Below are 56,312 nucleotides of genomic sequence, written 5' to 3'. Positions count from 1 at the left end.
GGTGGAAGCACAGCAATGTGTGTAGCTGACGAATACTAATCGGTCGAGGGCTTATCCTAAACACGTTTGCATGGACCCATACATCCGGCAGACAGCAGCTAAAAAGGTTTCAGCAAACCTAACTTTCGTATCCAGTTTTCAGGGCGCAATGCCTTGTTGTTCAACCGTGCCTCTTTTGCAGTTGAAGCTCTTGGAGACATTTCAACGCAAATATGCAATGTTCCCTGATAGCTCAGTTGGTAGAGCACTCGACTGTTAATCGAGTTGTCACAGGTTCGAGTCCTGTTCGGGGAGCCATCATGCTCTCATAGCTCAGTAGGTAGAGTGCATCCATGGTAAGGATGAGGTCACCGGTTCGATCCCGGTTGAGAGCTCCAGAATACTTTCAACTGCAAGGACAAGCTTTAATTTTAGTATGGCCCGTTGGTCAAGTGGTTAAGACACCTCCCTTTCACGGAGGTAACAGGGGTTCGAGTCCCCTACGGGTCACCAATTACCTTTTTCACAAAAGGCGCCTTTACACTTGGACGCTTAGCTCAGCTGGGAGAGCATCTGCCTTACAAGCAGAGGGTCGGCGGTTCGATCCCGTCAGCGTCCACCATATCGCTGCTGGGGATTAGCCAAGCGGTAAGGCAACGGACTTTGACTCCGTCATTCTCAGGTTCGATCCCTGAATCCCCAGCCACTTATACTATGAGTCATTAGCTCAGTTGGTAGAGCACCTGACTTTTAATCAGGGTGTCGTAGGTTCGAATCCTACATGACTCACCATTTTTTTATCTCACATGCGCGTATGGCGGAATTGGCAGACGCACCAGACTTAGGATCTGGCGGGCGACCGTGGGGGTTCAAGTCCCTCTACGCGCACCATCTTTAAAACCCTTAATCGGGAAACACTCTGTATGTCAACAGAGTAATGTAGGTGGAAGTCCTACAAGACATGGTTTAGCTTCATTGGAATCACATAAGCGCGTATGGCGGAATTGGCAGACGCACTAGACTTAGGATCTAGCGGGCGACCGTGGGGGTTCAAGTCCCTCTACGCGCACCATACCATGAGAAAACCCTTGGCGAACAAGGGTTTTTTGCTGTCTACAAACCTAATTATGGCACAACGATTAGCTCGATATGCTATAGATCACTTGTTCAGCGTCGTATCGAGATAAGGTTTGCTCTGCCTTCATCCCTACCTTTTCCAGAAGCCTGCAGGATGTAAGGTTAGCGGTTTGTGTCTCGGCTATGATTTTAGATTGCTTGAGCTCTTTAAATGCAAACCATAAAGACATCTAATTACTTCTTCAGCATATCCTTTGCCCCAGCTGTGGGGTAAAAACTCGTATGACACCTCCATATGCAAACCATCCCTATGTTTTTCCAACGACACGAGTCCAATGAACTGTTCATCTTCTTTAAGTGTCACCACCCAATAAAAGTAAAAGGAATGATTAGCGTTGGCCTGATCTAATGTCTCCAAGAATTTATTCAAGGTATGGGTCTCCGGGATAATGCCTCCGAGATATTTTCTGACGTCCACATTGGTGTACAGCTTTTTTACATGTTCATAGTACTTTTCTGTAAATAATCCAACCTGCATCTCATGGTTTGCAATCGTAATCCCACTTCTACATTGCTCTTGCTGTCAGAGAGCGCTGAGCTGCTTGCCCAGTGTATAACGGAACACACAATTCATTCGTAAATAAGTGATGTTAAGTATAAAGGAATTTAATTGTTATGGGAATTAATAGTAAGCTTTATAAATTTTTTAAGACGTATAATGTTTTGGCTGTTAATGGCCACTGTACCTACCAGCTGTCAATGCGAAGGGCCAGATTTATGCCGCCGGCACGGGTGCCAGGTTGTTTAAATACGATCATGCAGGCAACGGCGGACAAAATGGGATCTTTTATTTTAAAAATAAGAAGGAGCAGCTGCAGTCTTCCGGCATGGTGACGGATGGGGAGGGCAATCCGTATTTTGCTAATCAGCATGCGATTTTGTCGCTTAGCAGCTCGGGGGAGAAACAGATTGCGTTGCTGCCAGAAGGCGTCAGTGTGAAGGAGCTCACCGCAGGTAAGAGCGGCGTATATGCCCTTGGCAGTAATGGCGTGCTGTACGCTGTGTGAGGCAATGCTGTAGCATGGGAGGCATCGCTTGAGCAGGCGCTGCAGGGGGCGAGGCTGTTCGCAGACAGCGTAAGCGGAGGCGTCTTGCTGCTTGCGGGCAAGGCGGTTGCCGCTTATGAAGAGGACGGCAAGGTCCGATTCACGCGCGAGCTTGCAGCGGCGCCTGCAGAAGGCTGGACATCCCCGGTGCCAATGCCCGGGGATGAAGGGGCTGTCGTTGCCGCCGAGCTGAGCGGCAACGGCATTGCTGCGTTCCGCCTCGCAGACGGGGCGGAACTATGGCGCATCAGCGCCCGCGGGGCAGCCGGGTTCGGCCCCGCGGCGCTGGCGCCGGACCTTGCCGCCGGCATCGTGCTGGCCGGCGGCCGTTCCGGCGCTGTGTACGCGATCGACGGCGCTGCCAGGTCGATCTTGTACACCTACGGCGGCCACGCCGCGGTTCCCGCGAGCGGCGTGGCGCCGCAAGGTAGCGGACGGATCGTCTACGCGTCCGCCAACAAGCTTATCGCAGCGGGGCCAATTCGCCCCGTGGCGATTACCTATGCAGCGGCTACGCTTAAGCTACCGCTGGATGCAAGGCTCCTGCTCACGGACAAGCTGAAGCTGTCCGATCCCGTCGCCGTCAGCTACCGCTCCGACAATACGGCGGTCGTTCGTATCAATGAAAACAGCGTTGTAACCCCGGTTGCCGCGGGAAAAGCAAACTTGTATGTAGAGGTCATTGCCAGTGGATATATTGGACAGCTAGTGCTTCCTATTCAAGTTACGGCTTCAGTGTCTAATCTGAAGGTAAAGCATGAATCAAAGGAGATTACTGCAGCGGGTCAGTCTTTTAAGGTTCAGACCGTTACAATACCGAAGGGTATGCCCCTTACAGCTGGGCTGGCGAGCCGTAAAGTGGGTGTCGTTCAATCGCTGCTGTCGATTGCCAAAGCCTATCAAGCTAACGAAGCCATTAATGGTACCTATTTCGAGGCGTATGGAGGCATTCCTGAGCCGTACGGCACGGTAATTGCAGATGGCAGCGTCGAACATATCGGTAATACAGGAACTGCGATCGGATTTACGTGGGACGGTACGATAGTGATGGACACGCTTCGCGTTAAAATTTTAGGCGGAACAAACGGCTCCTTCACTTCACCAAACAATTGGTATGCATATTTCATGAACCGTACGCCGGCAGCAGGCGCATCCTCCGCGATTATGTTTACGCCAAAGAGGGGATCAAAGATTGGTTTTGCGTTAGGAACGGCGGTAACCGTCCGCAAAGGAATCGTTACGAAAATAAGCAAGAATGAGAATGTGAGTATACCAGCTGACGGATACGTTCTCGTCTACACAGGCTCTGAGGAGAAGCTGGCCTCGCGCTTTCAGCTTGGAACCAAGGTCGACTACAAAATAGAGATGACCAATCTATCGAAAGCGCCAGTTGCGTGGTCACGCGTGCATACGGCAATTGGTGCCGGTCCAAGGCTGGTAAAGGACGGGAAGTTAGCGATCAACCCGGCGTTGGAAGGCTTCAGCAGCTCGAAAATATTAACCGACGCAGCTTCCAGAAGCGGCATTCTTGTAAAAAAAGATGGTACGTACCATCCTTATCGCTACCGTCCCCAAAGCAACGATTAAACAATGGGGTCAGATCATGGTCCAGCTCGGAGCGGTGCAAGCGATGAATTTGGATGGAGGCGCATCGTCCGGCATGTACTCACAAGGAAAACTCATAACCATTCCAGGCAAACTTATTAGCAACGGGCTCGTATTTGGGTCGAAGCTGAAGTGGTAAATGCAGTTAATTATAAATAGGAAGGCCGTTCTTTAATAGGACGGTCTTTTTCTTGCCTATAAAACAAAGTTAAGCTGCACGAAAAAGAAGTTAGTCATTGACTTTTAGCATGAGAAACATTATCATTAAAACGTCAATGATAATCGTTATCAATTTTCGTTTGTTAAACGGAATCAATATACTTACATTCAGAAGGTGTCTGCCCCTGGCAGCGGAAGGAGCGTGCATGTCCAATGATTCGTCTAACGACTTCGAGTCTTGACATTGCTTATGATGATCGTCTTATCGTCCAAAACTTAAACATTGCTATACCTCAAGGGAAAATTACGGCGCTTGTAGGAGCGAACGGCTCTGGTAAATCAACTATTTTGAAAACGATGGCCCGTATTATGAATCCTTCCCAAGGCAGCGTGCTCCTGGACGGCAAATCCATTCATAAGCAATCAACGAAGGAAGTTGCGAAGCAGCTGGCCATTTTGCCGCAAAATCCAACGGCTCCGGACGGACTGACGGTAGCTGAGCTCGTATCCTACGGCCGGTTTCCTTATCAGAAGGGCTTCGGATCGATGAGCAAAGACGACCGCAGTATCGTACAATGGGCAATCGAAGCGACAGGCATGACTGATTTTGCGGATCGTCCTGTTGATCATCTTTCCGGCGGACAACGCCAGCGTGCGTGGATTGCAATGGCGCTTGCGCAGGAAACGGATATTCTGTTCCTTGACGAGCCTACGACCTTCCTAGATATGGCGCATCAGCTGGAGGTTCTTCATTTGCTTCAAAAGCTTAACGCAAGCAATAACCGCACCGTAGTGATGGTTGTGCATGATTTGAATCACGCAACGCGCTATGCTCATCATATGATCGCCATTAAAACAGGTGTCGTTGTTGGTGAAGGTACACCAGCTGAAGTTATGACACCGGATATCATGCGTGAAGTATTTAATATCGAAGCAGATATCGTTCCTGACCCGCGTACGGGGGTTCCTCTTTGCTTGCCTTACGCGCTTGCTGGCCAGCCTGCTGCTGATAAGGTAACGATGAACAGCCGAGCGGTACAAGTGAAGACATTAGCTGCTGCAGGAGCTTAAGCTCCCAGCAATTGAACCAAATAAGAGACTGTCCTAAAAGGCAATTTGCCAATTAAGACAGTCTCTTATTTTCATACGGCAGGTATGCATACGCGGATAGCCCGCTGTTTTTTACAGGACATCTCCAGTTAAATATGTAATTGTTCCTCTGCGGTAATTGTCGGTTCATGGGTCATAATGGAGGCCAGTTTACATAAAATTAATGAGAGGGATCTCTTATCAAATTGTTCAACTTTCCGCGTCATTACTGGGTTTATTGACTTTACAGCATCGTCAATTTAAGTCGTCTAAAAATAATTTAAAACTTTTTTATAAAAACAGTTGCTTTTTGTTTTCAGGGGTGATATATTATTACTTGTCGCCGCGATGATAAACATCACGAACGGCTGACACAAGTAACATGCGGAAGTGGCTCAGCGGTAGAGCATCGCCTTGCCAAGGCGAGGGTCGCGGGTTCGATTCCCGTCTTCCGCTCCATAACATGTGCCCTTAGCTCAGCTGGATAGAGCGTTTGACTACGAATCAAAAGGCCAGGAGTTCGAATCTCTTAGGGCACGCCATTATCCAATCACTAGATGCACTTTATTTACACCTCGGGACGTAGCTCAGCTTGGTAGAGCACCTGGTTTGGGACCAGGGGGTCGCATGTTCAAATCGTGTCGTCCCGACCATATTTCATTTTTTTGCGGGTGTAGTTCAATGGTAGAACTTTAGCCTTCCAAGCTAATAGCGTGGGTTCGATTCCCATCACCCGCTCCAACTACAAATGACGAAGTCCTTGATCACTCAAGGGCTTTTTTTTTATTTTAGAACAGATAGTCGCTTGCGTTCAATATATCCAATGGGGAGTCATCTGATCGCCAATTGCTGAGCTGCTAAACACTGGAAGCACCCGTAAGGCGCGGCTTCTCTGTTTTTGCTTGGATTGGCTTCAGGGCTTCAACCCTGTAGGTTTTTGTAGTATGATGGTAGAAGTCAAAAAACGTTCATGTTGTACATGCAAGCTTCCGAAGCGTTTTTACGCTTCAAAAAACAAGTAAATGCTTACGGAGCGATCTTGCTTCGCAAAAATTTAGGAGGAACAGTATGTCGGATCAATCTGCATCAACTTTGACGACAAATCGGCAGCAGGCTAACAATTTGCTGCGACGCGATGTCCGGTTTTTAGGAAACATTCTCGGCGAAGTTCTCGTTCATCAAGGCGGCCGCGAGCTGCTTGATATCGTAGAACGGATTCGTGAGCAAAGTAAAGCGCTTCGCGCTGAATTTGTACCGGAAATATTTGATCAATTCAAGGAAAACGTATCTTCCCTTAGCCCGGAAATACGTCATCAAGTAATTAGGGCGTTTGCTATTTATTTTCAGCTCGTCAATATTGCTGAGCAGAACCACCGGATTAGACGGAAACGCGATTATGAGGTTTCTGCAGGCGAAACGGTACAACGCGGCTCCATTGAGAGCGCTGTTCAAGATTTGAAAGAACGTGGGATTGCTATCGAAGACGTTCAGGATATTTTGAGCAATATTTCGCTTGAGCTTGTTATGACTGCGCATCCGACCGAGGCAACTCGTCGCGCGGTACTTGATATTCATAAACGGATTGCTGTTGATGTGATGGAGCTGGATAACCCTACATTAACCTATCGCGAGCGCGAGAAGCTGCGTGAGAAGCTCATGAATGAGGTTCTTATTTTGTGGCAGACAGACGAGCTTCGTGACCGCAAACCAACCGTTATCGATGAAGTTCGCAACGGATTGTACTATTTTGATGAAACGTTGTTCGAGGTGCTGCCAAGCGTATATGAAGAGCTTGAACGCTGCCTGAGCAAATACTATCCAGACGAGAACTGGCATGTGCCTGATTACCTGCGCTTCGGCTCATGGATCGGCGGCGACCGCGATGGCAACCCATCCGTAACGGCGAAGGTCACTTGGGAGACGCTAACGCTGCATCGTCAGCTGGCGATTCGCAAGTATGAAGAGAAGCTTAATGAGCTGATGGATTTGCTCAGCTTCAGCACAAACCTGGTCGAGGTATCCGAGGAACTCGTGGAGTCGATACGTTCAGATCGCGAGCATGTCGAGCTGAAATGCGTCGATCTATGGAGAAACACGAAGGAGCCTTACCGTATTAAACTGGGCTTCATGCTTGAGAAGCTGGCTAATACGCGTGATGAATCTCTTAAGGGCTCACCAATGCGTTATAACCACCCTGAAGAGATGCGTGAAGACCTGTTCGTTATTGACCGCAGCCTGCGCCATCACTTTGCTGATTATGTAGCGGATACGGCGTTAGCTAAGCTTATCCGTCAAGTAGAGCTGTTCGGGTTCCACCTTATGGCGCTAGACGTACGTCAGCACAGCCAAGAGCATGAGAATGCGATGTCTGAGGTTTTGGCGAAAATGAACGTGGTCGCTGATTACGCTTCGCTATCGGAAGAAGAGAAAACGGATCTGCTTCACCGCCTTCTGAATGATCCTCGCCCGCTAACGTCGGGTCACTTGGATTACTCGGAGTCTACGCGTGAATGCTTGAACGTTTACCATACGATTTACCGGGCACAGCAAGAATTTGGCGTCAATTGTATCTCGAGCTATCTGATCAGCATGACGGAAGCAGCTAGCGATATGCTTGAGGTTATGGTATTTGCGAAGGAAGTCGGCTTATTCCGCAAGGAAGCTGACGGTACCATCCGCTGCACGCTGCAATCGGTACCGCTATTTGAGACGATCGACGATCTTCATGCGGCGCCAGCAATTATGAAAGAGCTTTTCGAGATGCCGGTTTACCGCCAAGCGGTTGCTGCTCGCGGCAATCTCCATGAGATTATGCTTGGTTATTCCGACAGCAACAAAGACGGTGGCGTGGTTACAGCGAACTGGGAGCTGCGCGTAGCGCTGAATGATATAACGGCTGCCGGTAAAGAGTACGATGTGAAGCTGAAGTTCTTCCATGGCCGCGGAGGCGCTCTTGGGCGCGGCGGAATGCCGCTTAACCGCAGCATTCTGGCGCAACCGCCTCATACGATTGGCGGCGGCATCAAGATTACCGAGCAGGGCGAGGTTCTCTCCTCCCGTTATTCGATGCAAGGTATTGCATACCGCAGCTTGGAGCAAGCAACATGGGCGCTGATTACGGCCGCTCGCCTGGCGAAATACCCTGAGCAAGCACCGCAAGCGGAAGCGGAGTGGGATGAAATTGCACGTTCGATTTCCGAAACGGCGCTCGCGAAGTATCAGGATCTCATTTTCCGCGATCCGGATTTCTTGACTTACTTCAAGGAATCTACGCCGCTGCCTGAGGTTGGCGAGCTGAACATTGGCTCCCGTCCTTCCAAACGGAAAAACAGCGATCGTTTTGAGGATCTGCGCGCGATTCCTTGGGTGTTCGCTTGGACGCAAAGCCGTTACCTGCTGCCTGCATGGTATGCTGCCGGTACCGCATTGCATCAATACGCAGGCGAGGACGAAGCGAAGATGAACACGCTTCGTACGATGTACGAGAAATTTCCGTTCTTCCGCTCGTTGATCGATAACCTGCAAATGGCGTTAGCTAAAGCCGATTTGGTCATTGCGAAGGAATATGCGGATATGATTAAGGATCAAACGATCCGCGATCGTATTTTCGAGCAAATCGAACAAGAGTACAAGCTAACCTCTGAGCTTATTCTAAGCATCACTGGACAAACGGAAATTTTGGATAATGTTCCGGTAATTCAAGAGTCGATCCGTCTACGCAATCCGTACGTCGATCCGCTTAGCTACATGCAAGTGCAGCTTCTAACCGAGCTACGTGCGCTTCGTGACAACGAAGAGGATGATCCGCAGCTGCTCCGCGAGGTGCTTCTGACGATCAACGGCATTGCGGCTGGCCTTCGGAATACAGGCTAATCCATATCCATATCATCATTTGCTTCGGCGAATCGTTGTAATTGAAGAAGCTGGTCATGGTGCAAACCATGGCTGGCTTTTTTGCGTTTGTTAGACAGGCAATCAAATGTAAGCAGAGCGAAAAATGAAAAGAGATGCTGGTTTATCGAACCTTAAGGATAGCTGAAATCGGGCTTTCTATTTTCTTATGTTCCTTTATGATCCGCTTAAGTTTCGTTTAAGGTACATCCTGCATGATAGGTACATAGCAAACAGACACCTACTTTGGGAAGGATGATAGAAATGAACGAGGATAACAAACGGGCGGAATCTTCTAATAATACTTATACAGAAACTCATACATCGAATACAGCAGACGAGACTCCTGCCGCTACTTATATTTATGAATCCAGCAAAACTACCCATGATCTAAGAGCTTCTTATGAGAGAGAGCTTAATTTGCAGAATATTGAAAGCAAGCCAGTGACGGATGGGGAAAAACGACCGAAACGTGCTGGAGGAAGCTCGGCAAAAACGATGCTTGCTTCGTTCTTGATTGGTGCGATGGTCATAGGCGGCTTCTCGTATATGGCGGATAAAAACAATTTATTCAGTGGTAACGGGCAGACGCTGCAAAACAGCGGTTCAAGTGTCGCAAGTCAATCTGCTCAGCAGGATGCGGGCCTTTCTACGGCATCGCTAAGCACAAGCGACGATATCGCCTCCGTTTATGCCGCAGCAAGCCCGGCGGTAGTGAAAATTGAAAATTACTCGGAGCCTGCACAATCCGCTTCCATGTTCGATGATCCGGGTTTCCGGCAGTTTTTTGGAGGCGGACAATCGGGAAGAGACGGACAGCAGCAAGAACAGCAGCAGGAACAGCAAGAGCAAGATCAAAATAGTGCGGAGCTTCAACTGACGGGATCGGGAACAGGATTTTTCTTCGAGTCGGATGGCTACATTTTGACGAATGAGCATGTTATCGCCGACGCGAAGGAGGTTAAGGTTACGGTTCAAGGCTATGACGAGCCACTGACTGCCAAGGTTCTCGGTTCGAGCTACGAGCTTGACCTAGCCGTGCTGAAGGTAGAGAGCCCGGATGGCAAAGAGTTCCCATCGCTTGAGCTTGGAAGCTCCGATGCTACTCAAATTGGTGACTGGGTCATTGCAATCGGCAACCCGTACGGCTTTGATCAAACGCTGACCATGGGTGTGCTGAGTGCGAAAGAACGCCCAATTACCATCGCGGATGAGCAAGGCGAACACGAATACGAGCATTTGCTGCAAACGGACGCCTCGATTAATCCAGGAAATTCCGGAGGGCCGCTCCTTAATGAAGCGGGTGAGGTGATCGGTATTAATACTGCGGTTAACTCTGAAGCACAAGGCATTGGCTTCGCAATTCCTACAACGACGATATCGAAGGTGCTGGAGCAATTGAAAACCAATACGTTGTAATGCACAAGGCATGCGATAAAGGAAAAGGTCTGGAAGCTAATTGGCTTCCTAGACCTTTTTGTTATTCCGCCCGGGATACTGGCCGATGGTCGAACCGATAAACTAGCCTCAGGTCGATTGCCGACTTCGCGCCAAACCGATATAATTGGCTGAATGACGATTGGTAAGCATGAATTGTTTTGCAAAGTTAGAAGGTTCTTTCTCAATTGTCTGCTTTAGTCTTGCTTTTTCAGTTCATGTGGATTACGATTTTCCTTGAATGGTAATGATTTGAATTCGTGCTACGCGTCATTTTATTGCATGAAGTTCGCCATAAAATGTTTTTGTAATATGCGTTACGCATGATTTGGGAGTATTAGGATGAATAAACTTGATATCGCAGGGGCGTATAGCGCCTATTCTCGGCGATTATATACAGATAGCTGTTGTCTTGGGCAATAGGGCTGCCAAGCAAATAGCAAGGTGATCAGTCGAATGAACGGAAGGTTTGGAGGAGTTAAGGTGAATGTATTGGAAGCACGCCTGGCGAAGTTAGCGCTCAAAGGCGATCAGCAAGCATTTGCTGAGCTTGTAGACCTATATCAAGATAAGCTCTTTCATATGGCATATCGAATGTTAAACAGCCGCCAGGAGGCGGAGGATGTCGTTCAGGACACCTTCCTTCGCGTTTACAAGAACCTGGACCGGTATGATGATACGTTAAAATTTTCGACATGGATTTACAGGATTGCGACGAATCTCTGCATTGATCGGCTGCGCAAACGCAAGCCGACCTACTCGCTTGACGCAGAATCGAACGATCACGAGGGCCTGGATGGCTATTCAATGATTCCAAGCGATAACCGGACGCCTGAATCAGAGCTTCTGCTGTCAGATACGCAGCGGATCATACATGGGGCAATCGCTTCGCTGCCGCCGAAATACAAAAGCGTCATGACGCTCCGCTATATGCAGGACCTTTCCCTGCAGGAGATTGGCGATGTGCTGGACATGCCCGTGACAACGATTAAAACCCGTGTTCACCGCGGCAGGGAATTTCTTCGGAAGAAGCTGGAGCACAAATTATAGGTATAATAAGAGTGAACTTGCAAGTAAACGGAAGCCATGTCCTGGACATAGGCTTCTTTCTGAGAGAATTGCGGGACGGATAACCGTATCATAATATTGGCTTGCCCGATTTCAAAAAAAAGTGAAACATCCCTCTCGTCAGTAACGTATCCTAATAACGAGAAAAGAACTTAATGCGCGAGCAACTGAAAGAAAGGACTGGCTGCTATGAATTGCAACGTCGCCATCGTATGGATGCATGACTATTTAGACGGCGAGCTGCCGCGTGAAGATATCGTTACGTTAAAATCTCATTTGCTTTCCTGTCCGGCTTGTCGCAGTCGGTTTGAACAGCTCCAGAAGACGGACGCCGCGGCGTTCCAGACTTTAGAAGCGATTAAGCCTGCCGCGGATTATGACCGGAAGGCATCAGAGCAATTAACGCAGCGAATTATGCAGCAGCTGCCGAAGAAACAGAACAAGCAGCGGAACCGCGCCGTACGCTTCATTTACAGGTACCCGGGAGTTACTGCTGCTGCAGTGTTTGTACTCGTTATGCTGGGAAGCTTCTTCACCATGTGGGAAGAGGACACCAAGCTCATTGTAGCAGGCGAGGATCTTCAGCAGGTCATTATAGAAGGCAATACAGTCATTGTGCCGGAAGGTGCCCATCTAACGGGGAACCTGACCGTCGAGAACGGAGTGGCTGAAGTGAAAGGAGAGGTCGACGGTAACGTAACCGTCATTGACGGCTCCTTGAACTTAGCTTCCACCGGACATATCGCGGGTCAGAGCAGAACCATAGATCAAGCACTTGATTGGTTCTGGTACAAAGTGACACAAACTTTTGGCGGTAACGCTCGTTAATGCAAGCTGCCTCCCTCTTGCAGGGGGGCGTTTTTATTTTTTTTTGAAAAAAAGGATTTCCAATCCCATATCTAGAAAATAATAAAGTTGAAAACCGATAATAGACAATAATAAGGGGATCGGCTGTTGGGGGTTGGCATATGAGTTATTTCTCGGATTTGACATGGCATGACTGGTTAAAGGACATCATCGATGTCGGCATAGTCAGTTTTATTATTTATAAAATGATTCTGCTGGTGCGTGGAACCCGTGCGGTTCAGCTTTTGAAAGGTATCTTCATACTCGTTGCGGTATGGGCGCTTAGTACATGGTTCAATTTGTATACGTTAAAATGGCTCATGAATCAGATGTTCACATTCGGTATCGTGAGTGTGCTTATTATTTTTCAGCCGGAACTAAGACGTGTGCTGGAGCAGCTTGGCCGCGGAAAGCTGTTCGCGCGTTCGTATTCGCTTGATCGGGATGTCGTTAATGATCAAATTGACGGCTTGATTAAGGCTGTCCGTTTTATGGCAGAACGTAAGATCGGGGCGTTAATCGTATTTGAGCGCAGCACAGGGCTGAGTGAATTGATTGAGTCGGGTATCCGCATGGAGTCGAGAATTACATCGGAGCTGCTCATTAATATTTTTACGCCAAATACTCCGCTTCATGATGGGGCAGTGATTATACGCGGCAATCAAATCATGGCAGCCGGCTGTTACCTGCCTTTGTCGGAGAACCCATTTATAAGCAAGGAGCTTGGCACGCGTCACCGCGCTGCTATCGGTGTAAGTGAAGTGACGGATGCCGTGTCGGTAACGGTATCAGAAGAAACGGGACAAGTATCCTTATCGCTGGGCGGTATGATCGTGCGCGATATTAACGAGGAATCGCTTATTTCGAAGCTGTTCGATGAGCTGACTCCGAAGACGAACGGGCGCGCGAAGGAGCGCGTGACGCTATCGTCTCTTTGGAAGCGGAAAGGAGGCAGTGATGGATAAATGGTTAAGTCACCCGACCTCGCTCAAAATTATTTCCGTCATCGTGGGATTGCTGCTCTGGGCTGTCGTGCATATTGATACGGACACGTCACCTCAGACGGTTACTTCCAATGTGGACACAAAGACGATAGAAGCATCTGTCATAAAAGCCGACGGACTTGATACGGACAAGTACGTCATGACGGCCATGGAGCCTACTGTTGTACGCCTGGATGTACAAGGCAGGCTTACCAATCTTCTTAATGCTTCTTCCGATGATGATTATGTCGTTAAGGTGGATTTGAAGGACGCGAAGCCGGGCATACAGGAGCTGCCCTTGGTTGCAACCTTGCCAAAGGGAATTCAGCTTGTAGAAATGTCGCCGCGAACGGTAACGGTACAGATCGAGGAGATTTTGACAAAGCCGTTCGAGCTTCAGGTGACTACGGGGGGGAAACCCGCTGCTGGTTATGTGGTAGGCGCCTCTACGGTCGTAGCGCCATCGACCGGCGTCGAGGTTACGCTGCCGAAGGACGACATGAGCAGGATAGGCGTTGTCACAACGGAAATAAATGTAGAGGGTGCAGATAAAACAATTGTTAACAAAAAGGCAAAGGTTGTCGTATATGATACGGATGGCATAGAAATGACTAACGCGATTATTTCGCCGGAAACGGTGCATGTCGAGGTTAAGATCACACCGCCATTCAAAACACTGCCTCTACAAGTGCGCTATACGGGCACACTGCCAGCGGGACTAAGCCTGGTATCCGTAAAGCCGGCCATTGATCAGGTTACGGTATACGGCGAACAGAAGGCGTTAGACGAGCTTCAGGTTTATGACGGCGTTGTGCTTGACCTCTCAAAGGTGAAGCAGTCCGGTTCCGTACAAGTCAAGACAGAAGCAATTGACGGCATTAAATCTATTGATCCCGCGGAAGTAACGCTCGAGGTTGTTGTTGCACCTATTATTACACGGACCTTTACGGGATTGCCTATATCCGTAGAGGGCGCCGCGAGCGGGATGTCTCCGGTCTTCCGAAACCCGGCTGACGGAAAATTCGATTTAACCGTCAGCGGAGCAGAATCGGTGTTGAATGCGCTGAAGGCAGAGGCGATAACGATTATTGCCAATGTTGAAGGACTAAAGCCCGGCGTACATGTTGTAACGCTTCAGGTGGATGTGCCAGCTTATGTGCAGACGGTGCTGGATAATGGGAAGACGTTAACGGTTACGATTGAAATTATAGACGATGCAGCAGCGGGGTCTGATGATGAAAACGCAGAGGAAGTAGGAGGCACTCCGACGGAGGAGCCTCCATCGCCTACGCCGACACCGTCACCAACACCGCCGGATACCGGTGAGGAGAGCGGTAACGGCGGCGATAACGCTACTGGCGGCCCAACAATGAATCCATAATCAACGAAGCAGCATATGTAGAAAATAACGAACGCAATATATGACAAAGGAGCATTTTAATTATGGGGAAATATTTTGGTACAGATGGTGTTCGCGGGGTAGCCAACCGTGAGCTTACACCGGAGCTAGCTTACAAAATCGGTCGCTGCGGCGGCTATGTTCTTACACGCACGGCTAACAAGCCTAAAGTAGTTATCGGGTTAGATACACGGATTTCGGGACCAATGCTTGAATCGGCGCTTATTGCAGGCTTGTTGTCCATTGGCGCAAGCGTAGTTCGTCTTGGCGTTGTTTCTACGCCGGCGGTTGCTTATATTACGCGTGAGATGGGCGCTGACGCTGGTGTAATGATTTCGGCATCGCATAATCCTGTAGAGGATAACGGCATTAAGTTTTTTGCAGGTGACGGCTTTAAATTATCGGATGATACCGAGCTCGAAATCGAGCAGCTAATTGATGCATTAACGGATGAACTGCCGCGTCCTGAGGGTGGCGATATCGGAGCGGTATCAAGCGATAAAGGTGCTAAACAGCGTTATTTGGACTATTTGAAGACAACAATCAAGGGCGATTTTAGCGGACTGAAAATCGTGCTCGACTGCGCGAACGGCTCTGCTTATGAGCTTGCGCCTTCCGTATTCCGCGAGCTTGGTGCGGACATCATCACCGTAGGCGCCGAGCCGGATGGACTTAATATCAATGCAGGCGTCGGATCGACGCATCCTGAATATTTGCGTGAGCAGGTTCTGAAGCATGGCGCGGATCTGGGGCTTTCTTTTGACGGCGACGCGGATCGTCTTATTGCCATCGACGAGAAGGGCGAAGAGGTAGACGGCGACTTTATTTTGTGCATTATCGGCGACGCGATGAAGCGGGCTGGCAAGCTCAAGGAAGATACGATTGTGACAACGGTTATGGCAAATATCGGATTTTTTAAGGGCGCGGAGCGTATAGGCCTCAAAACGGCGCAAACCGCAGTCGGCGACCGTTATGTTATGGAAGAAATGCGTCGCGGAGGCTTTAACCTTGGCGGCGAGCAATCCGGGCATGTTATTTTCCTTGACCATATTACGACGGGTGACGGCATACTTACTGCGCTGCAGCTTGTGGATACGCTTGCTGCTTCCGGTAAGAAGCTAAGCGAGCTCAAAGGACTTATGCGCAAGTACCCTCAGAAGCTTGTTAACGTACGTGTAGCGGATAAAAGCTTGTACCAAGGCAATGCCGCAATCGAGGAAGCTGTTAAGCTCGTAGAGCTTGAGCTGGGCGATAACGGCCGCGTTCTTGTACGTCCATCAGGTACGGAATCCTTGATTCGCGTCATGGCAGAAGGTCCTGAGAAGGATCAGGTTGAGGCCTATGTCGCGCAAATCGCTGAAGTCGTAAAAAGTGAGCTAGGCTAAGCTTATTAGGAGAAAATGTCGAAGGCTTGTCGGATCTTGTAGAAGACGAGTCTTCGACCCCTTTTTCTGGAAGATATTCGTGTATATTTTCATTGAATGGTTGCACAGCAAAGAAAAAATGAATATGATAGGTAGTATGATTCAGGAAGGAAAGCGAGGATAGTGGTTATTTAAGCATGTTAAGCGCCAGAGCTTGCGTGATGAGCAGTCTTGTGGTCAAGCCTAGAATTTGGGCTTGAAGCGGGTGTTCATACGGGAAGCTGACGAGGTGAAGGTGTTCGAAACATTCGGCGGGGACCTTCCGGTATTGCAAGCCAACCGAAAGCCGTTACGTAAAACGGCCGGGCGACCGGTCATACAATCGTGCGGCGGGCTTATTATTTTTGTATTTATATTCATCACTCCCGTATGTCCAAGATGCCACCTGTGGGGTGGGCACGGGCAGAGGGGTTACATTTTCCGCAATGATTGCGATTAATCTGTGACAACTTCATATTACCTGTGCCACACAATGGCGGCATCCGATAAAGGCGGGAAAATAACCTATCGGAGGCTTATTAAATTATGTGTGGAATTGTAGGATATATTGGTAAACGTGACTCTCAGGACATTTTGCTCGAAGGATTGAAGAAGCTGGAGTACCGGGGATATGATTCCGCTGGTATCGCTGTCTTCACGAAAAACGGGCTCGAAATTACAAAGTCCAAAGGTCGTTTGGCGAACCTTGAAGGCTTGCTGCGCGAAGAACCGTTAGAGGGTTTTGTCGGTATTGGTCATACTCGCTGGGCTACTCATGGTAAACCTTCTGATTTGAACTCGCATCCGCACACGGACAACACGGCTAAGTTTTCCGTTGTTCACAACGGTATCGTTGAGAATTATTTGAACCTGAAAGAAGAATTGATGGCAAAGGGACATATTTTCGTGTCGGAGACGGATACGGAAGTCATTTCCCATCTCATTGCTGATGAATATGACGGCAACATCGTAGAAGCCGTTCAACGTGCGGTTAAACGTATGCGTGGAGCGTTCGCGCTTGGTGTCCTAACAGAGTTTGAACCAGACCGTCTAGTAGCCGTTCGTTTTGCAAGTCCGCTTGTTATTGGCGTAGGCGAAGGCGAAAACTTCATTGGATCGGATATTCCGGCTATTTTGGAGCACACGCGCAACGTTTACATTTTGAACGACGGCGAAATGGCCATTTTGACAAGCAGTTCTGTCGAATTGATGACGACTGAAGGCGAAAGTATTTCCAAGGAAATATTTCATGTCGATTGGGATCTTGTAACGGCGGAGAAAGCCGGATTTGATCACTTCATGCTGAAAGAAATTCACGAGCAGCCAAAAGCTTACCGTGATACGATGATTAGCCGCATTGCAGAAGACGGCAAATCTGTGCAATTAAAAGAGCTGGGAATGACAGCTGAATATATTAAATCAATTCGTAAAGTACACATTGTGGCTTGCGGAACGGCTTACCATGCAGGGCTTGTCGGTAAAACGGTTATAGAATCGCTTGCGCGCATTCCGGTTGAGACGGATGTTGCCTCCGAATACCGTTACCGTTCGCCGATCATCACACCGGATACCCTTGTCATTGTCGTCAGCCAGTCGGGCGAAACAGCGGATACGCTTGCTGCACTTCGTGAAGCACAGCGCAACGGCGCTCGCGTTCTAGCGATCACAAACGTTGTTGGAAGCTCGGTTGCACGCGAAGCAGACCATGTGCTTATCACTTGGGCAGGTCTTGAGATTGCGGTTGCTTCAACCAAAGCCTACACATCGCAGTTGATTGCATTCTACCTATTCGGCCTTCACCTTGCCGGCACGCTAGAAACAAAAGATGCAGCTTATATCGAAGAAATGATAGCTGCTATGCATAAGCTTCCTGAACAAGTTGAGTCTATCCTTGAACAGGCAGCAGTTCTTAAGAAGGTTGCAGAATCAATCTCGCATCACAAGCATTTGTTCTTCATCGGCCGCGGCGTAGACTACGCTGTAGCGCAAGAAGGTTCGCTCAAGCTGAAGGAAATCTCGTACATTCACTCTGAAGCTTATGCAGCAGGCGAGCTGAAGCACGGTACTTTGGCATTGATCGAGGACGGTATTCCAGTTATCTCTCTTGTAACGCAAGAAGAGCTTTACGAGAAAACACTTAGCAACATTAAAGAAGTTAAAGCTCGCGGAGCTCACGTTCTAGGTATAGCAAACGAAGGAAGCGAAGAAGAAGTAGCGAAATCTGTCGATGAGCTGTTCGCGATTCCGAAGACACTTCCGATCCTATCGCCAGCATTGTCCGTTATTCCGCTGCAACTGATTTCTTATTATGCATCGCTAGCGCTTGAGCATGACGTAGATAAACCGCGTAATTTGGCGAAAAGCGTTACTGTTGAGTAGGAATGTTTAACAGTTATTGGTATTTTTATTAGTCCGATGACATAAAAGTTAGAACTAGAAAGTCCCGAGGAATATTTCTCGGGATTTTTTCTGTATTCAGTATGATGAATGGCGAAAGGGTTCGATTGCAGCTGACCATCTTCGGTTTACGCTTCGTGCAGATCAACAAGGTCCAGTACGTATTCAGTGGTTTAGTCTATATCATGATTGGTGAACTGCTTCACATTAAGGAAGACGGGGTCAACATAACCCCTAATTATACCTAATCGAGCATTGAAAACATAAATATGTATAATAAGGGGACAGGATTTTTTTGCTGCAAGGCCCTGAAAAACGACGAAAGCAGATGAAATCATGCGATTCCTCCCACACAAAAACGTAACCAAAACGTTGACTTTCAAGCTTACGATTGGCTCGCAGCTCATTATCATTCCGCTTATCTTCTTCCTCATCTTCGATAATTGGTATTCCATAAATGTGCTGCACAAGAAAGTATCCGAGTCCAAGAAGGATACTATTGCACTATACATGAACGAGATCGACTCTGAATTGAAAAGTGCGGATGATTACCTAGTCAAAACGTTAAGTTACGATATGAGCATTTCTAATCTGGAGAATAACGATTCTGGCACGAGAGAGATCGCAAAAGTTAATTTAAAAGAAGATATTGTAAGGGCCATCGGTACCTATAAGCTGGTTGACGGGATTTTTGTCTATTCGAGCACGACGAAGGACTACTTATATTCCTTTAGCTCGCGCACCAGCTACGATGAAAGAATTGCAGTTGCGGAATATACGTCGGATAAGATGGATAATGGCGGAAGCCTTAGTGGGTTGAAGTGGTTTTCATCATCGGTCGATTCCTCCAATTACATGTTCAGAATCTTGAATATAGGCAGTGTGTTTGTAGGCGCTTGGATAAACCTAGATACTTTTATTCAATACATTAATGATTTGGATCTTAGTCAGAAGGAATCGTTTATTATGGCTTCTTCGGTAGGAGTGCCGTTAAATAACGCTGATTTCATTCGAAGTCATGAGATTGACCTGTCGGGAGATTTAAGCAGCTATTACTTTACCGGTACGAATAAAAATTACATGGTAATTGGGCAGGATTCAAAGAGGGGAGACTTGCGATTAACGGTCGTAGACAGTGAAAACAACATCCTCGAAGGGCTTGACCAAATTCAGATCGTTATTATTAGCATCGCTTTGCTTTCGATTTTGTGCATACCTCTAACCTTCGTCATACTGAGGAAATGGATATTCAAGCCGGTAACGAAAATAAAACACGCCATCAAAATGTTTGAAGGCGGGGATCTAAGCTATAACATTAAAGTAGAAGAGCATCCCTATGAATTTATGCTTCTGATTGATACATTCAATCATTTCACTTCACAGATTCAGCAGCTCAAAATTGATGTCTATGAAGAGCAAATTCATAAGCAGAAAGCGGAGCTCCAGTATCTTCAGATGCAGATCAAGCCGCACTTTTATCTGAATGCCTTCAACACTATCTATAGTATGGCTCAAATGAAAGACTATTCATTGATTCAGGAGATGGTCAGGAGCTTATCGGATTATTTAAGGTATATGGTTAGAGGGAATTTTACGCTTGTCCCATTCAAGGATGAGCTAAAGCATGTCCAAACGTATCTTCAAATCCAGAAGATCCGCTCAGGGGAAAATTTGATTTGCCATGTCGATGCCGACCAGCAGCTGATGAACTTGCAAATGCCGCCGCTTATCTTGCATACGTTTATTGAGAATATCATGAAGCATGCCCTTACGATGTACGAGCCGATAACGGTATACATTAATATGGCTTTGATTGAACAGGGGAACGGCAAGTTTGCATGCATCACGATCCAGGATAGCGGGAAAGGATTCTCAGCCGAAGCGCTGGACGATATTAATTCGGATAACGACCACCACAAAGATGATGGAGTGAGTATCGGGATCTGGAATATTAAACAAAGGCTCAAACTGATGTATGGGGGCAAAGCCAGCTTAACCGCAAGCAACAACGCCGGTGCACGAATCATGATAATTTTGCCGACAGAAACGGAGCCGATTCAGAATGAATATTTTAATCGTTGATGATGAAATCCAGACCGTCAGGGCTATTAAACACAGCATCGACTGGGACATGCTCAAGATTAATGAAGTCTATACGGCTCACAATATTACGCAAGCTAAGGAGATCTTGTCCACGACCGCAATAGACATCGCAATTTGCGATATTGAGATGCCGCAGGGCAATGGATTGGAGCTGCTTGCATGGATCAAAGAGCATTCTCTTGATACGGAAAGTATTTTACTTACTTGTCATGCCGAATTTGAATTTGCCAAAAAAGCGATTGAGCTTGGAAGCTTCGATTATTTGGTCAAGCCGATCCCATTCGAAGACTTGGAGCAGGTTATTTACAAAGTCGTGTCCAAGATTTCCTCAACAAAACGATTAAAAGAATACAGCGAGTACGGGGAGTACTGGATTAACAACCAATCAATGATTGAGGAAAGCTTTTGGTCCGATCTATTGCAAGGACAGCTCCCTGATCACCCTGCGGAAATCGCGCAAAACGCAAAAAAAAGAAATGTTGAGTATAAAACAGATGAACGGTATAGATTAGTATTGATTAGCAAAAAAAGACTGGTTACGAAGCTGGACGCATGGAACCATCAATTGCTCGATTACGCTTTGAAAAATATTGCGGGTGAAATCATATTCGGAAATGTGAACTCAAGCTCCCTCTTTATATTGAACGGTCAAATGATAGCCATCCTGCAGGAGGTTAAGAATAGGAAGCGCCATGAGGAAGAGATAAAGGAGGTATGCAAGGAAGTCATCGCTGCTTGCAATACCTACTTAGGATGCAGTGTAAGCTGTTATATAGGCGACTTCGTTTACGGCGAGCAGCTTTCTGAAAGCTATAAAAAGCTGCTGGAAATCGATAAAAACAACGTCGCATTAACGAGTAAAATCTTTGATTTAAACGAGTGGGATCGTGATGTCGATACTCCGATTGCCGCTTTGGAGACCCTTATTCAAGAGTGTACGGTTATGCTGCACCAGGGCCAAATAGAAAAATTGCAGCAGAAAATCATTGGCTATCTTCATGCTCTGGCAGCGGAGGAAAAACTCAATCTGGATGTCCTGCGCATTGTGCAGCATGATGTGCTGCAAATGGTGTATGCTTTCCTGCTGCAAAAAGAAGTTCAAGCCCATCAGCTATTCAAAGATCCGCAGTCGCAGGAGCTGTACCGGAATTCTGTAAGCAATATTGATCATATGAGAAACTGGATTCACTATTTTATCGGCAAGGCGGTCGGTTATACGGAAGAGATCGCAAAATCGCAGTCGGTTATCGGGAAAGTGAAGGAATATATGCATGCGAACCTGAAGAACGACATTACGAGAGAAGACATCGCCAATCATGTATACCTTAATCCCGACTATTTGACCCGAATATTCAAGAAATCTACGGGACTATCGATCATCGAATATTTGACTGATGCCAGAATCAAAAAATCGATTATTTTGTTGAACGATTCGAATTTGCCAATTAGTACGGTGGCTAGTGAAGTCGGTTATGATAATCTCACATACTTCTCCAAGCTATTCAAGAAAGCAGTCGGCAGCAGCCCTTCGGAATTCAGAAAACAGAGCGCAAAGTCGGAAAATGAATAAATATGGTCGGATAATAACAAATCCCAGCTATCTGGGGTTTGTTTTTTTGTATGAACGACTAGCATGTTTCGGATCGTGGTCGGAAACCGTCCAACAGAGGTCTGAGGATTTAAAGAGTTATAGGCGGAAACGCTTATATAATGATGGTAACCTGTCACAGAGAACCTGATTAAACATCAATTCTAGGGTTGTTTGTACGGTAATTGTAAACAAAGGGGAAATCAAGGTGAAAAAGAAAAGAAAAGTGATAACACTGTTAGCCATGGTTGCCTTGCTTCTTTCCGCCTGCAGCGGTGGAAATGGCGGCAGCAATAAAGGCGAAAATGATTCGAAAGAAACAGAAAAAAACACCAAGCCCGTCGAAATCGTATACGCATATCCCGTATTTGGTAACATACCGGCAGACATGCAGCGGATTGAAGACGAGGTTAACAAAATATCGATCAAAGAAATTAATGTGAAAGCAAAGCTGCTGCCGATCAGCGGCGGAAACTGGGGACAGCAAATCAATCTGATGGTCACCAGCGGAGAGAAGCTTGACGTGATGCCAACATTGGGTAATTTCAACAACATGGTAGCCCAGAAGCAGCTGCTGGATATGACGGATTTAATGGACAGTCTCGGTCAGGGGATCACATCTGCTGTGGGAGACAACTTCTTGAAGGGGACAAAGGTTGATGGAAAAGTCTATGGCATAACCGTTGGAAATGGCAAAGCAGCCGTCCCAAATATTGCGATGAGAAAAGACATATTGGACAAATACGGCTTAAGTATTGACAGCGTGAATACGATTGACGATATTGCCAAGATTTACGAGGTGGTATCCGAGAAAGAACCGCAAATGGCTATGCTTATTCCTAACGGGACAGGAAACGTTACATTGTCGCCGGCATCGCTATTGTTTCAATCGACATACGATAATCTGGGCGATGGCTTAGGGGTGCTTCTTGGCAACGATAACCACAAGGTTGTTAATTTGTTTGAGACGGAAGAATATACTTCCATCCTGAAAACGATGAATGACTGGTATCAAAAGGGATATATTCTGAAGGATGCGGCAACATCAAACGAGAGTGCTGTAAATCTGTTCAAAGCGGGCAAAGGATTCTCAGAATTTGTAAGCGGTGAAGCTGGCCTGGATGCCCAATTGGCGAGAAACACGGGACATCCGTTTGTCACGAAGAAGCTGCAGGATCCTTTGATTACTTCGGGAATCATTCAAGGTCTAACCTGGGTTATACCGGTTACCTCAAAAAATCCGGAAGCTGCTATGAAATTCCTAAATTTGACCTATACGAATGCCGATGTCATTAACTTGATTGACTGGGGCATCGAGGGTATGCATTACGAGAAGAAGCAGGATGGAACAATAGGTTACCCAAGCGGTGTGAATGCGGGCAATACAGGCTATGCCTTCGGCCAGGATTGGTTGATGGGTAACCAGCTGATCGCTCATGTATGGGAAGGCAATGATCCGAATAACTACAATATTCTCGAAGAAAACAATAAAACGGCGCCGATCTCCATCGCTCTCGGTTTCTCTTATGACAGTTCGAAGGTAAAGACGGAAATCGCGAATGTTAATAATGTAATTGATCAATACAGACCGGGGCTCGATACGGGAAGCTTGGACCCTGACAAGTACTTGCCGGAATTTAACGCGAAGCTGAAAGCGGCAGGGCTGGATAAGATTATCGCGGAAAAACAGAAGCAGCTAGACGCTTGGTTTGCCGCAAACGAGAAGTAAAATCATCTTGTCATCAGGTACAACTATGCAGATATTATAGCTGCTTAGTTGTACCCCATTTCATCCAGACATGCAAAAGGAAGGAAGGAGGATTGCTTTGAACACAACGATTAAAAAAAGAAAAAGTATGCTTTCCATGTATGTGATGATGCTGCCTGGGCTGTTGTATCTGTTGATTAATAACTATATCCCGATGACCGGTCTTTTTATTGCATTTAAGAATATTGATTACGCCCAAGGCATCTTTCATAGCGGTTGGGCAGGTTTAGAAAATTTTAAATATCTATTCAGCACATCCGATGCATGGGTGATTACGCGAAATACGCTTTTGTACAATGCGACATTTATTATACTCGGAACGGTGTTTGGAGTAACAGTCGGCATTATGCTAAGTGAGCTCTCCAGGAAATTTCTATCCCGGTTTTATCAAACGGTGCTGCTACTGCCGCAATTAATGTCCATCATTATCGTCGCGTATATTGCATACGCCTTTCTAAGTGTCGACACCGGTTTGATCAACAAATCGATCTTGCCTTTGTTCGGCATAGAACCTATCTCCTGGTATATGGAATCTACTTATTGGCCCTTTATCCTAGTTATTATCTACCTTTGGAAGGGCTTGGGGTATTCATGCATTATTTATCTTGCGTCGATTCTCGGTATTGATAAATCTCTCTATGAATCTGCAGAAATCGATGGAGCCGGAAAATGGAGACAGATTATCTCTATTACGTTGCCCATGCTTAAACCTACCATTATTACTTTGGTGTTGATGTCGATAGGAACGATCTTCTATGCGGATTTCGGTTTGTTCTATCAGATCCCGATGAATTCCGGAGCGCTCTACAATACGACCAATGTTATCGATACTTATGTTTACCGTGGATTGCTTCAGATGAACGACATCGGAATGGCCTCGGCCGCAGGCGCGTACCAGTCCGTAGTCGGATTCATACTGATTCTCCTGGCCAATTTTATTGTCAGGAAAGTAGACAAAGACAATGCGCTTTTCTAAGAGGTGAAGAGATGAAGAAGTTAACCAATAAGCAACCGATATTTCAAATCAGTATTAACATCATATTGTCCATCTTGGCACTGGCAAGTATTTTGCCGTTTTTGCTGCTCGTGATTTCCTCCTTTACGGAAGAAACGACTCTAACCCTTAATGGCTACTCATTTTTTCCCGAGAAATTCAGTCTGAACGCCTACGAGTACTTGTTTCAACAAAGCACCATGTTAGTGAGGGCCTACGGGATTACGCTTCTGGTGACCGCTGTCGGCACAAGCTTGGGGCTGCTGTTGACATCCTTGCTTGCTTATCCGCTCTCAAGAAGAGATTTTTCAAAAAGAAATATGTTTTCCTTCATCGTGTTTTTCACCATGCTTTTTAACGGGGGGCTGGTGCCTTCCTATCTGATGTGGACTGGATTTTTTCATATTAAAAATTCGATTTTCGCCTTGATTTTGCCCAATTTATTAATGAACGCCTTTTACGTGCTGCTTATGAAAAATTATTTCTCTAACAACATCCCGCCGGAATTGATCGAAGCCGCGGAGATAGATGGAGCGGGGGAATATAAAGTATTTTTTCAACTCATTCTTCCGCTTTCCTTGCCGATTCTGGCAACGGTAGGTCTCATGGTCGGGATTAACTACTGGAACGATTGGACAAATGGATTATACTACTTGACTGATCAGAATCTGTTTAGTCTGCAGAACGTACTAAACCGCATTCTGAGCAATATCCAGTTTCTCAGCTCAAGCAACGTAGGTCAGAAGGTAACCACCGAGCTGCCAAGCACCAGCATTCGAATGGCGATCGCTGTTGTGGGAATATTGCCAATTCTGGTGCTGTATCCGTTCTTCCAAAGATACTTTGTAAAGGGAATTACCATTGGCGCCGTAAAAGGATAGAAAGGGTGGATATGCATGGATCTGTCTATCGTTAACAGGAAAAGCAAATGGATCTGGACCGCTGGTCCCTATGATCGGGATAGCGCTTCATTTCTATATTTTCGGAAAGAACTTCATCTGGATCAGAATGTGAAATCCGCGGTTCTTCGGATAAGCGCAGACTCCAGATATCGCCTTTATGTCAATGGCGTTTCCATTGCGCAGGGGCCTTGCAAGGGAGACGATCAAGTCTGGTTTTATGACGAGGTGGATATCGGAACAGCGCTTCGGCCAGGTGTGAATGTATTCGCAACGGTCGTCCTCCGTTACCCCCAGCAGCATGACCGGGGAAACCATTCTATCTGGAGAACGGATATGCCAGGCTTGTATCTGGACGGAGCAATCACGTTGGAGGAAGGGACCGAGCTTTCCTTTGAAGCGGATGAGACTTGGAAATGCTTCTATGAGGATCGCATTCAACTAGGGCAAGCGAACCCTTATTTCGACCCGTTGTATATTACGGAAATCGCGAAAGGGAATATTCGTTCGCAGGGCTGGAAGCAAGCAGGCTTTGACGATCGTGATTGGACGGAGACGAAGGCCTATCCGATCAACCAAGTAAGAAAAGCGATTAGTCCAGGCGGGTTGACCCCTAGACCAATTCCTTTTCTTTATGAGAGGCCGAGCAGTTTTGAAAGTGTGGTGTGTGCAAGAACGCCAGATACGAATACCGACGAGTGGGCGAAGCTGATCGAAGCGCAGAGTGTCGTAACGATTCCACCTTACACAAAGGCGATTGTCGAAATCAGCACAGGCAGCGAGGTTACGGGTTTTCTGGAAACGGCTTTTGCTGGAGGAGCTGGAGCAACCGTGTCTATTCTTAGCACGGAATCCTACGTGTATCCGGCCAAAGATAGGAAAGGGCATCTTCCAACTCCCGCGAAGGGAGACCGGACCGACTTTATCCATGGACATCTGGAAGGCATGCCGGACACCTACCAGGTCGGCGGCTTCGGCACGATGGAGCAACTGGAGGAGTATGAACCCTTCTGGTTTCGGACTTTTCGATTTGTCCAGATCACCGTGGAAACCGAAGCGGAGCCTTTGACCTTCACAAGGCTAAGCTATCGGGAAACGGGGTATCCGCTTGAGGTTCAGACCAAGGTGGAAACCTCGGATGAATCCTTACAAGCCATTTGGGAGATCAGCGAGCGAACCTTGCGCCTCTGCATGCATGAGACCTATGAGGACTGCCCGTATTACGAGCAGCTGCAATATGCAATGGATTCGCGATCCCAAATCCTGTTTACGTATAACATCGCTGCTGATGATCGTTTGGCAAGAAAGTGTATCGATGATTTCTTCCGTTCCCAGCGTTACGACGGTCTGACTAACAGCTGTTATCCCTCTACCGGGCCTAACGTCATTCCCGGCTTCGCCATCTATTATATTCTCATGATCCATGACCATATGATGTACTTTGGCGACAAGAAGCTGGTTGAGAAGTATATGCCATCCGTCGAAAGAGTCCTTCAGTTCTTCGACCAGCGTTTGGAAGAAACGGGATTGACGGCAAGGACATCCGAGGGAGGGATGGGGAACCCCTACTGGTCCTTCGTCGATTGGGTAGCCACATGGAATACCGGCGTACCGAATGCCATCTATAAAGGGCCTGTAACCTTCGACTCTCTCTTATATCGGATGGGGCTTCAGGCTGCGGCGGAATTGGCCAGATACGTGAATCGACTCGATTTGGGATTACGCTTCCTGAAGAAAGCGGAAGGCATTAAGGGGGCAGTACTCGAATGCTGCGTGGGCAGAGACGGCTTGATTCAGGATGGTCCCGGCTTGGAAGAGTACAGCCAGCATGCCCAAGTGCTTGCGGTTTTGACCGATGTGGTGACGGGAGCGAATGCGAAGGGATTGATGGAAAAAGCATTGACGGATGAAACCTTAGCGAAATGCTCCGTTGCGATGGCTTACTACCTTTTCCGCGCAGTGGAGAAAGTCGGTCTCTATCACAAAACCGATGAGTTATGGACATTATGGAGAGGGATGCTGGCCAAAAATTTGACGACATGCGTTGAAGATGACGTGATGGAACGAAGTGATTGTCATGCTTGGGGATCTTTGATTTTGTATGAATTGCCAGCCATCGTTCTTGGGGTGCAGCCGGCAGAACCAGGTTATGCGAGTGTCAAGGTAAGTCCTACTCCAGGCTATTTATCTTGGGCGAGAGGCGAAGTCGTGACGCCGAAGGGGCTAATCAAGGTAAGCTGGGAAAAGGCAGAAGACAACGACAACATCACTCTCGCTGTCGAGGTACCGGAAGGGATAAAGTATGTAGTTTGATTGAGATTGACAGAAAGGCTGTCCAAAAGTCATTGAAGCGACGAAGGCATATCCCCGGGCCTCGGTCTTTCCACGCTAAAAAGTGGACTGCCCTAAATGTAATAAGACCCTTCCATATCCAAAACACAAAAGCCGGTAATTCCTTACGAAGGAATTACCGGCTTTTGTGTCTGCAAAATTACATGGTTAATCATTTCCATCATTAACGATTTTGGATCTAAGTTAAGGCAAGCTATGCGGCTAATTTTAATAGATGGTAAAAAAATTTCATTTTCACATCATTCTCTCATTTTCATTAGATATAATTGCAAATGACTTCGGAATGATTATCATTATCAAACAGATCATAAAATATGACCCAAAACGGTTTGCATCGAAGGAAGGTGGTGGAGAGTTGGACGCTCAAACTAGGTACAAGTCCGGAAAGTATCATCGAAACGCTAAATTGAAACACCGGTCACAACGAAGCAAATATAGAGTACTCGGAATCCTGATTGAACGAGGAACCCTAACGTCCGAGGAACTCGCGGTGCTTCTGATGATGCCGGCCCCATCCTTGAGCAAAGTGACCCAAAGTCTAACCGTTAGCGGATTAATAGCGAGGGCTGAGAAGGACGGCCAATTTATGGTCATTACGGATAACGGAGTGCGGGTATGGGAGGAGGCGAACCGTGATTGGCAAAAGTGGTTGGAACGCTACCCGGATCTCGTTTTCACTCAAGAACCTGAACCGTCGAACGGCGCCAACGCGGGATGACGAGAAAACTCAGCGGATTCGCCGGTCTTGTCCTCTTCATTGTTTTTTTACTCCTGAGCTGGCAGTTGTTCGACCTGCATCAACTGCTTGAACGGTTACGAATTGTACTCGTTCAGCCGGGATGGCTGCTATTCATGTTTGTCGTTTATCTTTTATCTTTTGTTCTCAAAGCAGCAGCCTGGCAGGCGTACACAGGCCGTGAACACGCAATCGGAATGTACTTGCATGGTATTTTTTACAGCTTACTGTTCAATCACTTGCTGCCAATCAAGGTCGGTGATCTTGTACGCACAGGTGTTTTAATGAAGAAGGCGAGTATGAGGTGGGATACTGCTCTCCACTCCGTCGTAATTATGCGTTTGACGGACTTACTTGTGCTAGGAACGATATCGGCCATTGGCATGCTGTGGTTAGGAATGAAGATGTCTTGGCTTGCGTTTGCTGTCATGGCAGCATTGGTCATTTTAGCAGTGGTGGCCTTGAAATGGTTTCCGATTCGGCGCTGGCCATTTGCCAATCGGCACTGGGAGCAGCTCAAAGCAATCGTTATGTCAAGGCAAGGCCCCTATATCCTGGCTCTTGTTGCCGTAAGTTGGATACTGGAAGCGGTAATCTTGTTCGGTATTGCCCATATGGGAGGCATACAGTTAAGCGCCGCTTCATCCATTTGGGCCAACAGCGTAACGATCGGAGGCCAAATCTTTCATGTTACACCAGGTGGAATAGGTACCTATGAGAGTACGTTAAGCGGCTCGTTGGCGGTGCTTGGAGTTAGCTGGGAAGAAGCCTATACCACCGCTTTGCTGACACATACATTTAAATTCGCTGTAGCCTTTATTCTGGGTTCCTATTCTTTGATCCGAATGCCGATTGGTCTGCGTGAAGCTAAGGAATGGATCCAAATACAGCGAAAGCCTTCCCTAAATTCGAATCATGCGCGTGAAAGGACATCCTTATGAAACAAGCTTCGCCTTTTGAGATTGTAGCGGCTAGATGTTGGAACCTTCTGAACGAGGGCAAGCCGTTTACGCCGATTTTTGCCACATCCGTATTCTTGCTGTATCGGTCTGATCAGTGGCTTGACAGTCGTTTTTGGGCAGGTACCGGCTTAAGTCTTCTTCTGATATTACCTTTGTTTTTTATATTCTATTATTTCGATTTCCCGCTTTTTCTAAGGAATTACTTATGGTTGCCGCTTGTAGCTTCTTTACTTTTATGGGAACCGCAAAATCTTTCCCTTCATGCGGCGGCAATCGGATTGTATTTCTTCTTCACCGTGTTTTTCTGGGGAACGTTTTATTACCGAATGCGGATCGGAACGTCATGGTGGAACTTTAAACGCTTCTGGAAGCTTGTGCTCAAGAACAGCGATTCGACAAGCGGTAATGCACAGGAACAACTGCCTAAGCTACTGCTGCTCTTGTTATTGTGGAATCATTTTTACGGCTTGCTGTTTCCTTCGGGAGAAATCCCTTGGCCCGCTGCCGGGTTCGCGGATGCTGTTATTTTATTGGGCATATTCACAGCGTGCTTGTGTCTATACAGCTGGATTCTGCATGCAAACCTTTTTGATTGGAAACCAAAAGAGACAACATTATACACAGATGGGCCTGATATGACGGGAAAGGCCACCAACGAGAAGGTCATCGTGATTGTCATTGACGGTATGCGCAAGGAGCGCTTTGAAGAAGCCGATGCTCCTTTTCTGAAGAAGCTGCGGTCGGAAGGAACAGAGTATACGCAGATGGAGACGGTCTATCCCGCAAGAACGGTCGTTTGTTTTTCATCCATGTTTACCGGTGCCCATCCCAAAGACCACGGTATACGTTCCAATATGGTTTGGAAGCTGGGAATTCGGGTGGAAAGTATTTTCGATTCGCTGCGGAAGGTTGGGAAGCGGGGACGTTTGCTTGGTATTGCCCATCTGATTGACTCCATGGGCGACGATGTGGAAAGCGTGACTGCCGTTATGCACAATGACAAAGCTGACCGCAATATCATTGACCGCTCCAAAAAGATAATGGCCGAGCAAAATCCTGATTTGTTCGTCGTTCAGATGATTGCCGTTGACCAAACCGGACATAGCATGGGTGTGCTGTACGATGAATATTTACAGAAAATCGCCGAGGCTGACAGGTTGGTTGAGGATTTTGTCGGTTGGCTGACAGATCAAGGCATGATGGAAAATACAACGCTTATCCTTTGCGCCGACCACGGTCAGGCTGACGGCATCGGCGGACATGGCCACCTGGATGAAGGAGAACGGTTTGTCCCTTTCTTCCTGCATGGTCCAACCATTCGCCAAGGCTGCAGAGTCGATGAGAGACACTCGTTAATTTCCATGGCACCAACGCTCGCTTATTTATTGGGAGCACCGTATCCAAGCGCAAGCCGCGGGCGGGTGTTGACGGATGCGTTCAAGCGTTAATACCTCAACCTCAAGGAAATGGCTTAATGAAAAGAGGAATACCATGAAATCTACAGGTAACAAAAAGCTTGTCGTATTCATACCTGCACATAACGAAGAAGCAAACATTGCGAGCGTCATTGCTCGTGTTCCGAGAGATTTCCATCCTAAGTATGACGTAAAGGTCATCATTATCGATGATGGCTCGACCGACCGGACAGTAGAGGTGGCGAAGGAAGCGGGAGCGGATTATGTACATTCCTTTGGGAAAAACAGGGGCCTAGGGGCTGCCGTTAGAGAGGGACTGAGGCAATCCTGCCTGCTGGACGCAGATATTGGTTTGATGATTGATGCTGACAATGAGTACCCGCCGGAGCAAATTCCTGAGGTTGTCGCCCCAATTATGGATAGGGAGGCGGACTACACGTTCGGTTCGCGATTTAAGGGGAGCATCGCAGGGATGAAGCTTCATCGCAGGCTAGGAAATTATTTTTTTACGCTGCTCCAGTCCGTGCTGCTGCGCAAATGGATTTATGACGGCCAATCCGGCATGCGAGGTTTTTCTCGGGAAGCGATGGAATGCGCGGAAATCATTCATGATTACAATTACGCCCAAGTGTTGACCTTGAATCTGCTGAGGAAGGGCTTTCGTCTGCAAGAGGTTCCTATCGCCTACAAGGTGAGGACACAGGGGCAGTCCTTCATTAAATTCCGGCAATATGTCAATTCCGTCATTCCGGCTATTTATAAGGAGATGAAGCGGCCCGCTCTTCGCGGTGCCTCCCTTGCCCGAAACAGGAAAATGCAGGATACCTCGGGTCAGCAAGCGTAACGGTTATCGCAACGAGAGGGGGTCAGAGAATATTGCATCGACTCGTTCGCCGTATATCGATAAGCGCTGCTTTTATCGCCCTTCTCTTTATTTTCTGCTTCAATCTGTTTTTCTCTAGTCCCTTTGTACGTTCATGGGACGAGGTGGATTTTGTGCTTGCGGTGGACCGGTACGACCTGCTCGCCATGCAGCCCCATTTTCCGGGATACCCGTATTTTATTGCGGGAGCAAAGCTGGTTCATGAGTGGGTGACTGACCCGGTCCAATCCTTGATTATATGGAATGCGATGCTTGCCTTAAGCGCAGCGTTTCCGATTACGTTGTTAGCCAAGCGATACATCGGGCTGGTTCCCGCAATATGGGCAGCGGTGGGCGTTCAATCTTTGCCTTATTTATGGCTTATGGGCTCACGGCCCATGTCCGAATGCGCGGGCATCGCCGTGCTCTGGTGGTATCTATGGAGTGTGCGATGGGCTGCAGACCGTCCTAAATCCAACGCTCGCCTGGGGACTGCGTTACTAATGTTTAGCGTTCTAATGGGGATTCGATTATCCTACTTCCCTTTTGGCATTGCCTTGGCACTGCTGCTTGTTTGCCAATTTACGAGTCTTACGGACAGCCGCAATAGGCTTCGAAGATTGGTTATGGCAATTGCAGCCGCCGGAGGCGCGCAGCTCATTTGGATTGGCGGCCTAATCCAGTCCGAAGGTACGCTGCAAGGTTTCTGGAAGTTGTCCCTAGCATTTGTCTCTGGACATTTCTCCGAATGGGGCGGCGGGGTCGCAGACTCGAAGGTACCCCTCGGCACGCGCTTTGTAACACTAATTGCCGATCACCTGATTCGCGACGTATGGTTTAGCCGTTCGTCAGCACTGGCTGTGTTTTATTTACTGCTTTTAGCTTTGATGGGCTTTGGGATGTGGAAGCTAGGGGGCAGCATACGGGATGCTTCTGCGGATAGGAAATTCGGCAAATGGCTGTGGATTTGCCTGGCAGCATATGGAGTATGGGTTTTATTGGGCCAAAATATTGAAAAGCCTCGCCATATTGCGCCCGTTGCTGGTCCAATGCTTCTGGTCCTTTATGCTGCAGCATTAAAAACAGCAGCATTATTAAACAGAGCTTCGGGAGATATCCGCCGGCGGAAGTGGGATATGGCAGCAGCAGCAATCTATCTTGCCTTAGCTGCCGTTATCGCCGTTCAAATCGCAGTAGGAGCTCAATTGCTAAAGCTTCAAGCCGAGCAAACACCTGCTGTTTATCAATTGAACGACTATATGGAAGCTTTGGACCAACCGTTTGTTCTGTACACATGGGAAGAAACCCGGGTACTCCGCTATTTGGAGGCCGGATATGAGCATCGAAAAATTTTGACATTCGATTACTTTCATTCCTTATCGCAGACGGGGGCTGGGCAGCGGGTATTTTTGACGGATCATGTGCTAAATGGTTTTTTGCAGCAAAATGCTAATGCGGGATCACAGGTAATCCCCGTTGCAAAATTTGTGTCAGATGATTTATTTGACCCGGTCTATTCCCGGATTACCCTTTACGAATGGATCGGACCAAATGAGCGCCAAATGGAAATAGAGTAAAACAGAAGGAGTGTGTTCAAGTGTCAAGATGGTTTCGAAACGGGCTGGCGGTGGTTGCCTTACTATTATGGCTGCCTCCAGCTCAGGTATCGGCGTACTCCTATGGGGATGCGAATACGGAGGATGTAGCCGAGACTTTTAAGATCATTGTCGGTGCAGCCAGCGGGAATAAGCCGGATTGGAAAGTGATCGAAGAGACTCACAAAGTAAGGCGTTCTGAGATCAAATCGCATTTTGGCGAATCCGTTGCGGTCACGCTGGACAAGAACATTGAAGCGAAGGATAGCAAGCTTCTGACGGCTAATTACAAGGCCGTTCTCGTTATGAATCTGGACCGCCGCTTCACGTATGCGTTGAAGGATGTAAGTGACTATGCCGGAGCCAAGCTGCTTCTGGCCAAAGCAAAAGCAACCTTCGATACGTTAGCGCCCTATATGTCATCTGGTACGGATGACATCAACGGTGCTTTCGAAGAAGCCTTGGAAGCGCTCGGAAATCCCGGCTTGTTCGGCGTAGGGGAGAAGGAGGTCGATCCGGAAACCTTTAAACAAAAGGTAAACTTTATTTACGGGAAGGTTAAACCGCAGTTTCCTTACAAGGCTTATGTCAAGCCGCCGGTTGCTAAGCCAAACGAGGAGAAGCCCGTCAAGGAACCGGCAGCTACGCAGAAGCCTTCTCCAACCAAGGCGCCTACTGCTGCCGTTAAGCCTTCGCCGAGCGTGAAGCCGAGTCCCGCCCAAGAGGAAGAGGCAGCCGCTTCACCAACGCCTAGCACGGCTCCAAGTCCAGATCCGGAGGAATTGGCATCGGCTAGCCCTGAGGCAGAGCCAACGTCTGAGGTGCCAGTAACAGAGGAGACAGGGGGTGAGACTGCAACATCCGCCGAAGCCGGCAGTGAGGACACATCGGAGCAAGTGTTAGACGAGCCGATATCCTCTGATGGGGCTGTTGCTGCATCTGAACAAGCAGCGCAGGAAGAAGGGCATGCTCCGATGGAGCGAACTGATAAAACAAATTCCTTGGTAACGGTATTCGTTATCGCAGGGGTAATTATCGTTGGCGCTGGTGTCATATGGTTTATTCGCAAAAAAGGCTTAATGTAAAAAAAACTAATTTTAGGAGAGATGAAATTGCGTAAATTATTATCCTTAGTACTCAGTTTGACTTTGGTTTTTTCTTCCGTCTTGATGCTGGCTTCCGTTGTCAGCGCAGAATCTAAATTCAAAATCACGGAGGATGCGGATATCGCCGCAAAAATAAAAGCCTTTACGGATATCAAAGCCTTATTCACGGACAAGACGGATCTGGGCGCGGTTAAACAATTTTACGTGAATCAGTTCCAAACGGATGTTAAACGCATTGACGCAGCAATCAAGCCCGATGATCCAAAGATCGATGAGAACATTTCTTTCGTGTTAGACAATGCCATTAAAGGCACGCTTAACGTGGGCCAAGCGAAGCAAGCCGTAGATAAAGGGCTTCAATGGTACTTCTACTTCAGCCTGCGTGATTTGATCAGCAAGAAGGTTAGACCGGCACTGGAGAAAGAAGATTTCAATGCCGCTACGACTGAATTCTACAAAGTCGTGCAAATTTATGAGGGAGTTATCCAGAGCACGGTAACCAAACGCGATGGCACGTATGGACTTGACATGACCGGTATTTTGAAAGGTACGATCGAGCAGCTGCTAGCGGATCTTGCAGAAAAAGACGCCAATGATTTCAACGTGCACCGTCAAGTTTTGGATAAAACCATTATCAAAACCTACGCGCTTGCAACCTTTACTTATGCGACGAATATCCCGGCGAAGCCTGCTGCCGATCAGCCGGCTGCCGTTACGGAAGGTTACTTCCTTTTCCTCCCTGTATACACCTATTTAAGAGGTGGTAGCGTGGAGGATGCTAATTACGTTCTGAATGTATTCGCATCTGGAGACGCTAGTAAGGTAGATAAAGATAAGATTCAGGCCGCGCTTCAAAGAACGATGATTGGAAAAGTATCGGAATACGTAACGAATGCTTATACGAAATTAGCTGACGGTGATCTGCAAGGTGCACGCGGTTATGCAATGGAAGGGAATATGTTCTTGTCAACGCAGGAAGTATTCTTTACGAAGGAAGAATATGCGGCAGCTGCGGCGTATGCGCAGCAGTTCGCTGAAGCAATCGATATGTCGGATCTAGCGAAAGCAAAAGCCGCTTCCTTTAAAATGCTGAAGTATCTTGCAGCCAAAGACGGCACTCAAATTTCAGTCAATGTAAAAACGTATAAAGTTGACGGGCAGTCCCGTACGGCGGCCAGCGCTCCATTTATCAATAAGAAGACTTCCCGCACACTGGTTCCCGTTCGCTTAATTGCAGATGCGATCCATGCAGAAGTTAGCTACGACAATAGCACGAAGACGGTTAGCATTGTGAAAGACGGCAAGAAAACTGAACTAAAGCTTGGTTCCGATCAAATCATTCAAGACGGTAAACTTAACGAAACGCTTAAACTCGACCAGCCGGTCGTCGTGGACAAAGGCAACTCATTTATTCCACTGCGTGCGGTCGCTGAATTGTTCGGAAAAGGTGTTTTTTATGATATGGGTGAAATCATTATTCTCAGATAATTCATAATCTCTTTACGGGAGACGCCTGCGCTTAAAACGCAGGTGTCTTCCGCTATTATATTTATCTTATGGAGTGGGGGCTTAAGGATGAATTTGCAGTCCTTTTTAATTACGTTTCGGGAAGCGCTCGAAGCGATTTTGATTGTTGGGGTTATCATGACCTATTTAAAGAGGATCGGCCAGACACAGTGGAACAAATGGGTATGGGTTGGCGTTATCCTCGCGTTGGCAGCGAGTTATGGCACCGCATTGGTGTTCCAAACGGTGCTAACCGGATTCGCAACGATGGGCAGTCAAAATTACTTGAAGATTGGTATTATGCTCGTCTCATGCGTACTCCTGTCTCATATGGTTTTATTCATGAGCCAGCAGAGCCGCAATTTACAGGGGCAGGTTGAGAATAAAATATCCGCGATCCTTACCGTCGGCGGGGTAATGAATATGATCATCCATTCGTTCCTGGTCGTTGTAAGGGAAGGCGTGGAGACCGTATTTTTCTTCGCTGCGATAACCGGCGGAGATATTCAACAGGCGCTTCAAAGCTGGGGAGCATTGTTTGGCCTGATATTGGCCTTCGTTGTCGGTTATTTGTTTTTTAAAGGTACAAAAAGAATTCAGCTTAAAACTTTTTTTCGGATCACCAGCATATTCCTCATGATGATTGCGGGAGGGCTTCTTGTACAGGCTGTCGGGATCATGCAGGATATTGGAATAATGGGCACGGTTTTCAAAACGCCTGGCGGCGAGGTTGGCGAGATCTATAACCTTACGGCTATCATGCCGGAGCATCCTCTGGACGAAACGCAGCATATTCGCGATACCGGCGAACGCCCTTTGATAAACGGACAAGTCGGAATTTTCTTTAAAGCATTCCTCGGCTATACACAGAACCCGTCCGTTGAAGAATTTGTCCTCTACTGGGCATTTTATCTGATTATTTTCATTCTGCTAGGTTTACAGAAAAAGCGATACATAAATATGCAGTCTACAGAGTCGATAAAGGGAGTGTGAAAATGTTGAAAATCGGAATTATAGGTTTTGGCCATGTCGGTAAAGCGATGTTTAAGCAGTTTCCGAATGCGGACGTTTATGACGGTCCCTTAGGCATTGGAAGCAGGGAGGAACTTACCGGATGCGATGCCGCTTTCATATGCGTGCCTACGCCGGAAGCGCCGGACGGCAGCTGCGACACAGCGCAAGTGAAGGAAGTTCTTTCGTGGCTTGATGCCTCGGTTATTATTATTCGCTCTACCATCCCTGTTGGTTTCACCGACGGTCAGATTAGGGATACGGGCAAGCGGATTGTCTTCCAGCCCGAATATTACGGAGAAACGGCTGCGCATCCGTTTGCTGACCTCAATGCGAGAAGCTGGTTGACGCTGGGAGGTTCAGCAGGGGATGTCAATTTGGCTGTAAAAGCCTATCAAAGCGTATGTAATGCGGAGGTTAAATTCGTGCTGACGGAAGCCTGTACCGCAGAGCTTGCTAAATATATGGAAAACTGTTATTTGGCATTGAAGGTCGCTTTTTGTAACGAGTTTTACGATATTGCTGAAGCCTTTGATGTCGATTACTCCAGACTGAGGGAAGTGTGGCTGGAAGATCCGAGAATAGGCAGAAGCCATACCTTCGTATATGAGGACAATCGCGGTTTCTCGGGGAAGTGTCTCCCTAAGGATTTGAACGCGATTCTGCATCAGGCGGATGAGAAAGGCATAAATGTAGGGTTAATGCACGCTCTGCGGTCGAGAAACGAACAGTTTATGAAAAACAATGATTGATTGGCATACGTTTTTCGAATAGAATAGACTCATATCTAATAATGATAATCATTTTCATTTAATGGAAATAAGCCCTATAATCATGTCGCGGCCAGCATTAGGACATGGCTTTAGCCTTGCGGGAGGAAAAGGCGTAATGAAAAAAGTATTGTTGATTGAAGACGAGAAAAATATGTCGCGATTTATCGAGCTTGAGCTTCAGTACGAGTCCTTCTCAGTGACCGTTGCTTCTGAAGGCAACACAGGACTGAACTTTGCGCTGTCTGAAGATTGGGATATTATTCTCCTCGATATTATGCTGCCTGGGATCGATGGACTCGAGATATGCCGGCGGGTTCGCTCTTTTAAACACACCCCGATTATTATGTTAAGTGCGAGAGACAGCATATCTGAGCGTGTTTTCGGATTGGATTGCGGAGCCGATGATTATTTGCCAAAACCTTTTGCCATTGAAGAGCTGCTGGCACGGATGAGGGTAGTCTTCAGAAGGCAGCAGGAAGCGTACAAGGAACAGGATAAGGCTCGGCTGCCCATCCTGACTTATCTCGATTTGACTGTAGACCCCAATAGGAGAATGGTTACCCGAGCGGGTTCGCCAATAGATCTGACCAAACGGGAGTATGATTTGCTCACGGTGTTTTTAAGCAATACGAACCGGGTGCTTGACCGCGAGACATTGCTTGATAAAGTATGGGGGTTTGAGGTAGCGGTTGATACGAATGTTGTGGACGTGTACGTCAGGTATCTGCGCCGCAAGATTGATTATCCCGGTGAAACCAGCTACATACAAACCTTGAGAGGCATTGGTTACGTGATGAGAAAATGAGCTTGAAAAAATGGACGGGCTTCTACTTTCGAATGCCGATTAAGTTCAAGCTGACTTTATGGTCAACCGTGTTAATCATGGTGCTGTTCGCCGGATATAACACGCTGCAGTACGTGATTATGGAGAAATGGATCATTCACCGCGAGAAAAAGAACGTACAGCACAGCATGAATGAAATTTTGAACTATTTTCTAGAGCAGGAAGCGGAGTTTAAGCAAGAGAATTTAACGAAAATAAGACAGTATTTGGACAAAATTAACCGAGACGATCAACGGATCCGTATCATTGGAACCGATAATATTCCTCTTTTAACGATAAAAGATAATGTGCCGGACGATCTGTTGGAGCACCAATCGATTCCACCGCAAGAAATCGGTATTTACAGGCAGGGCGGCCATTCCCAGTTAATCATGCAAAGTCCGATCACCATTTTCGAGTTTTCCGGATCAGTCGAAATTGTCAAAAGCCTGGCCCAATTCGAGGATATGAGAAAGACGATATCACAGGTTATGTTTTATTTTACTTTGGGTGCAGTCGTTTTAAGTATTTTGGTCGGTTGGCTGCTTACGCGAAATGTGCTCAAGCCGCTGCAGGCAATGGCTCAGACGATTAGAGACATCAGTAACAAAGGGATGCAGGAAAGAATGCGGCCAGCATTAAATGGCGATGAAATCTCAACTTTAATGATCATGTTTAACGACATGATGGATCAGGTGGAAGAATCGTTCCATCAGCAAAGCAGGTTTGTCGAAGATGCTTCCCATGAGCTTAGAACGCCGGTAGCCATCATCGAAGGCCATCTGTCTCTGCTTCGAAGATGGGGGAAGGAAGACCCCGTTATTCTAAGCGATTCGCTTGATGCTTCTCTTCATGAGTTTGCACGGTTAAAGGGGCTTGTCTTGGAATTGCTTGCCTTATCTCGGGCCGAGCAAAACATGCATGTCCTCGAATCATTGTTGAAGAACCCTTCGAAAGCAATCGAAAGAATAATAGATCGATTTGCTTTGATTCATCCTGATTTCTCTCTGGAAACCGATTTAGAACGGATTAATGGTACGAGTTTGAACATTTCCAACGAACATCTGGAGCAAATTCTACTCATTATTTTGGATAATGCCATTAAATACTCACTACAGCAAAAAGTGCTATCCGTCAAAGCCTACGTGAGTGAGAAACAGGTCCATATTGAAATCATCGATTATGGCATGGGAATTCCTGCGGAAGATTTACCGTACGTTACGGACAGGTTCTATCGGGTAGATAAAGCAAGGAGCCGTGATCAGGGCGGCAATGGGTTAGGTCTTGCAATTGCCAAGAGATTGATTGATCGTTATCAGGGCACGCTTGCCATCCGTTCCGAGGAGCTTTCCGGCACAACGGTAACCATCGGCTTGCCATTTTTATTTCATGAATAGAAACCGGGTACGGTAAATGATGGAGGAGGAAGAAGTTTGAAAAAGTTGTCGATCATTTTATTTCTTTCTATAGTCTGTACGGCATGCGGGCTTGGAGGAAGTAGCGGTGAACCTCAAAATCATTCCGAGCCAACGGTTACAGCAATACAAGATACTGGCGATACAGAAATGAAAAACGGTGATGTGACGGTATATACAGCTAGGCATTATGAAGCCGATTCCATCCTATTCGAAGCCTTTACGAAGCGCACGGGGATAAAGGTCAATGAGATCAAAGGCACGGCGGAGGAATTGGTCGCGCGGCTAAAGCAGGAGGGAGAGGATTCTAAGGCGGATCTGTTCTTTACCGTGGACGGAGGCGTATTAAACTATGCCAAGCGAGAGAAAGTACTGCAGCCTCTAAGTTCTGAGGTCGTTGACCGCCAGGTTCCGGCCAAATGGCGTGATCCGGATGATTATTGGATTGGCATTGCTACGCGTGCACGGGTAATCGTATATGCGAAGGATAGGGTTAAGCCGGAGGAGTTATCGACTTATGAAAGCTTGACCGACGATAAGTGGAAAGGCAGAGTGCTGGTTAGATCTTATTCCAATCTATATAATCAGTCATTGCTTGCTTCGTTTATTTCTATTAACGGAGAAGAGCAAGCGGAACAGTGGGCCAGAGGGATCGTGAACAATTTCGCGCGTGTTCCAGAAGGCGGGGATCGTGATCAAGCCAAGGCCATTGCCGATGGCATCGGTGATGTGGCGATCATGAATACGTATTATGTGGGGCAGCTTGCCGCTTCTAAAGATTCGGAAGAAGCCCGGGTAGCGGAAGGCTTGGGTGTGTTCTACCCCAATCAGGAGACGACGGGGACGCATCTTAACATAAGCGGAATCGGGCTGGTTCGTTATTCGAAAAACAGAGAAAATGCATTAAAGCTGGTTGAGTATATGACGAGTAAGGAAGGCCAAACGCAATTGGTGCAGGGGAGTTACGAATTCCCGGTTAATGAAGAGGCCGAAGCAGCAGAGCCTATCAAATCCTGGGGGGCTTTTAAGTCACAGCAGCTCGATTTCGCAGATCTAGAAGCCTACCGGCAAAAGGCGATTGAAATCTTTAAAAAAGTGAATTGGGCTTAATGATTTACTTAGGCAATGAAGCCTGTTACTTTAATGAAAGAAAGAGCATGTTCCGAATGGAGGCAGGCTCTTTTTTGCGTATCATGATTACTAGTTTCATATTAAAATATGTCTTGGGAGGTGTGTTTGCTTGGTTGATATCGAAAAGAACATTAAACATAACGAATATGCCTCACTCGAAGGCATGTTATTCAAGCTTCGGGAAATTGAACATATCAAGAGCCATTCGAGTGAATGGAAATTAAGGCTTCAGTTTGTCCAGACACATATGATTTTTGTAGCGTCGAGCGGTCGAGGATGGCTTACTATTGACGGGCAATTCACCGAGATGCGACAAGGCGGCGTTTATGTTTGTACGCCTGGTCAGCTCATCGAAGCAGCCGCGCACTCATTCGATGAACGCGGGTTTTATCATATGCGATTCGATATTATTGAGGATGACGGATCGTCAATCGATTCGATGCGGATTATTAAGCGGAATAGCAAGTTCCCGGTTAAGGGGGAAGTTACCGTCTCGTCTCTGGTTTCCGTTAACGCTTTGTGCAAATCCATTTGCCAATGTTTGCAGGACGAGGATCGATTAAAACGACTCCGCGGTCAAATCCTCTTTCAAGAAGTGCTGCATACCATCCTGCAAGATGCTCTTCTTGTACAAGGAAACGATTCGGAATCGGCGCTGGAATACGTGAAAGGTTATATCGAACAGCATTATCGGCAAGAGCTGACGATTGATCATTTGGCGAAGGTGGCGGGGATTAGTACCCGTCATTTTATGCGATTGTTTAAAAAAAGATATGGTTGCAGCGCGATCGACTATTTGGCCTTCTTTCGGATTAAAGAGGCGCAGCAGTTGATGAGGACGAGCGGGCAAAATCGTCTCCGAGATATTGCACGGCATGTAGGTTACCATGACGATATTTATTTTAGGCGCAAATTCAAACAGGTATCGGGTATGCCTCCAGCGGCATTTATGAAGATCAGCAGGCAAAAAATAGTCGCTTACCATTTCCCTAATATTGGACAACTGATTACGCTTCAAATAAATCCTTTTGCAGCACCAGCCGATCATCCCTGGACTGATTATTACAAGCGAAAGTATCAAATGGATTCAGTACTCCCGCTAAGTTCAGATCAATCGATAAAGAGAGAAGAAATTCGGCTTGCCGAGCCTGATTTCATTATTGGAATCGACATCCTTGTACCTGCCGAGGAACAAGCCATGCTCAAGGAAATCGCACCCGCGTTTTTTGTACCTTGGTTGGAGAACGATTGGCGTACGCATTTGCGCTTGATTGCACAGTTTCTGGATAAGTCAGCAGCATCGGAAGTCTGGCTTGAAAAGTATGATCGAAAGGCCCTTTTTGTTAGAGAGCAGATTAAACATGCTTTCAAGGATGAAAGTCTCCTCATTCTGAGGATTACAGGTGATCGCTATCACGTATTGGGCAACAGGAGCATAGGTACGGTTTTTTATGACGATCTGCATGTTGTGCCCGCGCGTGGCGTTGATCGGATAAATCCGGATCAGCAGGTGACACCGGATCAGCTGGCGGATTTTGATGCGGATCGGTTTTTGCTCATCGTAGACGAGGACGCACTATCGCAATCAAGTTGGAGAACTCTCATGAACTCTGAGCTATGGCGCGGTCTGAAAGCCGTCAAGAACAGCCGTGTGGATTTTCTCCCGTCGTATCCATGGGTAGAATATACGGCATTCACTCATGATCTTATGCTGGATGAAGCGCTGAAGCTTTGGCGTAATCGTGCATAAAAAAATGTCGTTATCGTCGATATTCTAAAATTGAAAATTCATCTATACTCCTCATATGTGATAATGATAATCAATTTTAATAAGCGATTATCGTTTATAAATTAGATTTTCAGGAGGATCATCGGAGAATGAAGCGTAATGGAAGATTGTTTGCGGGATTAATTATCGTATTGATAGTCATGTTAAGTACTGCCTGTGCGGCTAATAATACCGAGTCGAATAAGAACAGCACTGCTGCTGGGAATTCTGATAAGACGCATGCAGGAGTATCCGATAAAATGCGTGTGATAACGAGCTTGAAAGGAGACATCAGCATTCCAACTGAGCCCCAAAGGGTCATTGGGCTTTCTGTCGTCTACCCGGAGTTTTTATATGCGCTTAGCGTTACGCCTATTGCGGTACAAAACTATCATCAGGATTTCCCATCCTATCTCAAAGAACCATTTAAAGATACGTTGAAGATGGGGATTGCGCAAACGCCTAATTTTGAAGCCATTCTAGCCGCAGAGCCGGATTTAATTATTGCCCCGACTTGGTGGTCCGATAAGGATTACGATCAGCTGTCCAAAATCGCGCCAACCGTGCTATTGCCGCAGCGTGATAATTGGCGCGATGAATTGCGGGATATTGGCGAGGTTCTCGGTAAGAAAGACCAGGCAGAAACGGTTATTCAGGATTTAGAAGCGAAAAAAGAAGAAGCGAAGAAGAAGCTCGACACCCTTGTTGGAGACGAGACAGTCATGTATATGATGATTATGGCCAAAGAAATCGTTATTTACGGTGAAAATATCGACAGGGGCACTTTCATCCATAAGGAGTTAGGCTTGAAACCAATTAAAGAGTTTCCTCAGAACGAGCCAAGCCTTTCTATTTCCTTGGAAAAAATACCGGAATATAATCCTGACCATATCATCCTGCAGCTAGATGATGAGACCAGCGAAGAAGTCCAGAGCAGGTATAAGCAAATGCTGGATAGCTCATTGTGGAAAAACATGACGGCGGTAAAGGAAAACCAGGTCTACATTATGGGAGGCAAGGAATGGTTTAGCCTGGGCATGTCTCCTTTGGCAGATAACCATGCGATTGATGAAGTCGTTCATGCTTTTGAGAATAAACAAAAATAAGGGGAGGGTATGCAGTGGGCACGGTTGACCTTCGACAGCTGGAAGAGAAGTTTTTCCTGACTTTGTATGAGCCGGAAAACATCGTGCTTACGTTGCCTGCATCGGATCTATTAATAGAAGAAAATATGATGCGATTGATCGATACGTACGGCCTGCTCATCAAAACAGAAGAACGATCCGCAACGGCAGCGTTTTTTATGAGTTGGTATGCGGGGATATGCAGTGCGATGCAGCACATGCTGTTTCGCGGCGATGAATTGCTTCTGGATTTATCATTATCTAATGTATCCGTTCAATTATATGCAGATGACCACTATCCCCTTTTTTCATTTAAAATTAATGAACCGCGTTTCAGGGAAATCCCGATAACGGGCGGAGACGCTTGGCGCAAGAAAGCGCTCGATTCATTTTATAGGGAACACATAACGCCCTTGATCGTAACATTATCCCGACTAGTCCAAATGAGTGCCATTCCTTTATGGGGACAAATTGTTAATGCGTTGTATAGTCAAATGGAAGAAGAGTTGGGCGAGGCTTCGGATGAGAAGAGCAGGAAGATGATCGTTTATCCATTTCAAATGTTGAAATGGGGAATCGATGCCAGTGCGTTCGGACTCCGTAAAAATCCGTTTGATATTAAACTTCGATACATTGAACATCCGACTATCCCTGACCAAAAAATACGATTGAAAACAGCTTGCTGCCTTGCCTATCGCTTGAATTCGGAATTCGATTATTGTTATGAATGTCCGCGATTAAATGAAAAGGATCGGGCATTAAAGAGAGCGAATGGTCACTGTTGAGGCGGCACCCAAATGGAGGGTGCCGCTTTCAGCGTTTTATAAGCAAATCGTCATCAATGACAGCCATTAAGCTGGCGGGCGATAGCCTGTACTTCCCTAGGCAGCAGTCGTAAGTATTCATAAACGAACCCACAGCCTAAACACCTTTTTCAAGTGTCAGACTGTGGGCAGCGGTTTAATAGTTAGAGCTTCTATTTATTTTAATTTTATTTCACGGACAGCAGGCTTTCCGTTATGAAATCCAGCTGTGCTTCCAATGAGATCGGATCATTGTACGTATCAGCTTTCGGGTTTAACTGGAAGACGTTTCCTGCTTTAACCGCAGGCAGGCCACTCCATATTGCGTTATCATATACGATTTTCGGATCACTGGAATCACCTGACCATGGACAAGTGAAAATGATGTCTCCAGAGAATTCGGGAAGCTTCTCCAGAGAGATGGAAGTCCAGCCCGTTCCGCTGTCGATGGCTTCTTTTTGCGCTTCTGCCGGAGCTTTCAATCCGAACTCACCGTAAATGATTTCGCCTCCACGGCCGTAATTATGACCAAACACATACAGTCCCTTAGCATATGGGTTCAGAATAGAAACCGTTTTGTCTCCTACAGCAGCTTGAATCTGAGGCTTCAGCTCGTCAATTTTATTCGTCCACTTTTCAACCCATGCTTTTGCCTCATCGTTTTTTTCGGTCAGTTTTCCGAAATCCAGCATCTGGTCTTTATAGTTTTTCTTTCCGTAGTCAATCGCAACGACCGGTGCTATTTCCTCCAGCTTATCAATGCCTTCTGTGCCGGTGTATACGATGATCAAGTCAGGATTCAGCTCAAGGATCTTCTCAGGCGACATTTCGTTTCCTAAGTTTTCGACGCCATCCAGCATTCCTTCAAAGTACGGGTTGTTCATTGCGCCATCCGAAATACCAACCGGCGTGACACCAAGTGCCAAAAAGTATCCCGTGTAAAAAGCAGTTGTATCAACAATCCTCTTAGGATTTTTAGGTACTTGAATATCTCCATTGCCCGCCTGGAACATGATCGTTTCTGCTTCGCCAGATGAGCTTTCGTTATTAGACGAAGATGACGTTGAGGCAGGGGCTGGAGAGGATACATTTTCTGCCGTACTGTTTGCTTGACCCTTGTTATTGGCGGCTTGGCCGCAAGCTCCAAGCAGCAAGGTCAGTGATAAGGTGAATACGAGTAAAGCATAAAAAATCTTAGATCTTTTCAATGTAATTCCACTCCCGTTTAATTGATATTGATAATCGTTATCAATATAGCACAGAGTTTATGACTTGGCAAACCATTTTATGAATAAAATAAATAGTTCTGACTTTCGAATTAATCCCTCCTAAAAAATGAGAAATCAACTTGAGCATGGTTCATGCTTATCTCGATTAGTGGACGATGGAAGATACACTGTTCAAAAGAAGGCAGAAAGTGTATACTCGCGTAAATCGTTTTTTCGGCTTTTTATTAAACATCAAGAGGAGGACGTCCCGATGCATTCGCTAACGACCGAACGCTACCTGAGCTTATACAATCGATTCTCCAGCGGTCTCCCTGCCGGTCAGCCGATAGAAGCTACGCTGAAGGAACTGTCGGATGCGCTCTTCTGCACGGATCGCAACGCAAAGCTCATCCTAAGGAAGCTGGAGGACGAGAATCTGGTCGAATGGCTGCCCGGCCGGGGGAGGGGGAATCGTTCCCGGATTATCTTTCGAATGGACAAGGAATCCTGCCTGCTGGCGCTTGCGCGCAGCCATGCAGAGAACGGCGATTACAAATACGCTTTCGAGCTGCTGGGCACTTATGGGGATGGAACGGGTGCCAAAGATAGATTTCTTGAGTGGCTAAATGGACAGTTTGGTTACCGAAAAGACGTAAGAGGCGAGGGAATACCGGCCTGTGACACGCTCGTCCTGCCTGTTGCGCAGCAGGTCCTGACGTTTGATCCGGCGGAGGTGAATTATGCCTTCGATTCGCATATCCTGCGGCAGCTGTTCGATCGGCTGCTGCAGTATGATGATTGCAGGGGACTGATTACAGCAGGCATTGCTCATCACTGGACATCCAGCGCAGATGCGAAGGAATGGACCTTTTACCTGCGCAAGGGCGTCTACTTCCATGATGGGCGGGAGCTCTCGGCGGCCGATGTAACTTATACCTTTGAACGGCTGCGCGGAGATCGGCAGAATCGATGGCTGATGCGTGGAGTCGCCGAGATTGAAGCGATCGGCAGCCTCGCGGTACGGTTCCGTTTGCAGAAGCCTAACCGGATATTCGACCGCTTCATGTGCTCGGCCGCGGCGTCGATCCTGCCCGCAGGATTGGCAGGACAGGAACATGCCGATTTCTGGAGCCGTCCAATAGGGACGGGTCCCTTCCGCCTCGAGCTGAACACCTCGCAACGAATCCGGCTCGAAGCCCATACGGCTTATCATCAAGGCCGTCCTTATCTTGACCGGGTCGATATCGTTTTCATGCCCGAGGACTACCGCGTGGATTCCATCGAAGTGCCGGAAGTGCTGCATTCGCTGGAAGCGGGTCATACCTCCAATAAAAAGGAGCTCAACGAAGATTGGCAATCTATCGAGCAGCTCTGCCGGGGATGTACCATGTTGAACTGGAACCTAAGACGGCAAGGGCCACAGATGTCCGAGTCATTTCGGAGAGCGGTGAGGATGATCCTGCATCCGGGGGACATGGTTGACGAGCTGGGAGACGGCAGAGCCTTCCCGGCATTTGGATTTCGGCCGGAGGCAAGCCGCTTACACACGTTGGAGCCATTGCAAGCGGAATCTGTCTTAGAAACCTTGAGGGAGTCGGCTTATGACGGCTCGACGCTTCGTCTTGCCGTGCACGAAAAGCATGAAACGGATGCCAGATGGATCGAGTCGCGACTCAGTCAGTGGGGAATTCGAATAGAGGTGGTCTTAGCGGAGACTTGTATTGAGAATGTCGCGGATGCCGACTTTATTTTATACGGAATCGTGCTTGCCGAGGATGAGGTATGCGAAATAGAGGCATATGAGCACGCGGCGTCCATGCTTCAATTGTATTTGGACCCGGGCCGTCTGGACTGGATCCGCGGACATATTGATGCGGCGCTGGAAGCAGAGATAGAGGAGCAGCGGCGTCAGACGCTCCGTGAGATAGAGGAGCAGCTCCGAGAAGAGGCTTCCGTCATTTTCCTCTATCACCGCAAGCTTAATACTTTTTTGCATCCTTCCGTGAGGGGAGTAATTAGTCTCAATTCTTTGGGCTGGATTGATTTCAAGGATGTATGGATGGAGCAGCTGCAGGTCTAGAGGGAAAGGGGGGACTCAAACGAGCTGATTCGACTGGCGTGCTCTGTTATTTCTATTCAAAAAAAAAGGCCGCCGGCTGAATGCCGAACGGCCTTGCGTATGTTACTGAACGGATTGCAGATGCTCGGCCAGACGATCCCAGGTTTCGGTGATGCCTTGCTCCATTCCCATCTCCATGACGGATTTGAGCGCTTCTTCCGAAGCATAGCGAGCACGGTTGACCAGCTTCGTCTTGCCTTCATGCTCTTCAAAAGTCATCGTAACGTGGCAGGAGGGCATGCCATCCGTTTCATTGCCTTCGGCATCGGAGAAATAGTCAACATAAATGATTTTCTCACCTTTTACGATTTCCTCATAAACCGCTTTGCCCCATGATTCGAATCCGTAAAAATCGCCTTGGTTCTTATCCATACATTTCATGCAATAGTGCCAGACGCCGCCTGGTCGAAAATCAACATTGCAGACGGTAACCTCCCAGCCGCGAGGACCCCACCATTGCTTTAAATGCTCAGCCTCTGAGAAAGCTTTGAATACGAGTTCGCGCGGAGCATCAAAAACACGCTCCAGAATAAGTTCTTGTCCCTCTACTTTGGTCATCATTTTGTTCGACATCGATATTCCTCCTTGAATGTAGGTTTGTGTATTTTCACTGTATTGATTTGCTTACCGTGTTTGTAATTTGAATATACTCCATAAGGAATATACCTGTCAAGGAATATTCTAAAACTTTACATTCTTGTTTTCCCATTCTGGTTATGCGGATAATTCGTTAGCAGAAGCCAGATGGAATTGACCCAAAAGAATGGATTATGATAAAATCTGATTAAATGATCAATAAAATGATTAGGTGATCAACTTTGGTGGATGAGGAGTTATTTTATGAGGGAGATCAAGCCGTCAGCACAAGGCAAGCAGTCATTCATAGCGGGAGCAAGACGTGAGCAAATCATAGACGCTGCCATTCAAACGCTTGATGAAATCGGATACGTGAAAGCAAGCTTGTCAGAAATCGCGAAAAGAGCAGGGATCAGCACGGCGTTAATTTCGTACCATTTTTCGGATAAAAGCGATCTGATGAATCAGCTTCTCATGAAATTGATGGAAGACTCTACCTCGTCTATTATGGCTAAGGTCCGGCTCGTAAATTCGCCGAGGGAGAAATTAAGCGTCTTTATTGAAGCCAGTTTGGCTTACCAAGGCACTCATCCCAGCCGTAACGCAGCGCTGCTGGAAATCATTTTTAATGCCAGAACACCTGAAAATATCCCGTATTATAAATGGAATGATGACGAAGACGATGATGCGCTGCTGAATGAGCTTCATTCTATTTTGCGTGAAGGTCAGGCTGTCGGACAATTTAGCGCATTTAATATTAACGTCATGGCGAAAATGATTCAAGGAGCAATAGGGGAATACATGTCGGTCAGCCCGGCTCATACACAACCGGTAGATTTAGAAATCTATAGTCATGAACTCATAAGAATCGTACTAAAAGCGGCCCTGTAAAAAAAATATGGACAAGAAGAGGAGAATAGGATGCAAACATTAGAGAAAATATTTAATTGGATGGTCGTCATTGGCCTCCTGCTGTTAGTTGGACGAATTGTTACGGCAGTACTCAAATTTATGGAGATTCCGTTTACGACGTTTTTTAAGGATTACAATGTCATTTCGTTTATTATTTTAATCATAGGCGCGATTGGTTCGCAAATCCTAAAGGATCGGAACAAATAAGGCCTAATTTTGACGCAGCTGTAGGGTTGAATTGTCGTATTGCTGGTATTCGCTTTCATGAAGGCGAAGAAAACAATCAATATGGCCCGAATCCGGAGCTTTTTGGCTAATAAAGATAGAAACAATTACGAGAGCTCTATTAAGGAGCTCTCGTTTTATTTGCGGCTTGCTACGAAGTACGTCCCTCTTTCAGCAATGCTACGGTTTTGACTATCCGCCGCTGCCGGGTTTCAGCCGTCTTCGCGTCCTCGATTGGGATAACCAAACGTCGCTTGTTGCTGTAAGATAATCCATCAAAATAAGATCTTGCTGCTGCTTCACCATTAAGCGCTTCTGACAAATCATCCGGGACAACAATTTCACGAGGCTCCGTATCGAGCTCAATGTCTACCTCTACTTCATCGCCGGCCGCAACGCCGGCGCCCTTCCGGTTCTCAGCGCTAAGGGGAATCATAAATCGCCCACCCATTGAAGCGACGGTACTCCGGTAGGTGTAAGCGTTGATCGTGATTTTGACAGCCGGTTTCTTGCTTGTGCCGAGGGCTGTGACCACCTCATCTGGAACGGAAAAGCCTGTAGCCGTTTTGCCTCCAAGCTCGATGATGGATTGAAATTTCATATTAAACGCCTCCATGTGTGGTTTGAACGGCTGATTTCACTACTTATAACACAATATGTCAATGAAAGATTACAAGCAGGAAGGAATCCTACATTGAGTTGTAGGCCCCATAACGTTTATAATAATACGAGAATATTACAAAAGAAAAGGTGTCATTCATGAGCATATTAAACGTAGAACGACTAAGCCACGGCTTTGGAGATCGCGCGATCTTCAATGATGTATCCTTTCGCCTGCTGAAAGGCGAGCACATTGGGCTGATCGGCGCCAACGGCGAGGGCAAGTCCACTTTCATGAACATTATTACAGGAAAGCTCCAGCCGGATGACGGCAAGATTGAATGGTCCAAGCGCATGCGCGTCGGTTACCTGGATCAGCACGCGGTGCTGAGCAAAGGATCTACGATCCGCGACGTGCTTAAGGGAGCCTTCCAATACCTGTTCGACATGGAGCAGGAGATGAACGATATGTACGGCCGGATGGGCGATGTCACGCCGGAGGAGCTGGAAAAGCTGCTTGAGGACGTGGGAACTATCCAGGATACGCTGACGAATCAGGATTTTTATTTGATCGATGCGAAGATCGAAGAAACGGCGCGCGGCCTCGGACTTACCGATATTGGGCTGGACAAGGATGTTAATGATTTGAGCGGCGGACAGCGTACGAAGGTACTGCTGGCGAAGCTGCTGCTCGAGAAACCGGACATCCTGCTTCTGGATGAGCCTACGAACTATTTGGATGAACAGCATATCGAATGGCTGAAGCGTTACCTGCAGGAATACGAGAATGCCTTTATTCTCATCTCGCATGATATTCCGTTTCTGAACAGCGTAATCAACTTGATTTACCATATGGAAAATCAAGAGTTAAACCGCTATGTCGGCGACTACGAGTATTTCCAGCAGGTTCATGAAATGAAAAAGCAGCAGCTTGAATCCGCGTTTAAACGGCAGCAGCAGGAAATCGCTGATTTGAAGGACTTCGTTGCGCGCAACAAAGCCAGCGTGGCGACGCGGAACATGGCGATGTCCCGCCAGAAGAAGCTCGACAAGATGGAAGTTATCGAGATTGCGAAGGAAAAGCCGAAGCCGCAGTTCAACTTCAAGGACGGAAGAACGTCCGGCAAGCTGATTTTCGAGACGAAGGACCTTGTAATCGGCTACGACAGCCCGTTGTCGCGTCCGCTTGATCTCCGTATGGAACGCGGACAGAAGATCGCGCTCGTCGGCGCGAACGGTATCGGTAAAACGACGCTGCTGCGCAGTATTTTGGGCGAAATCCAAGCGATTTCAGGAACGGTTCAACGCGGTGAGCACCAGCAGGTCGGCTATTTCCAGCAGGAAATGAAAGAAACCAACTACAATACCTGTATTGAAGATGTGTGGAAGGAATTCCCGTCTTACTCTCAATTTGAAGTTCGCGCAGCGCTCGCAAAATGCGGTCTTACGACCAAGCATATTGAAAGCAAGATCGCGGTGCTCAGCGGCGGCGAGAAGGCGAAGGTTCGCCTTTGCAAGCTGATCAACAGCGAGACGAATCTTCTTGTGCTCGATGAGCCGACAAACCACTTGGACGTAGATGCGAAGGACGAGCTGAAGCGGGCCCTTAAAGCATACAAGGGCAGCATTCTGCTCATTTCTCATGAACCGGAATTTTACCGCGATGTCGTGACGGATACATGGAACTGTGAATCCTGGACCACGAAGGTATTTTAAACGTTTTATCAAAAACCTGTCTAATCGTTATGGATTAGGCAGGCTTTTTTTTAATAAAAGCAAGTGTACATTTTAATCAAATAGGATGTTTAGATTACACCGCGAAACGAGCTTTTACGCTTAGGACGTCGGCCGCCGCCGTTACGCTGTCCAATTTCTATGGCGTAACAAAATTTTATGGCCTAAGTAATTAACGGGAAAAATGACCCCTAATTTCTCTTCGCAGGTATGACCGTTTTGTTTAACGGGAATTACTCCATCTAATTTCAAGGTTACAGAGCAATTAGAGGCAATAAACGCTTATTAGCGGGAGTTATTCCAGTTAAACGATCAAATACAGTTGAATGAGCAGAATTAGCAGGAGTAATTCCTGTAAATAGCATTTGCTATAGACAGAACTATATTTTGATGGCCAAGAAAGGGCATGGTCTTTGGATGCGGGATGCAGCATGTCTGGTAATGAAGTAAAAATAGAGCAAATTGGGTGATATAAGATGACTAATCGCGATCAGCAAATTTACCGTTTTAGTGAGGCGCCGATTTGGGAGCTGCAGCGTACCTATTTTGAAGAGCAGGGAATTGAGGCTTGGCAGCGGGAGGAAGTGCCGCAATACATTACGAGCAATCCAATCATTGCGACGGCCTATGCGGAGATCATATTTGGATTTCTTCAGGATCGAGCGGCGCATGGGCATACGTCTGAGCCAGTAACGATTGTTGAACTCGGTGCGGGGTCAGGCCAGTTAGCATTTCATGTATTGAAGGAGCTTGCCCTGCTGATTGATTTTGCAGGGCTGAGTCTTCCGCCGTTTCGTTATGTGATGAGTGATCTACCGGTCAAAAATATAACCTATTGGCAGCAGCATCGCAGCTTAATGCCGTTTGTTCAGCAAGGCTTACTTGATTTTGCGCAGTTTGATGCGGTCAAGAATACTGAGCTGCATTTGACGGAATCCGGCATAACGATACGGCCGGGCGATTTGGAGCAGCCGCTGCTTATCGTCGCCAATTACTTTTTTGACAGCATCCCGCAGGAGCTGCTCTATGTCGATGAGAGCAAAATTTATGAATGCAGAGTATCCTTGCAGGTGGAGGAAGAAGATGCGGAGGAGAAGAACGGTCTGCTGACCGCTTCCGACAGGCTTGGAAAACTCGTGCCCGAATATCATTATCATCGAGCTGCCGAGTATGAGCAGGAATCGTATCCGTTCCGCGAGGTTATTGAGCTGTACAAGCAGAAGCTTGAGGATTCGCATATTCTTTTCCCGGTAATCGGGCTGACATGCTTGCAGCGGTTAGGGCAGCTTTCGCAAGCGGGATTCGCGCTGCTCACCGCGGACAAAGGCGACCACCGTCTGGAAAACTGGGAATTTGCCGAGCCGCCAAAGCTCATTCATCACGGAAGCTTTTCATTAACGGCGAACTACCATGCCATTCAGCATACCTTTGAGCAAAAGGGTGCTTTAGTCTCCTTCACGGAGCATCACTATAAAAACCTGAATGTGGGCTGCATCCTTATGCTGCAAAATCCGCGTAGCTTTGTCCAAACGCGCTTAGCTTACCACCGTTTTATCGGTCGTTTTGGGCCGGATGATTTTTTTAGCATGAAGCTTTGGTTTGACGAGCATGTGGAGTCGCTTGAGTTGTCCCAAATCTTAGCCTTTTGGCGGCTTGCGCGTTATGATTCCCAGCTATTCCTTCAAAGCGCCAAGCGTATTGACCATCTGCTCCCGGATAGCGGAGAGGAAGAAGCAGAGGATCTGCGTCAAGGCATACATGCGATGTGGATCGGCTATTATCCGTTAAATGAGCAGCAGGACTTGGCACTGGACTGCGCTATGCTGCTTTATCAGCTGGAGCTTTACGAGGATGGGCGAATCTTCTTTGAACGGTCGCTGGCCGATCATGAGGGGAATGCCGAAGTGTTCTACTGTATGGCAATTTGCTGCTATGAAACCGAGCAGGAGACGGCTGCATCGCATTATGCGCAGCTTGCTTTGAAGCTTGCTCCGGCGCATGAGGGAGCTGCATCGCTTCTAGCGCTTTTATCATGAAAAGTTAAGGCCAGCCTGGGATTGCTGCTGATGCGCGGCGATTGAAACCTATTCGCCATATCAAGCGTCAGAACAGATAAAGGAGGGAATGTTTTGAAAAAAGTGATGGTCATGCTCGTCGCGGTTTGCTTCATGCTGACAGGTTACATGGATCGAGAGAAGCATCTCACGTTAGAGCAACTGCAAGGCATATTTGAAAAACATGAAATTCCTTTATCTGCGGCGAAAGGCTTACATCCGGATAATGTATTTATTAAGACTTTAAATAAGGTAAAGCCTGAGGCTTTTATGATTAATGATGATCAATTGGTTAGTATTTATATCTACAATTCTAGTAACGGCGTGAAGAAAGCCATAAAGGATTTCGAGAACAAAACGGCCGCTGCAGACGTAGTCGCGCACAAGAAGTACCAGGTTGCGAATATTTTAATGATCTATGACGGGGTCGATGCAAAAGTGGATGAGGTAGTTCAAGAGATGAGAGCCCTCGTTGGCGACACGGACTGAGCTTGCGGTTCCGCGTACAGCGTCTCGAGCCGGCTAGGCTCCTAGCTTGCTTTGTACAGAAATGAATGAAAAGAAAATGGTGGTGCAGGAGCTATTCTGTACCGCCATTTTTCTTTTTTGCAAAAATTATTTAATATAAATCAAACCTATCATTCCTCCGCAGCGTTATCTCTACATGAATAGACAATAAAGGAGGAATTATTAATGCTTACACGATTTAAGAAACTGTTCTTGATTACTGCAATGTGCACGACAATCATTGCCGCTCCGCTTGGCACGGCGTCTGCGGAATCGTCGCCTGGGATCAAGTCCGATGCCGATACGGCATTTGAGCTTGGGCTGCTTATTGGAGACGGCCAGGGTGTGGATGCGGCATATTTAAGTAAATCGTCAACGCGCTTGCAAGCTGCGATTATCTCGCTCCGCCTGAATGGGAATTTGAAGGAAGCACTTGCCTATACTGGCAAACCTAATTTTTCCGACGCTGCACAGGTTAGCAAAGCCAATCAATCCGTTCTGGCTTACTTGAAGAGCAAACCAGAGCTAGGCTGGCAGGGAGCGGGCAACAATCGTTTTGAACCAAGCGCAGTGATCAGCTCTCAGCAATTTTACAAGGTGCTATTAGAGAATCTCGGTTATAAATCCGGATCAGACTTTACATACCAGCAATCGGAAACTTTCGCGGCCTCACATGGCTTGAAAGAGATTGCCGGCAAGTCGTCACTACTGAATTCACATCTAGCAACCTCTCTTGTCGAGGCGCTGTCTGCTGGAACGAAGGATGGCAAGTCGTTCTTTGATACGCTGCAAGCGAGCGGAGTCATTGCTTCCGGGTCTGCATTGCCGCAAGGCGAGCGTATTGGTCTTGGGCAAAACGACAAGCTCGGCCAGTATTTTACGGATAAAAACGGGCGCGCGCTCTATTTCTTCACGAAGGATGCGGAGAATGTTAATTCTTGTCTAGGAGATTGCTTGAAGAACTGGCCGATCTATTACGATGCCAATCTGCAAATACCGGCTTGGCTGAATAAAGCTGACTTCGCCGTTATTACTCGGACTGACGGCGCGAAGCAGTTAACGTATAAAAATTGGCCGCTCTATTATTTTGTAAAGGATAGCAAGCCTGGCGATGTAACCGGTGAGGGCGTAGGGGGAGTATGGTTTGCGGCGAAGTCGGATTACGCGATTATGCTTGGCACCTCGAAGGAAGCGGGCAACTATT

44 protein-coding genes, 12 tRNA genes and 1 pseudogene (1 of these 57 only partly in view) are annotated in these 56,312 nt (G+C 47.2%); 53 read left to right on the top strand and 4 right to left on the bottom strand.

The genetic code is table 11. From position 1 onward, the window contains the following. Positions 1 to 221 precede the first annotated feature (221 nt). The 8 genes from AC1DLI_RS23175 to AC1DLI_RS23140 all read left to right on the top strand — a co-directional run bounded on the left by AC1DLI_RS23175 (position 222) and on the right by AC1DLI_RS23140 (position 1,051). Positions 222 to 297 (top strand) — tRNA-Asn (locus AC1DLI_RS23175). A gap of 4 nt (positions 298 to 301) precedes the next feature. After that, positions 302 to 377: transfer RNA gene (locus tag AC1DLI_RS23170), tRNA-Thr, on the top strand. 40 nt (positions 378 to 417) lie between these two features. Continuing rightward, positions 418 to 492: transfer RNA gene (locus AC1DLI_RS23165), tRNA-Glu, on the top strand. 33 nt (positions 493 to 525) lie between these two features. Then, positions 526 to 601 (top strand) — tRNA-Val (locus AC1DLI_RS23160). Positions 602 to 610: 9 nt separating this feature from the next. Then, a tRNA-Gln gene (locus AC1DLI_RS23155) sits at positions 611 to 685 on the top strand. Positions 686 to 695: 10 nt separating this feature from the next. Beyond that, positions 696 to 771, top strand: a tRNA-Lys gene (locus tag AC1DLI_RS23150). Between the two features lie 16 nt (positions 772 to 787). Continuing rightward, a tRNA-Leu gene (locus AC1DLI_RS23145) sits at positions 788 to 870 on the top strand. A gap of 98 nt (positions 871 to 968) precedes the next feature. Continuing rightward, positions 969 to 1,051, top strand: a tRNA-Leu gene (locus AC1DLI_RS23140). 186 nt (positions 1,052 to 1,237) lie between these two features. Here AC1DLI_RS23140 and AC1DLI_RS23135 read toward each other — a convergent pair. Beyond that, positions 1,238 to 1,594, bottom strand: a complete 357-nt coding sequence (locus tag AC1DLI_RS23135) for a GNAT family N-acetyltransferase (protein WP_477606845.1) — start codon at positions 1,592 to 1,594, stop codon at positions 1,238 to 1,240. A gap of 262 nt (positions 1,595 to 1,856) precedes the next feature. Between AC1DLI_RS23135 and AC1DLI_RS23130 the strand changes: the two genes are divergently transcribed. From AC1DLI_RS23130 to AC1DLI_RS22945, 38 genes and pseudogenes are all read left to right on the top strand, one after another. Next, positions 1,857 to 2,123: a hypothetical protein gene (locus tag AC1DLI_RS23130; protein ID WP_477606843.1), complete on the top strand. Its 267-nt coding sequence runs from the start codon at positions 1,857 to 1,859 to the stop codon at positions 2,121 to 2,123. 21 nt (positions 2,124 to 2,144) lie between these two features. Next, positions 2,145 to 2,507, top strand: a pseudogene (locus AC1DLI_RS23125) (hypothetical protein); the annotation flags it as partial. A gap of 480 nt (positions 2,508 to 2,987) precedes the next feature. Beyond that, positions 2,988 to 3,749, top strand: coding sequence for a phosphodiester glycosidase family protein (locus tag AC1DLI_RS23120; RefSeq protein WP_477606861.1), 762 nt, complete (start codon positions 2,988 to 2,990; stop codon positions 3,747 to 3,749). 16 nt (positions 3,750 to 3,765) lie between these two features. Beyond that, positions 3,766 to 3,906 (top strand): phosphodiester glycosidase family protein, encoded by a 141-nt coding sequence (locus tag AC1DLI_RS23115; protein ID WP_477606841.1) that lies wholly within the window; start codon positions 3,766 to 3,768, stop codon positions 3,904 to 3,906. A gap of 233 nt (positions 3,907 to 4,139) precedes the next feature. Then, positions 4,140 to 4,997 carry an ABC transporter ATP-binding protein gene (locus AC1DLI_RS23110; RefSeq protein ID WP_477606839.1) on the top strand — a complete coding sequence of 286 codons (858 nt, stop codon included), beginning with the start codon at positions 4,140 to 4,142 and terminating at the stop codon, positions 4,995 to 4,997. A gap of 402 nt (positions 4,998 to 5,399) precedes the next feature. Then, positions 5,400 to 5,474: transfer RNA gene (locus AC1DLI_RS23105), tRNA-Gly, on the top strand. 6 nt (positions 5,475 to 5,480) lie between these two features. Then, positions 5,481 to 5,557 (top strand) — tRNA-Arg (locus AC1DLI_RS23100). A 34-nt stretch (positions 5,558 to 5,591) separates the two neighbouring features. Then, positions 5,592 to 5,668, top strand: a tRNA-Pro gene (locus tag AC1DLI_RS23095). 14 nt (positions 5,669 to 5,682) lie between these two features. Further along, positions 5,683 to 5,756, top strand: a tRNA-Gly gene (locus AC1DLI_RS23090). 327 nt (positions 5,757 to 6,083) lie between these two features. Further along, entirely contained in the window at positions 6,084 to 8,888 is a 2,805-nt protein-coding gene (ppc, locus tag AC1DLI_RS23085; RefSeq protein WP_477606837.1) for a phosphoenolpyruvate carboxylase, read from the top strand. Between the two features lie 282 nt (positions 8,889 to 9,170). Then, entirely contained in the window at positions 9,171 to 10,325 is a 1,155-nt protein-coding gene (locus tag AC1DLI_RS23080) for a S1C family serine protease (RefSeq protein ID WP_477606835.1), read from the top strand. A gap of 474 nt (positions 10,326 to 10,799) precedes the next feature. Continuing rightward, positions 10,800 to 11,393, top strand: a complete 594-nt coding sequence (sigW, locus tag AC1DLI_RS23075; protein ID WP_477606833.1) for an RNA polymerase sigma factor SigW — start codon at positions 10,800 to 10,802, stop codon at positions 11,391 to 11,393. 207 nt (positions 11,394 to 11,600) lie between these two features. Continuing rightward, entirely contained in the window at positions 11,601 to 12,239 is a 639-nt protein-coding gene (locus tag AC1DLI_RS23070; protein WP_477606831.1) for a zf-HC2 domain-containing protein, read from the top strand. Positions 12,240 to 12,379: 140 nt separating this feature from the next. Beyond that, complete coding sequence (gene cdaA, locus AC1DLI_RS23065; RefSeq protein ID WP_477606829.1) at positions 12,380 to 13,222, top strand: diadenylate cyclase CdaA; 843 nt, start codon at positions 12,380 to 12,382, stop codon at positions 13,220 to 13,222. Beyond that, the gene (locus AC1DLI_RS23060) at positions 13,215 to 14,621 is read left to right on the top strand and encodes a CdaR family protein (protein ID WP_477606827.1); all 1,407 of its coding nucleotides are present in this window, start codon (positions 13,215 to 13,217) and stop codon (positions 14,619 to 14,621) included. Before cdaA ends, AC1DLI_RS23060 begins: the two co-directional genes overlap by 8 nt. A 62-nt stretch (positions 14,622 to 14,683) precedes the next feature. Further along, on the top strand, positions 14,684 to 16,024 hold the full coding sequence (gene glmM / locus AC1DLI_RS23055; protein WP_308995381.1) for a phosphoglucosamine mutase: 1,341 nt from the start codon (positions 14,684 to 14,686) through the stop codon (positions 16,022 to 16,024). A gap of 564 nt (positions 16,025 to 16,588) precedes the next feature. Next, positions 16,589 to 18,421: a glutamine--fructose-6-phosphate transaminase (isomerizing) gene (gene glmS, locus AC1DLI_RS23050; protein ID WP_477606825.1), complete on the top strand. Its 1,833-nt coding sequence runs from the start codon at positions 16,589 to 16,591 to the stop codon at positions 18,419 to 18,421. Between the two features lie 354 nt (positions 18,422 to 18,775). Further along, positions 18,776 to 20,521 (top strand): sensor histidine kinase, encoded by a 1,746-nt coding sequence (locus AC1DLI_RS23045; protein WP_477606823.1) that lies wholly within the window; start codon positions 18,776 to 18,778, stop codon positions 20,519 to 20,521. Then, positions 20,502 to 22,112 (top strand): response regulator transcription factor, encoded by a 1,611-nt coding sequence (locus tag AC1DLI_RS23040; RefSeq protein WP_477606821.1) that lies wholly within the window; start codon positions 20,502 to 20,504, stop codon positions 22,110 to 22,112. Before AC1DLI_RS23045 ends, AC1DLI_RS23040 begins: the two co-directional genes overlap by 20 nt. Before the next feature lie 226 nt (positions 22,113 to 22,338). Continuing rightward, positions 22,339 to 23,859: an ABC transporter substrate-binding protein gene (locus tag AC1DLI_RS23035; RefSeq protein WP_477606819.1), complete on the top strand. Its 1,521-nt coding sequence runs from the start codon at positions 22,339 to 22,341 to the stop codon at positions 23,857 to 23,859. 91 nt (positions 23,860 to 23,950) lie between these two features. Further along, entirely contained in the window at positions 23,951 to 24,874 is a 924-nt protein-coding gene (locus AC1DLI_RS23030) for an ABC transporter permease (protein ID WP_477606860.1), read from the top strand. Between the two features lie 11 nt (positions 24,875 to 24,885). Beyond that, positions 24,886 to 25,773: a carbohydrate ABC transporter permease gene (locus AC1DLI_RS23025; RefSeq protein WP_477606817.1), complete on the top strand. Its 888-nt coding sequence runs from the start codon at positions 24,886 to 24,888 to the stop codon at positions 25,771 to 25,773. Positions 25,774 to 25,788: 15 nt separating this feature from the next. Further along, a complete protein-coding gene (locus AC1DLI_RS23020) occupies positions 25,789 to 28,104 on the top strand; it encodes an alpha-L-rhamnosidase-related protein (protein WP_477606815.1) in 2,316 nt (771 codons plus the stop codon). Positions 28,105 to 28,498: 394 nt separating this feature from the next. Further along, complete coding sequence (locus tag AC1DLI_RS23015; RefSeq protein WP_477606813.1) at positions 28,499 to 28,861, top strand: MarR family transcriptional regulator; 363 nt, start codon at positions 28,499 to 28,501, stop codon at positions 28,859 to 28,861. Beyond that, a complete protein-coding gene (locus tag AC1DLI_RS23010) occupies positions 28,858 to 29,820 on the top strand; it encodes a lysylphosphatidylglycerol synthase transmembrane domain-containing protein (RefSeq protein WP_477606811.1) in 963 nt (320 codons plus the stop codon). The genes AC1DLI_RS23015 and AC1DLI_RS23010 overlap by 4 nt, the downstream gene beginning before the upstream one ends. Beyond that, entirely contained in the window at positions 29,817 to 31,289 is a 1,473-nt protein-coding gene (locus tag AC1DLI_RS23005) for an alkaline phosphatase family protein (RefSeq protein ID WP_477606809.1), read from the top strand. Before AC1DLI_RS23010 ends, AC1DLI_RS23005 begins: the two co-directional genes overlap by 4 nt. A 43-nt stretch (positions 31,290 to 31,332) precedes the next feature. Then, the gene (locus tag AC1DLI_RS23000; protein ID WP_477606807.1) at positions 31,333 to 32,100 is read left to right on the top strand and encodes a glycosyltransferase family 2 protein; all 768 of its coding nucleotides are present in this window, start codon (positions 31,333 to 31,335) and stop codon (positions 32,098 to 32,100) included. A gap of 32 nt (positions 32,101 to 32,132) precedes the next feature. Further along, entirely contained in the window at positions 32,133 to 33,695 is a 1,563-nt protein-coding gene (locus tag AC1DLI_RS22995; protein ID WP_477606805.1) for a hypothetical protein, read from the top strand. Between the two features lie 20 nt (positions 33,696 to 33,715). Then, a complete protein-coding gene (locus AC1DLI_RS22990; protein WP_477606803.1) occupies positions 33,716 to 34,798 on the top strand; it encodes a hypothetical protein in 1,083 nt (360 codons plus the stop codon). A 27-nt stretch (positions 34,799 to 34,825) separates the two neighbouring features. Next, the gene (locus AC1DLI_RS22985) at positions 34,826 to 36,307 is read left to right on the top strand and encodes a stalk domain-containing protein (RefSeq protein WP_477606801.1); all 1,482 of its coding nucleotides are present in this window, start codon (positions 34,826 to 34,828) and stop codon (positions 36,305 to 36,307) included. 87 nt (positions 36,308 to 36,394) lie between these two features. After that, the gene (locus tag AC1DLI_RS22980) at positions 36,395 to 37,318 is read left to right on the top strand and encodes an FTR1 family iron permease (RefSeq protein ID WP_308995467.1); all 924 of its coding nucleotides are present in this window, start codon (positions 36,395 to 36,397) and stop codon (positions 37,316 to 37,318) included. A gap of 2 nt (positions 37,319 to 37,320) precedes the next feature. Continuing rightward, positions 37,321 to 38,088 carry a Rossmann-fold NAD(P)-binding domain-containing protein gene (locus AC1DLI_RS22975; protein WP_477606798.1) on the top strand — a complete coding sequence of 256 codons (768 nt, stop codon included), beginning with the start codon at positions 37,321 to 37,323 and terminating at the stop codon, positions 38,086 to 38,088. Between the two features lie 136 nt (positions 38,089 to 38,224). Next, positions 38,225 to 38,914 (top strand): response regulator transcription factor, encoded by a 690-nt coding sequence (locus tag AC1DLI_RS22970; protein ID WP_477606796.1) that lies wholly within the window; start codon positions 38,225 to 38,227, stop codon positions 38,912 to 38,914. A 2-nt stretch (positions 38,915 to 38,916) separates the two neighbouring features. Further along, positions 38,917 to 40,329 carry a HAMP domain-containing sensor histidine kinase gene (locus tag AC1DLI_RS22965; RefSeq protein WP_477606794.1) on the top strand — a complete coding sequence of 471 codons (1,413 nt, stop codon included), beginning with the start codon at positions 38,917 to 38,919 and terminating at the stop codon, positions 40,327 to 40,329. 36 nt (positions 40,330 to 40,365) lie between these two features. Then, positions 40,366 to 41,457, top strand: coding sequence for a Fe(3+) ABC transporter substrate-binding protein (locus tag AC1DLI_RS22960; protein ID WP_477606792.1), 1,092 nt, complete (start codon positions 40,366 to 40,368; stop codon positions 41,455 to 41,457). Between the two features lie 130 nt (positions 41,458 to 41,587). Continuing rightward, positions 41,588 to 43,228, top strand: coding sequence for a helix-turn-helix domain-containing protein (locus AC1DLI_RS22955; protein ID WP_477606790.1), 1,641 nt, complete (start codon positions 41,588 to 41,590; stop codon positions 43,226 to 43,228). 128 nt (positions 43,229 to 43,356) lie between these two features. Beyond that, complete coding sequence (locus tag AC1DLI_RS22950; protein ID WP_477606788.1) at positions 43,357 to 44,352, top strand: ABC transporter substrate-binding protein; 996 nt, start codon at positions 43,357 to 43,359, stop codon at positions 44,350 to 44,352. Positions 44,353 to 44,366: 14 nt separating this feature from the next. Then, positions 44,367 to 45,155 carry a hypothetical protein gene (locus tag AC1DLI_RS22945; RefSeq protein ID WP_477606786.1) on the top strand — a complete coding sequence of 263 codons (789 nt, stop codon included), beginning with the start codon at positions 44,367 to 44,369 and terminating at the stop codon, positions 45,153 to 45,155. A gap of 206 nt (positions 45,156 to 45,361) precedes the next feature. Here AC1DLI_RS22945 and AC1DLI_RS22940 read toward each other — a convergent pair whose 3' ends face one another. Further along, positions 45,362 to 46,381 carry an ABC transporter substrate-binding protein gene (locus AC1DLI_RS22940; protein ID WP_477606784.1) on the bottom strand — a complete coding sequence of 340 codons (1,020 nt, stop codon included), beginning with the start codon at positions 46,379 to 46,381 and terminating at the stop codon, positions 45,362 to 45,364. Between the two features lie 271 nt (positions 46,382 to 46,652). Between AC1DLI_RS22940 and AC1DLI_RS22935 the strand changes: the two genes are divergently transcribed. Next, entirely contained in the window at positions 46,653 to 48,461 is a 1,809-nt protein-coding gene (locus tag AC1DLI_RS22935) for an ABC transporter substrate-binding protein (RefSeq protein ID WP_477606782.1), read from the top strand. Between the two features lie 102 nt (positions 48,462 to 48,563). Here the strand turns inward: AC1DLI_RS22935 and AC1DLI_RS22930 are convergent, their stop codons facing one another. Continuing rightward, entirely contained in the window at positions 48,564 to 49,073 is a 510-nt protein-coding gene (locus AC1DLI_RS22930; RefSeq protein ID WP_477606780.1) for an SRPBCC domain-containing protein, read from the bottom strand. A 267-nt stretch (positions 49,074 to 49,340) separates the two neighbouring features. Here AC1DLI_RS22930 and AC1DLI_RS22925 point away from each other — a divergent pair, with 267 nt between their 5' ends. Both AC1DLI_RS22925 and AC1DLI_RS22920 read left to right on the top strand, forming a co-directional pair. Beyond that, the gene (locus tag AC1DLI_RS22925) at positions 49,341 to 49,967 is read left to right on the top strand and encodes a TetR/AcrR family transcriptional regulator (RefSeq protein ID WP_477606777.1); all 627 of its coding nucleotides are present in this window, start codon (positions 49,341 to 49,343) and stop codon (positions 49,965 to 49,967) included. A 30-nt stretch (positions 49,968 to 49,997) separates the two neighbouring features. Further along, the gene (locus tag AC1DLI_RS22920; RefSeq protein ID WP_308995480.1) at positions 49,998 to 50,195 is read left to right on the top strand and encodes a hypothetical protein; all 198 of its coding nucleotides are present in this window, start codon (positions 49,998 to 50,000) and stop codon (positions 50,193 to 50,195) included. A gap of 169 nt (positions 50,196 to 50,364) precedes the next feature. On the opposite strand, the gene AC1DLI_RS22915 is transcribed toward AC1DLI_RS22920, so the two are convergent. Next, complete coding sequence (locus tag AC1DLI_RS22915; RefSeq protein ID WP_477606774.1) at positions 50,365 to 50,814, bottom strand: YdeI/OmpD-associated family protein; 450 nt, start codon at positions 50,812 to 50,814, stop codon at positions 50,365 to 50,367. Between the two features lie 158 nt (positions 50,815 to 50,972). Between AC1DLI_RS22915 and AC1DLI_RS22910 the strand changes: the two genes are divergently transcribed. The 4 genes from AC1DLI_RS22910 to AC1DLI_RS22895 form a co-directional block, all read left to right on the top strand. Then, a complete protein-coding gene (locus tag AC1DLI_RS22910) occupies positions 50,973 to 52,529 on the top strand; it encodes an ABC-F family ATP-binding cassette domain-containing protein (protein ID WP_477606772.1) in 1,557 nt (518 codons plus the stop codon). Between the two features lie 494 nt (positions 52,530 to 53,023). After that, entirely contained in the window at positions 53,024 to 54,583 is a 1,560-nt protein-coding gene (locus AC1DLI_RS22905; RefSeq protein WP_477606770.1) for an SAM-dependent methyltransferase, read from the top strand. Positions 54,584 to 54,685: 102 nt separating this feature from the next. Then, entirely contained in the window at positions 54,686 to 55,090 is a 405-nt protein-coding gene (locus tag AC1DLI_RS22900; protein ID WP_477606859.1) for a hypothetical protein, read from the top strand. A 204-nt stretch (positions 55,091 to 55,294) separates the two neighbouring features. Beyond that, positions 55,295 to 56,312: the 5' portion of a plastocyanin/azurin family copper-binding protein gene (locus AC1DLI_RS22895; protein WP_477606768.1), read on the top strand. Its footprint extends 584 nt past the window's final position; only the first 1,018 of its 1,602 coding nucleotides appear in the window; the start codon lies at positions 55,295 to 55,297; its stop codon lies beyond the right edge, outside the window.

It is taken from the genome of Paenibacillus sp. 01T443 (genome assembly GCF_056398325.1).
Note: the sequence above shows the minus strand (reverse complement) of the source record. Positions and strands in the feature narration are given on the sequence as shown.

Bases quoted from the DNA above. Each gene is read 5' to 3' on its own strand.
- AC1DLI_RS22910 (WP_477606772.1), top strand. From the start codon at position 50,973: ATGAGCATATTAAACGTAGAACGACTAAGCCACGGCTTTGGAGATCGC.
- AC1DLI_RS23005 (WP_477606809.1), top strand. From the start codon at position 29,817: ATGAAACAAGCTTCGCCTTTTGAGATTGTAGCGGCTAGATGTTGGAAC.
- AC1DLI_RS22980 (WP_308995467.1), top strand. From the start codon at position 36,395: ATGAATTTGCAGTCCTTTTTAATTACGTTTCGGGAAGCGCTCGAAGCG.
- AC1DLI_RS23080 (WP_477606835.1), top strand. From the start codon at position 9,171: ATGAACGAGGATAACAAACGGGCGGAATCTTCTAATAATACTTATACA.
- AC1DLI_RS22975 (WP_477606798.1), top strand. From the start codon at position 37,321: ATGTTGAAAATCGGAATTATAGGTTTTGGCCATGTCGGTAAAGCGATG.
- AC1DLI_RS23135 (WP_477606845.1), bottom strand. From the start codon at position 1,594: ATGCAGGTTGGATTATTTACAGAAAAGTACTATGAACATGTAAAAAAG.
- AC1DLI_RS22935 (WP_477606782.1), top strand. From the start codon at position 46,653: ATGCATTCGCTAACGACCGAACGCTACCTGAGCTTATACAATCGATTC.
- AC1DLI_RS23060 (WP_477606827.1), top strand. From the start codon at position 13,215: ATGGATAAATGGTTAAGTCACCCGACCTCGCTCAAAATTATTTCCGTC.
- AC1DLI_RS23040 (WP_477606821.1), top strand. From the start codon at position 20,502: ATGAATATTTTAATCGTTGATGATGAAATCCAGACCGTCAGGGCTATT.
- AC1DLI_RS22915 (WP_477606774.1), bottom strand. From the start codon at position 50,814: ATGAAATTTCAATCCATCATCGAGCTTGGAGGCAAAACGGCTACAGGC.
- glmM (WP_308995381.1), top strand. From the start codon at position 14,684: ATGGGGAAATATTTTGGTACAGATGGTGTTCGCGGGGTAGCCAACCGT.
- AC1DLI_RS23070 (WP_477606831.1), top strand. From the start codon at position 11,601: ATGAATTGCAACGTCGCCATCGTATGGATGCATGACTATTTAGACGGC.
- AC1DLI_RS23010 (WP_477606811.1), top strand. From the start codon at position 28,858: ATGACGAGAAAACTCAGCGGATTCGCCGGTCTTGTCCTCTTCATTGTT.
- sigW (WP_477606833.1), top strand. From the start codon at position 10,800: ATGAACGGAAGGTTTGGAGGAGTTAAGGTGAATGTATTGGAAGCACGC.
- AC1DLI_RS22950 (WP_477606788.1), top strand. From the start codon at position 43,357: ATGAAGCGTAATGGAAGATTGTTTGCGGGATTAATTATCGTATTGATA.
- AC1DLI_RS23110 (WP_477606839.1), top strand. From the start codon at position 4,140: ATGATTCGTCTAACGACTTCGAGTCTTGACATTGCTTATGATGATCGT.
- AC1DLI_RS22930 (WP_477606780.1), bottom strand. From the start codon at position 49,073: ATGTCGAACAAAATGATGACCAAAGTAGAGGGACAAGAACTTATTCTG.
- AC1DLI_RS23000 (WP_477606807.1), top strand. From the start codon at position 31,333: ATGAAATCTACAGGTAACAAAAAGCTTGTCGTATTCATACCTGCACAT.
- cdaA (WP_477606829.1), top strand. From the start codon at position 12,380: ATGAGTTATTTCTCGGATTTGACATGGCATGACTGGTTAAAGGACATC.
- AC1DLI_RS23120 (WP_477606861.1), top strand. From the start codon at position 2,988: ATGCCCCTTACAGCTGGGCTGGCGAGCCGTAAAGTGGGTGTCGTTCAA.
- AC1DLI_RS22920 (WP_308995480.1), top strand. From the start codon at position 49,998: ATGCAAACATTAGAGAAAATATTTAATTGGATGGTCGTCATTGGCCTC.
- AC1DLI_RS23115 (WP_477606841.1), top strand. From the start codon at position 3,766: ATGGTCCAGCTCGGAGCGGTGCAAGCGATGAATTTGGATGGAGGCGCA.
- AC1DLI_RS22970 (WP_477606796.1), top strand. From the start codon at position 38,225: ATGAAAAAAGTATTGTTGATTGAAGACGAGAAAAATATGTCGCGATTT.
- AC1DLI_RS22925 (WP_477606777.1), top strand. From the start codon at position 49,341: ATGAGGGAGATCAAGCCGTCAGCACAAGGCAAGCAGTCATTCATAGCG.
- glmS (WP_477606825.1), top strand. From the start codon at position 16,589: ATGTGTGGAATTGTAGGATATATTGGTAAACGTGACTCTCAGGACATT.
- AC1DLI_RS23025 (WP_477606817.1), top strand. From the start codon at position 24,886: ATGAAGAAGTTAACCAATAAGCAACCGATATTTCAAATCAGTATTAAC.
- AC1DLI_RS23020 (WP_477606815.1), top strand. From the start codon at position 25,789: ATGGATCTGTCTATCGTTAACAGGAAAAGCAAATGGATCTGGACCGCT.
- AC1DLI_RS22905 (WP_477606770.1), top strand. From the start codon at position 53,024: ATGACTAATCGCGATCAGCAAATTTACCGTTTTAGTGAGGCGCCGATT.
- ppc (WP_477606837.1), top strand. From the start codon at position 6,084: ATGTCGGATCAATCTGCATCAACTTTGACGACAAATCGGCAGCAGGCT.
- AC1DLI_RS23045 (WP_477606823.1), top strand. From the start codon at position 18,776: ATGCGATTCCTCCCACACAAAAACGTAACCAAAACGTTGACTTTCAAG.